A 56100-nucleotide genomic window follows, 5' to 3' on the forward strand; every position below is an offset into this window, starting at 1 on the left:
GCCTATGACGTCGGCAGCTTCCTCGATAACTACGGGATCGCCGTGCGGACCGGGCATCACTGCGCCATGCCGCTGATGGCCCGCTATCAGGTACCGGCCATGTGTCGGGCGTCGCTGGCGATGTACAATACCACGGAAGAGGTGGACCGCCTGGTGGCCGGCCTCCAGCGGATCCACAAACTATTAGGGTAAAGGACGTGACGATGGCGGCATTACCGGACAAAGACAAACTGTTGCGCAATTTTAGCCGTTGCGCCAACTGGGAAGAGAAGTATCTCTATATCATTGAGCTGGGCCAGCGGCTGCCGCCGCTGAGCGCCGAGGAGCACAGCCCGCAGAACATTATTCAGGGCTGTCAAAGCCAGGTGTGGATCGTGATGGCGCAGGATCCTTCCGGCGTTGTCACCCTGCGCGGCGACAGCGATGCGGCGATTGTCAAAGGGCTGATTGCGGTGGTGTTTATCCTTTATGACCGGATGACCGCCCAGGACATCACCGAGTTCGACGTCCGCCCGTGGTTTGAAAAAATGGCCCTCACCCAGCATCTTACCCCCTCCCGCTCGCAGGGCCTCGAAGCCATGATCCGCGCGATACGCGCGAAAGCCGCAAATATTAGCTAGAATAAACAGGTAGATTTCATTCTGTTACGTCCGGCAGGGCGCTGACCCTGCCGCCGTTCAGTCTCCTGGCGTTTTATCAGCGAAAGAAGGAATCTCAGTATGAAACGCAAAACGATGATCGCTTTAGCCCTTCTCGGCGCCCTTGGCGCCACCCCGGCCGCCTGGGCCGTCGATTACCCGCTGCCTCCGGCCAACAGCCGGCTGATTGGCCAGAACCAGTACTGGACGGTTCAGGAGAGCGATCGCAACCTGCAGGCGATTGCCCGCCATTTCGATACCGCGGCGATGCTGATCCTTGAAGCCAACGATACCATCGCGCCGGTGCAGCCGAAGCCCGGGACCCAGGTGCTGATCCCTTCTCAGATGCTGCTGCCCGACGTGCCGCGGGAGGGGATTGTCGTCAACCTCGCGGAGCTGCGGCTGTACTACTTCCCGCCGGGAGAGAATCAGGTCCAGGTTTATCCCCTGGGCATCGGCCAGTTAGGGCTGGAAACGCCGGAGATGACCACCCGCGTCGGGCAGAAGATCCCTAACCCGACCTGGACACCGACCGCCGGCATCCGCGCGCGCTCGCTGGAGAAAGGGGTGACGCTCCCGGCGGTGGTGCCGGCCGGGCCGAATAACCCGCTGGGCCGCTATGCGCTGCGTCTGGCCTACGGTAACGGCGAATATCTCATCCACGGGACTAACGCGCCGGACAGCGTTGGGCTGCGCGTCAGCTCGGGCTGTATGCGGATGAACGCCGATGACATCAAGGCGCTGTTCAGTCAGGTGAAAACCGGGACGCCGGTGCGGATCATCAATCAGCCGGTGAAGTTTGCCGTCGAGCCGGATGGTAAACGTTATGTAGAGGTCCACAGGCCGCTGTCGCAAACGGAAGGGGAAAACACCCGGACCATCGCTTACACGCTGCCAGCGGCGTTTCACGCCTTCGCAGAGGATAAAGCGGTGGATGACCTGCAGCTGAAAAAAGCGATGTCGAGAAGGGCGGGCTATCCGGTGGTGGTATCGACGGGGGCGGGTAGCGCGGCGACGTCGCTGTCGGCGCAGAACAGTTCGTCTGACAACGGCCTGCTCACCCAGTAGCCCTCAGCGCGAGGGCAAAAAAAATGGCGCACAGAGTGCGCCATTTTTATTACCAGAACTCTTACTTACGGTAAGAGTGAGCCTGGTTGTCCAGACGCTGGTTAGCGCGAGCTGCGTCGTCTTTAGCAGCCTGAACGTCGGAACGCATTGCGTTCACGTCGTTGCTCAGCTGGTCAACTTTAGCGTTCAGAGTCTGAACGTCAGAAGACAGCTGATCGATTTTAGCATTGCTGGAGCAACCAGCCAGCAGAGTAGAACCCAGGATTACCGCGCCCAGTACCAGTTTAGTACGATTCATTATTAATACCCTCTAGATTGAGTTAATCTCCATGTAGCGTTACAAGTATTACACAAACTTTTTTGGGATGAGAATATTTTTTTTACCTGAACGCACTTATTTTTGATCGTTCGCTCAAAGAAGCATCGAATTGGTCAAAATCGCTGAAAAAGGCGAGTGAAAACAGCACGCTTCCATCGGATTCATCTTAGATAATCTCTTATTAAATAGTAAATTCCGATTTGCATTTTTAATAGGAAGAGCTAGTCGATGAATAAAAAAAAGCGCCCCGAGAGGCGCTTTATTAAAAAAAAACCAATTAACCTGTAAATTATTACAGCACGTGCACGGAAGCGGTATTAGTGGTGCCGCTCGGGACTAATGCGCCAGAGACCATCACCACCACGTCGCCTTTGCGCGCGAGGCCGCTCTTCAGCGCCAGATCTTTACCCAGGTGATAGAAATCATCCGTAGAGGCAATCTCTTCCACCAGCTGCGGCACAACGCCCTTGCTCAGCACCAGCTGGCGAGCAGTGGTTTCGTTGGTGGTCAGCGCCAGGATGGTGGCATCCGGGAAGTATTTGCGCACAGCGCGTGCGGATTTACCGCCCTGGGTGGCGACCACGATCAGCGGCGCTTCCAGTTTCTCAGCGGTTTCTACCGCGCCGCGGCACACCGCTTCGGTGATGCGCAGTTTACGGTTGTCGTTGTTGAAATCCAGACGGCTGGTCATGACGCGGTCGGTACGTTCGCAGATGGTCGCCATGATGGTGACCGCTTCCAGCGGGTATTTACCTTTCGCCGATTCGCCGGACAGCATTACCGCATCGGTGCCGTCGAGGATGGCGTTGGCCACGTCGCCGGCTTCAGCGCGGGTCGGACGTGGGTTTTTGATCATGGAGTCCAGCATCTGGGTCGCGGTGATAACCACTTTGCGCGCGCGGATACATTTTTCGATGATCATTTTCTGCGCGAAGATAACTTCTTCAACCGGGATCTCAACGCCCATGTCGCCACGAGCAACCATGATGCCGTCAGAGGCTTCGAGGATTTCGTCGAAGTTGTTCAGGCCTTCCTGGTTTTCGATTTTGGAGATGATCTGGATGTTTTCGCCGCCGTGGGCTTTCAGGTGCTCACGGATCTCGACGACGTCGGAACGCTTACGGATGAAGGAGGCCGCGACGAAGTCGACGCCCTGTTCGCAACCGAAGATCAGGTCCTGTTTGTCTTTTTCCGCCAGCGCCGGCAGGGCGATAGAGACGCCCGGCAGGTTCACGCCTTTGTTCTCGCCAAGGTCGCCGTTGTTCAGCACTTTACAGATAACTTTGTTGCCTTCGATAGCGGTCACTTCCATGCCGATCAGGCCATCGTCCACCAGAACGGTGTTGCCGACGCTCAGGTCAGAGGTGAAGCCTTCATAGGTTACCGCAACGATTTCGCTGTTGCCGATGACCGATTTATCGGTGGTGAAGGTGAAAGTCTGGCCCGCTTTCAGGGAGACGTCGTTGCCGCCTTCCAGCTTGATGGTACGAATTTCCGGTCCTTTGGTGTCCAGCAGAATAGCGGCTTTCTTACCGGTTTTGCTCATCACATTGCGCAGGTTCTGGATGCGCTGACCGTGTTCCGCATAGTCACCGTGGGAGAAGTTCAGACGCATCACGTTCATGCCGGCTTCCAGCATTTTGGTCAGCATCTCTTCAGATTCGGTTTTCGGACCGATGGTGCAAACAATTTTGGTCTTTTTCATGACAGTTTTAGTCTTTAAGTTGTGAAGGATATGGAATTCTCGCTCCGCGGGCGCACTGCCGGGGAGCCAAACCTGTATTACGAAAGTTGCTAAGCCACGCCCTAAGGATAGGTGACAACCCCGAAGCGTGCAGAAGAATGTGTGCTGGCGGTTCAGCCCATGAAATGTGGCAAGGTGTTATGCGTTTTATCATGCAGTCCAATGCGCTGAAACCATTCAAGAAAGAATCGAAGCGCATTATACGCTGGCGAAATCAAAAAGGAAAATAAAAACCTCGTTTCAAATTATGGACAAAACGCGTAACAAAACCGGCACGTTATGCATAAAACTATGCAACACATTTTTTCAACAGGCGGGATGAAAAGGGGCGGCGGAAAGGGAATTTTCTCCCGTCATGAGGCGGTAAAATGCGCCATTGACCCGGTAACGGGAGGATGATTTGCGTTGCCGGAAAAATCTATCAATAATGATTTGATTGATAATGAGAAAATGCGAGCCAGACTCAATGGGAAATAAAGCGAAAGACGACGAGCTGTACCAGGAAATGTGCCGCGTGGTGGGCAAAGTGGTGCTGGAGATGCGTGACCTTGGCCAGGAGCCGAAACACATTGTCATCGCCGGCGTGCTGCGCACCTCGCTGGCGAACAGCAAAATCCAGCGTTCACCGCTCACCGAGGAGGCAATGGCGAAGGTCATTCACGCCCTCTCCGGACACTGACGCCTTTCGCCGGCGGGTCAGGAAATCACGAAGCGGACCACCGCCCGGACGGCAATGTCGCAGTGGTGGGCCACCATCGCTTCATCGTCAATGGCGGGCAGCGGATCGTCAAGGTACAGACTGCTGAAGGTGTAGAAATTCGACACCTGATAAAAGCTAAAGCTGCTGATTAACCGGTGCACATCGCGCGCTTCCAGCCCCGCCTGAAAGACCCCCTGCTGCTGGCCGCGCTGCAAAATGTCTTCCAGAATCGACAGGGCGGTACGATTCAGCGGCTTCAGCTCTCCCGAGGTCTTCAGCCACTTGCCGCGCTGCATGTTCTCCATGCAAATCACCCGCATATAGTCCGCGTGGGTGGCGTGATAGCGCACGCTCCAGCGCACCAGCCGCACCAGCGCCTCTACCGGCGGCACATTCTCCAGCCCCAGCTGCTGCTCGGTTTCGCGGATCCGCGCATACACATGCTGCAGCACCTCCTGATAGAGCTGCTCTTTGCTTTTGAAGTAGTAGACCACCATGCGCTTGGTGGTCTGCGCCTCGGTGGCGATCTGCTCCATGCGGGCGCCTGAAAGCCCGTGTTCGGCAAAGACGGCGATAGCGGCGCTGAAGATCCGCTCCTTCAGCGATTGTGCTTCATCATGAGCAACGGCGGTCATGGCAACTCCTTTTTCTTGGGTGACAAAAAATACACATAATGATCACAATTTAGCAACCTGGTATGGCGCAAATGAACCAAATGATACATATTCAAGGCTCACGTCAGCTGTTGACCCGAGGACCTTATGCTGCGCTCTATCGCCACCGTTTCGATTTCCGGCACCCTGCCAGAGAAGCTGCACGCTATTGCGGCGGCGGGGTATCAGGCTGTGGAAATTTTCGAGAACGATCTGCTCTATTATACGGGGACGCCGGCGGAAATCCGCCAGCTGGCCGCCGATTTAGGGTTAAAAATCACGCTTTTTCAACCCTTTCGCGATTTTGAAGGTGCCAGCCGGGCGCAGTTTGCGGCCAATATGGCCCGCGCCAGACGCAAATTTGCGCTGATGCGCGAGCTGGGCTGCGACACGCTGCTGCTGTGCAGCAATGTGCAGCCGGACTGCTCGGCGGATAGCGAACTGCAGGTGGCGGACCTGCGGGCGCTGGCCACGCTGGCGGAAGAGGAGGGGATCGCTATCGGCTATGAGGCGCTGGCCTGGGGAACCCATGTGAACCGCTGGCAGCAGGCCTGGGAGCGGGTGCAGCGGGTGGACAGCCCGGCGCTGGGCCTGGTGCTCGACAGCTTCCATATCCTGGCCCGGGGCGACACCCTCGACGCGCTGCCATCGGTGCCGGTGGAGAAAATCACCTTCGTTCAGCTCGCCGATGCGCCGTATATGAAAATGGATCTCCTGGAGTGGAGTCGCCATTTCCGCTGCTTCCCCGGGCAGGGGGAGCTGCCGCTGGAGGCGTTTGCCGAGCAGATCACCCGCTGCGGCTATCGCGGCCCCTGGTCGCTGGAGATCTTTAATGACGGTTTTCGCGCCTCGCCGAACGGCGCGACGGCCAAAGATGGCTATCGTTCGCTGCTGTGGCTGGAGGAGCAGACTCGTCGCCGGCTCCCGGCGTGCGATGCCGATCTGTTTTCACCGCCGCCACCGCCGGTCTGTCACGGGCTGGAGTTTATCGAATTCGCCGCCAGCGTCGCCGAGGCGCAGCGCCTGGGGCAGCACCTGCAGGCGCTGGGTTTTCAGCACGAGGGAAGCCACCGCTCCAAACAGGTCACGCTGTGGCGCAACGGCGGGGCGCGGATCGTGATTAACCATCAGCCGCACAGCTGGGCCGATCACTTTTATCAACGCCACGGGGTATCGCTCTGCGCGATGGCGCTGCGGGTCGACAGCAGCGCGCCGATTGTCGCTCGCGCCCGCGCGCTGGGGTATGCCACCTGGCAGGGCGACGCCGGGCCGAACGAAACGCCGATCCCGGCGATCTGCGCCCCTGACGGCAGCCTGGTCTATCTCATCGATGCCGGGGAGGCGATCTACGAGCGCGACTTTCTCCTGCGCGATGGCGTGACGGTGCGCGAAGATTACCTCGGCATCGACCATCTGGCGCTGGGGATGGAAGCCGACAGCCGCGACAACTGGGTGATGTTTTTCCGCACGGTGTTTGGTTTTACGCTCGAACATGAGCAGACGCTGCCGGATCCCTATGGGCTGGTGCGTAGTCTGGCGGTGCGCAGCCCGCAGGGGGAGATCCGCCTGGCGCTGAATATCTCCCAGAGCCGGGCGACGCAGATCGCCCGCTCGGTCGCCTGCTACCAGGGGGCGGGGCTGCAGCATGCCGCCTTTGCCTGCCGCGATCTGCCGGCCACCTGCGACCAGCTCGCCGCGGTTGCCGATCATGCGCTGCCGATCCCGGCCAATTACTATGACGATCTGCTGGCGCGCTTTGGCGGCGAGCTGGACGTCGGGCAGCTCCAGCGGCGGCAGCTCCTCTACGACCGCGATCCGCAGGGCGGTGCGTTCCTGCATCTGTATACCCGGCCCTTCATCGCCGGGCGCTTCTTCTTTGAATTAACCGAACGACGGGCAGGCTACGCGCTCTATGGCGCGGCGAATGCGGCCGTCCGTCTGGCGGCGATGCAGTATTGTTAGCCTGAATCAAATGGTTCATTATGCCTGAAACACAATAACAACACCCTCTGTACCCGAGACAGGAACCGACTATGAGCTCATATAGCCCTAACCCGACGGCCGCCGCCCAGCCAGCCGTCACCGCGCGCCGCTCCCGGCGGCGCATCGGCATTCTTGCGCTGCTGGCCATCGGCACCATGATCAACTACCTCGATCGCACCGTGCTGGGGATCGCCGCCCCAAAGCTGACCGGTGAGCTGGGGATCGACCCTGCGCTCATGGGGATCCTCTTCTCCGCTTTCGCCTGGACCTACGCTCTGGCGCAGATCCCCGGCGGGCTGTTTCTCGACCGTTTTGGCAACAAAGTGACCTATTTTCTGTCGCTGACCCTGTGGTCGCTGTTTACCCTGTTCCACGGCATGGCGGTGGGGCTGAAGACGCTGCTGCTGTGCCGTTTCGGGCTTGGCGTCAGCGAAGCGCCGTGCTTTCCGGTGAACAGCCGGGTGGTCAGCGCCTGGTTCCCGCAGCAGGAGCGCGCGAAGGCCACGGCGGTGTACACCGTGGGGGAATACCTCGGGCTGGCCTGCTTTGCCCCGCTGCTGTTCTGGATCATGGACGGCTTCGGCTGGCGGGTGCTGTTCGTCAGCGTCGGCGTGGTCGGCATTCTGTTCGCCCTGGTGTGGTGGCGCTGCTACCGCGAACCGCATGAAGACCCTCGTCTCAGCCAGCAGGAGCGCGAGCATATCGAAAACGGCGGCGGCCTGAGCGCCCCAGCCGACCAGCAGGTGGCGTTCAGCTGGCCGCTGGTCCGCCAGCTGCTGAGCAAACGTCAGATCATCGGCGCCAGTATCGGCCAGTTTGCCGGCAATACGGTGCTGGTGTTCTTTCTCACCTGGTTTCCCACCTGGCTGGCCACCGAACGCCATATGCCGTGGCTGAAGGTCGGTTTCTTTTCCATCCTGCCGTTTGTCGCCGCCGCCGGCGGGGTGATGTTTGGCGGCTGGATCTCTGACAAGCTGCTTAAAGCCACCGGGTCGGCCAACCTGGGGCGTAAGCTGCCGATCGTCGCCGGCCTGCTGATGGCCAGCTGCATCATCTCCGCCAACTGGCTGCAGAGCGACCTGGCGGTGATCCTGGTGATGTCGTTTGCCTTTTTTGGCCAGGGGATGGTGGGCCTCGGCTGGACGCTGATCTCCGACATCGCCCCGAAGGGGCTGGGCGGGCTCACCGGCGGCCTGTTCAACTTTTGCGCCAACCTCGCGGGGATCCTCACCCCGCTGGTGATCGGCTTTATCGTCGCCGGGTTCGGCAATTTCTTCTACGCGTTGATCTACATCGGCGGCGCCGCGCTGCTGGGCGTGGCGGCCTATCTGTTTATCCTCGGCGACGTCAAACGTATCGAGTTATCGCAGTAAGCAAAGGAGCAAGGCATGGTGATAAGTGGGAATACGCGGCTGATAGCGCATCTTGGCTATCCGACCGCCAGTTTTAAGGCGCCGATGATCTACAACCCGTGGTTTGTCGACCAGCAGGTGGACGTGAAGGTGGTGCCAATGGGCGTCAGGCCGGAGGACTATGCCGCGTTTATTCCGCCGCTGTTTACGATGACCAATATCATCGGCGCGCTGGTGACGATGCCGCATAAAATCGCCACCTGCGATCTGGTGCAACGCCTGAGCCCGACGGCGGCTATCGCCGGCGCCTGCAACGCCATCCGTCGCGAGGCGGACGGCAGCCTCTTCGGGGACATGTTCGATGGCGACGGCTTTGTGCTGGGCCTGCGCCGTAAGGGATTTCAGCCTGAGGGGACGCGGGCGCTGGTGGTCGGCAGCGGCGGGGTGGGGTCGGCTATCGCCGCCTCCCTTGCGGCTGCAGGGGTCAGCGCCCTGACCCTGTACGATACCCGTCCCGAGGTGGCGCACGCTCTCGCTGGACGGCTGCATCAGCACTATCCCCAGCTCGATATCACTCTGATGCAGCACGATCCTGCCGGACACGAGCTGGTGGTCAACGCCACGCCGCTGGGAATGAAGGTCAGCGATCCGCTGCCGCTGGACGTTGACCGCCTGGCGCCAGGCACCTGGGTGGGGGAGGTGGTGATGACCCAGGAGTATACTCCGTTGCTGAGAGCCGCCCAGGCGCGACAGTGCCACATCCAGCGCGGGACCGACATGCTGTTTGAAATGATCCCTGCCTATCTGCGCTTTTTCGACCTGCCGGTAGCCACCCCCGAACAGCTGCGGGCGCTGGCGGAAATTCGCTACTGACGCGACGCCCATCCGGCCGCACCGCGCAGTGTGGCCGGGTTTATCATCACGTTATCTGCAGGCGGTTTCTCACATGCCAACGGACGTTCAGGGCATTTCGTACCACACTTCTTCATCCTCCATGCGGGCTTCTATCTGGCCCGCCACCCTCTGCAGCGCGGAGAGATGCTTCTGCGCCGCCTGCTCAATGGTCATGGCGCTGGCGATATAGACCAGGTTGAGGCAGCCGATGACCCGCTGCTGGCTGCAGACCGGCACGGCGATAGAGGCGATTTTCTCCTCCTGCCGCCAGCCGCGGAAATTTTCACCATAGCCGTTCTGGCGGGTGCGGGCGAGGATCGCCGCCAGCCGTTCCGGTTCGCGAGCCAGCTGATACTCTGCTTCCGGACGGGCGGCCAGCATGCTGAGAATGGCGTCGCGCTCCGCGTCGGGGGCAAAGGCCAGCCACGTCAGACCGGAGGCGGTGAGCAGCAGCGGCAGTCGCCGTCCGACCATCGCCCGGTGAAACGACAGCCGACTGAAGCGGTGGGTGGTTTCGCGCACCACCATGGCGTCGACGTCGAGGGTGGTGATATCCGTCGGCCACTGGACCTCGCGCAGCAGTTCCCCGAGCAGCGGCGTGGCGAGGGCAGAAATCCAATGTTCGTCACGAAATCCGTCGCTCAGCTGGCGGACGTTAATGGTCAGACGAAAGCTGTCATCGGAACGGCTGCGGCGGACAAAACCTTCCTCCTGCAGCGTCTCCAGCAGCCGGCGCACGGTGGTGCGATGCAGGCCGCTAAACTCCGCCAGCAGGCCGGGCGTCGCGCCGCCGTCGAATTTATTTAACAATTTTAATAACAATAAACCCCGGCTTAATCCGCGCACCGTTTTGTACTCAGTGGCCCCATCATCACGCATAAATCCTTCCTTAAAATGCTTTATAAACAGTGATGTGCACCTGGTGCACATTCAGCGATGTTTTGATTGTAGCCGAAAACACCCGCCCTATACTCAGCCCATTATAAAAATACGTTTACACATGATTAACAAATTGCCTGTCAGCCGGGCAGTTTCCGAGTCGTGAGGTCGCTAAGAATGACAACATCTACACCCGATATTCAACCCGCCGTGCAGCATACCGCCCAGGTCGCCATTGCCGGCGCCGGTCCGGTAGGCCTGATGATGGCCAACTACCTTGGCCAGATGGGCATCAGCGTGCTGTTGGTGGAAAAGCTCGACAAACTGATCGATTACCCGCGGGCCATCGGTATTGACGATGAATCGCTGCGGGCGATGCAGGCGGTGGGGCTGGTGGATGACGTGCTGCCGCACACCACGCCGTGGCACGCCATGCGCTTTCTGACCCCGAAGGGCCGCTGCTTTGCCGACATCCAGCCGATGACCGATGAGTTTGGCTGGTCGCGGCGCAATGCCTTTATTCAGCCGCAGGTGGATGCGGTGATGTATCACGGCCTGCAGCGTTTCCCGCAGGTCCGTTGCCTCTTTTCCCGCGAGGTGGAAGCCTTTAGCCAGAGCAGTGACAGTGTCACGTTAAATATCAAAGGACCGGACGGCGAGCGGGAGACGGTGCGCGCTGACTGGCTGGTGGCCTGCGACGGCGGCGCCAGCTTTATTCGCCGCACGCTGAACGTCCCTTTCGAAGGCAAGACCGCGCCGAACCAGTGGATCGTCATCGATATCGCCAACGATCCGCTGGCCACCCCGCACGTCTACCTGTGCTGCGACCCGGTGCGGCCCTATGTTTCCGCCGCGCTGCCCCACGGCGTGCGCCGCTTTGAATTTATGGTGATGCCCGGGGAAACCGAAGCCCAGCTCAGCGAGCCGCACAATATGCGCCGTCTGCTGAGCAAAGTGCTGCCGGACCCGGATCGCGTCGAGCTGATCCGCCAGCGGGTCTACACCCATAACGCGCGCCTTGCCGAGCGCTTTCGCATTGACCGGGTGCTGCTGGCCGGCGACGCCGCGCACATCATGCCGGTCTGGCAGGGCCAGGGATACAACAGCGGCATGCGTGACGCCTTCAACCTGGCGTGGAAGCTGGCGCTGGTGGTCAACGGCAAAGCGGGAGAGGCGCTGCTTGACAGCTACCAGCAGGAGCGTCGCGACCACGCGAAGGCGATGATTGACCTGTCGGTCACCGCCGGTCACGTGCTGGCGCCGCCGAAGCGCTGGCAGGGCGCGGCGCGCGATGGCCTCTCCTGGCTGCTGAACTACCTGCCGCCGGTGAAACGTTACTTCCTCGAAATGCGCTTTAAGCCGATGCCGCAGTATCGCGAAGGGGCGCTGCTGACCGACGGCGCAGGCAAAGCCTCGCCGGTGGGCAAAATGTTTATTCAACCGCAGGTGACGCTGGAGAACGGCGAGAGTCTCCTGCTCGATGAGGTTATCGGAGCGAATTTCGCCATTATCGGCTGGGGCTGCAACCCGCAGTGGGGGCTCGACGCCGGGCAGATCGCCCGCTGGCGCGCGATAGGGGTGCGCTTTATCCAGGTCGTGCCGGAGGTGCAGATCCATCGCGAGCAGGATAACGCCCCGGGCACGCTGCGGGTGGGGGATAAGCAAAACCGTCTGAAGAGCTGGTTTGCGCAACATAACACCGCCATCGCCGTGGTCAGGCCGGACCGCTTTGTCGCCGCTCTCGCTATCCCGCAAACCCTCGGCGCGCAGCTGACCGCCCTGGCGGAAAAAATGACCCTTGCGTCCGGGGATACCGGTCACGCTGAAGAGAAGGTGGCCTGATATGCATGCCTATTTACACTGTCTGTCGCACACCCCGCTGGTGGGATTCGTTGACCCGGAGCAGGCGGTCCTCGATGAGGTGAACGGGGTGGTTGCCGACGCCCGGCGGCGGATCGCTGAATTCGATCCCGAGCTGGTGGTGCTCTTCGCCCCCGATCACTACAACGGTTTTTTCTATGACGTGATGCCGCCGTTCTGCCTGGGCGTCGGCGCCACCGCCATCGGCGACTTCGCCAGCGCCGCCGGCGACCTGCCGGTGCCCACCGAGCTGGCGGAAGCCTGCGCCCACGCCGTGATCAACAGCGGTATCGACCTGGCGGTGTCGTACAACATGCAGGTGGACCATGGCTTCGCCCAGCCGCTGGAGTTTTTGCTGGGTGGGCTGGATCGCCTGCCGGTGCTGCCGGTGTTTATTAACGGCGTCGCCGCGCCGCTGCCGGGTTTTCAACGCACCCGGCTGCTGGGCGCGGCGATGGGCCGCTTCCTCAACACCCTCAATAAGCGGGTGCTGATCCTCGGCTCTGGCGGGCTTTCGCACCAGCCGCCGGTGCCGGAGCTGGCGAAGGCGGACGCCCATCTGCGCGACCGCCTGCTCGGCAGCGGCAAACAGCTGCCGCCGGACGAACGCGAGCTGCGCCAGCAGCGGGTGATCAGCGCCGCCCGACGGTTTACCGAAGACCAGCGCTCGCTCCATCCCCTCAACCCGGTCTGGGACAACCGCTTTATGAGCCTGCTGGAGCAGGGGCGGCTGAGCGAACTGGACGCGATCGGCAACGACGAGCTGTCGGCGATGGCCGGCAAATCGACGCACGAAATTAAGACCTGGGTGGCCGCCTTTGCCGCGCTATCCGCTTTTGGCCGCTGGCGCAGCGAAGGCCGCTATTACCGGCCGATCCCCGAGTGGATCGCCGGATTCGGCTCGCTGAGCGCCACCACCGAGATTTGATTAACCGGGAGACTAACATGAGCTATCAACCGCAAACCGAAGACGCCACCAGCCGATTCCTCAACGTCGACGAGGGAGGCCGCACGCTGCGCATCCATATCAATGACTGCGGCGACGGGGAAGAGACCGTGGTGATGCTGCACGGCTCCGGGCCGGGGGCCACCGGCTGGGCCAACTTCAGCCGCAACATTGACCCGCTGGTCGAGGCGGGCTATCGCGTGCTGCTCCTGGACTGTCCGGGGTGGGGGAAGAGCGATTCGATCGTCAACAGCGGTTCGCGTTCGGATCTCAACGCCCGCATTTTGAAAAGCGTGGTCGATCAGCTGGGGATCGATAAAGTCCATCTGCTGGGCAACTCGATGGGCGGTCACAGCGCGGTGGCCTTCACCCTGAGCTGGCCGGAGCGGGTGGCGAAGCTGGTGCTGATGGGCGGGGGAACCGGCGGCATGAGCCTGTTCACGCCGATGCCGACGGAGGGCATCAAACTGCTGAACGCCCTGTACCGCGAGCCGACCATTGAAAACCTGAAGAAGATGATGAGCATTTTCGTCTTCGACACCCGTGACCTCACCGACGCGCTGTTCGAGGCGCGGCTGAACAATATGCTGTCGCGCCGCGACCATCTGGACAACTTCGTCAAGAGCCTCGAAGCCAACCCGAAACAATTCCCTGACTTTGGCCCGCGGCTCGGCGAGATCGCTGCGCAAACTCTCATCGTCTGGGGACGCAATGACCGCTTCGTGCCGATGGACGCCGGACTACGCCTGCTCGCCGGGATCGCCGGCTCTGAGCTGCATATTTACCGCGACTGCGGCCACTGGGCGCAGTGGGAACATGCCGACAGTTTTAATCAGCTGGTGCTCAATTTCCTCGCACGGGCTTAAGGAGTGATGATGACTATTTCTCTTGACGCGCTGGCGCAACAGTTGCGCGACGCCGAACGGACCGGCCAGGCGATCGCCCCGCTGCGCGATATCCTCGGCGTCGACAACGCCGACGCCGCCTACGCTATCCAGCGCCTGAACGTGCAGCACCATGTGGCCCATGGCCGACGGGTGGTGGGCCGCAAGGTAGGCCTGACCCATCCCAAAGTGCAGCAGCAGCTGGGGGTCAACCAGCCGGATTTCGGCACCCTGTTTGCCGACATGTGCTACGGCGACAACGCCGATGTGCCGTTTGGCCGCGTGCTGCAGCCCAAGGTGGAGGCCGAGATCGCCCTGGTGCTGAAACATGATCTGCCCCATGCCGATACCACTTTTGATGAGCTGTATAACGCCATCGAATGGGTGCTGCCGGCGCTGGAGGTGGTGGGCAGCCGCATTCGCGACTGGTCAATCGGCTTTGTCGACACCGTCGCCGATAACGCCTCTTGCGGCCTGTACGTCATCGGCGGCCCGGCGCAGCGACCGGCGGGTCTGGATCTGAAAGCGTGCGCCATGCAGATGACCCGCAACCAGGAGCAGGTCTCCAGCGGCCGGGGCAGCGAGTGCCTGGGGCATCCGCTGAACGCCGCGGTGTGGCTGGCGCGCAAGATGGCCAGCCTCGGCGAACCGCTGCGGGCGGGGGATATCGTGCTGACCGGGGCGTTAGGCCCGATGGTGGCGATTAACGAGGGGGACAGCTTTGTCGCCCATATTGAAGGTATTGGCTCAGTCGCGGCACGCTTCGTCGCCGCCGGAGAAGGACATCGTGATGCGTAAACGTAAAGTCGCCATTATCGGCTCCGGGAATATCGGCACCGATTTAATGATTAAAATTCTGCGCCACGGCCAGCATCTGGAGATGGCGGTGATGGTCGGCATCGATCCGCAGTCGGATGGCCTGGCCCGCGCCCGGCGCATGGGCGTCGCGACCACCCACGAAGGGGTCGGCGGCCTGATGCAGATGGCGGAGTTTGCCGATATCGACTTTGTCTTCGACGCCACCAGCGCCGGCGCGCACGTCAAAAACGATGCCGCGCTGCGCGAAGCGAAGCCAGGGATCCGCGTCATCGACCTGACGCCGGCGGCGATTGGCCCGTACTGCGTGCCGGTGGTCAACCTTGAGGCCAATCTCCACCAGGGCAACGTCAATATGGTGACCTGCGGCGGGCAGGCCACCATCCCGATGGTCGCCGCGGTCTCGCGGGTGGCGAAGGTGCATTACGCGGAGATCGTGGCCTCCATCGCCAGTCAATCCGCCGGGCCGGGGACGCGAGCGAATATTGACGAATTCACTGAAACCACCTCGCAGGCGATTGAAAAGGTCGGCGGCGCGGGCAAGGGCAAGGCGATTATCGTGCTGAACCCAGCGGAGCCGCCGCTGATGATGCGCGATACCGTGTATGTGCTGAGCGAGATGGCGTCCCAGGAGGCGATTGCCGCCTCGATCGCCGAGATGGCGGCGGCGGTGCAGGCTTACGTGCCTGGCTACCGGCTGAAGCAGCAGGTGCAGTTTGAGGTTATCCCCGAGGATAATCCGGTCAACCTGCCCGGCGTGGGCCGTTTTTCCGGACTGAAAACCGCGGTTTACCTCGAAGTGGAAGGGGCGGCGCACTATCTGCCGGCGTACGCCGGCAACCTCGATATTATGACCTCGGCGGCGCTGGCGACGGCGGAGAAAATGGCCGGGGCAATGAACAGCGCGGCGGGAGCGACAGCATGAACGGTAAAAAACTCTACATTTCGGATGTGACGCTGCGCGATGGTATGCATGCGATTCGTCACCAGTATTCCCTGGCGCAGGTGCAGCAGATTGCCGGCGCGCTGGATAAGGCGGGGGTGGACTCCATCGAAGTCGCCCACGGCGATGGGCTACAGGGATCGAGCTTCAACTACGGCTTTGGCGCCCACAGCGATATCGCCTGGATTGAAGCGGCGGCGGAGGCGGTCAGCCAGGCGAAAATCGCCACCTTGCTGCTGCCGGGCATCGGCACCCTGCACGACCTGAAAGCCGCGTATCAGGCCGGGGCGCGGGTGGTGCGGGTCGCCACCCACTGCAGCGAAGCGGACGTCGCGGCGCAGCATATTGCCTTTGCCCGCGAGCTGGGGATGGACACCGTCGGTTTTCTGATGATGAGCCATATGATCTCACCACAGGCGCTGGCGCAGCAGGCGCTGAAGATGGAATCCTATGGGGCGACCTGCATCTACGTTGTGGATTCCGGCGGAGCGATGAACATGAACGACATTCGCGATCGCTTCCGCGCGCTGAAGGCGGTGCTGAAGCCGGAGACCGCCACCGGGATGCATGCCCACCATAACCTGAGCCTCGGGGTGGCTAACTCTATCGCCGCGGTGGAAGAGGGCTGCGACCGGATCGACGCCAGCCTGGCCGGGATGGGGGCGGGGGCGGGCAATGCGCCGCTGGAGGTATTTATTGCCGCCGCCGACAAGCTCGGCTGGCGGCATGGCACCGACCTCTACGCGCTGATGAATGCCGCCGACGAGCTGGTGCGGCCGCTGCAGGACCGCCCGGTGCGCGTCGACCGCGAAACGCTGGCGCTGGGCTACGCCGGGGTCTACTCCAGCTTCCTGCGCCACAGCGAAGCGGCGGCGGCGCGCTATGGCCTCAGCGCGGTGGATATTCTCGTCGAGCTGGGCAAACGGCGGATGGTCGGCGGCCAGGAGGATATGATCGTCGACGTCGCGCTGGATCTGCTTAACCGCCAAAAATAACAACGGGCGGCTGACCATGCATCAGCCGCCCATCACCTGCTCCGCTTGTCCGGCTATCGCAAAGGTACCCTATGACCAAGATAACGACCGCAAACTCCTCGCGCCTGGTGGTCACCATCGGGCTCTGTTTTATGGTGGCCCTGATGGAGGGGCTGGATCTGCAGGCGGCGGGGATCGCCGCCGTCGGCATGGCGCAGGCCTTTGCGCTGGATAAAATGCAGATGGGCTGGATCTTCAGCGCCGGGATCCTCGGCCTGCTGCCCGGCGCGCTGGTGGGCGGCATGCTGGCGGACCGCCACGGGCGCAAACGCATCCTGCTGGGCTCGGTGCTGCTGTTTGGCCTGTTCTCGCTGGCCACCGCGGTGGCCTGGAGCTTCCCGACGCTGCTGCTGGCGCGCCTGCTCACCGGCGTCGGGCTGGGGGCGGCATTGCCGAACCTGATTGCCTTAACCTCGGAAGCCGCTGGCCCGCGTTTTCGCGGCCGGGCAGTGAGCCTGATGTACTGCGGGGTGCCCATTGGCGCCGCGCTGGCGGCGGCGCTGGGGTTCTCTGGCCTTGCCGCGGCCTGGCAGACCATCTTCTGGATTGGCGGCGTGGTTCCGCTGCTGCTGATCCCGCTGCTGATGCGCTGGCTGCCGGAATCGCTGGCGTTTCAACGCGTGGAGACCAGCGTGCCGCTGCGCACCCTGTTTGCCCCGGGGCATGCCGCCGCCACGCTGCTGCTGTGGCTGGGCTATTTCTTCACTCTGCTGGTGGTCTATATGCTGATCAACTGGCTGCCGATGCTGCTGGTAGGCCAGGGATTCAGCGCCAGCCAGGCGGCGGGGGTGATGTTCTCTCTGCAGATCGGCGCCGCCTGCGGCACCCTGCTGCTGGGGGCGCTGATGGATAAGCTTACTCCGTTGCGCATGTCGCTGCTGATATACAGCGGCATTCTGGCGTCGCTGCTGGCGCTGGGCAGCGCATCGTCGCTGAGCGGGATGCTGCTGGCGGGGTTTGTCGCCGGGCTGTTCGCCACCGGCGGCCAGAGCGTGCTCTACGCGCTGGCGCCGCTCTTCTATCCCGCGGCGATCCGCGCCACCGGGGTCGGCACCGCCGTGGCGGTGGGACGCCTGGGGGCGATGAGCGGTCCGCTGCTGGCCGGCAAGATGCTGGCCCTCGGCACCGGCACCGTCGGGGTGATGGCGGCCTCAGCGCCGGGCATTGTGCTGGCCGGCGTGGCGGTATTCTGGCTGATGCATCGCCAGCAGCGCGCGGCCATTGTCTGAAGCCTGTCCGGCGGTCCGGCGAAAAAATGCCGGGCCGCCGCCTTGCCTCTGCGCGTGCCCTGGCCTAAGGTAAGACATCATTCTCTGTCGCTTATCGTCTCTATGGCTTACCGCTCCCGCTTGCTCGACGCTATCCCTGGCATCCGCCACGCGTTTCTCGATGTCCACGAAACCGCCGCCTTTCCCTATGCCGAAATGGCGCCGGTGAAGCTGGTCCATGGCAATGAGGTTCATCATTATCAGCAGCCGCTGCCGACGCGCCCGCATGCCGACGCGGTGTTTACCGCCGTCGCCGGGCAAAAGGTGGGGGTGGTAACCGCCGACTGCCTGCCGATACTGATCGCCTCGCGCGACGGTCGCTTCATCTGCAGCGTGCATGCCGGCTGGCAGGGGCTGGCCAGCGGCATTGTCGACAACAGTCTGGCGACTTTTCGCCAGCAGGGGGCGGCGCTGGCCGATCTGGTCATCGCCGTGGGGCCGCATATTCACCCTTGCTGTTACGAAGTCTCCGCCGGATTTTATCAGCAACTGCTGGACCAGCCCGGCGGTGACCGGGTGGCCCGGCACCGCCAGCGGCTGTTCCATTCCCGTTCTGGCCCGGTCAGCGATCCGCTCAAAGCCGCGACGCGCGGCAGCGATAATCTGTGGTTTGATCTGCGCGCTTTCGCTGAAGCGATCTTCGCAGAGGCGGGGGTGGCGTCAACGAGCGTTGAATGGCTGGGGAGCTGCACCTATTGCACGCCGCAGTCGCTGGGCTCCTACCGGCGCCGGACCCATTTTCCGGCGCCGAAGAGCTTTCAGTACTCGTGGATCATGCGTGAGGCCTGAGTCGCGCTGGCGTTAGATCACCCGAAAACCATGGGTGCCGTCGCGGGCCAGCTGATCCACCAGGCCGTACTCCCACTCCAGATAGGCCTGCATGGCCTCTGCGGAATTATCGGTCCCTTCATAGGGTCGGCGATAGCGATCCCGGCGCTCGACAGCGAGGCCGGCGTCGCCATGGGCCAGCGGCAGACCGGCGGCGATCCACGCCAGCGTCCCGCCGCGCAATACCTGTACCGGCTTACCGGTTAAGGCTGCCACCTCGGGCGCCGCGTAGCGGGCCAGCAGGCTGCTGCCGCAGGTCACCACGTAACGTTGAGCGGGAGGGATCGCTTCCAGGGCCTGGCGCAGCTGCGAGCGCGTCAGCCACCACGCGCCGGGGATATGGCGGGCGACAAAGTTGGCGCTGGTGGTGAAATCGAGCACCACCGTACCGGGGTCGTCCAGCTGTTGCGCCAGCTGCGCCGGGCTTATCTCCGCCGCCTGCGGGGCGGGGGGCACTTCGGCGGCTGGTACCCCGCGCTCGCTCAGCTGGCTGGCCGACAGGGCGTTCAGCCGCGCCGTCTCCCAGCCCATCTGCGCCAGCCACGAGCCGGTTATCGCCGCCCGGACGCCATCGTCATCCAGCAGCACGATTCGCGCCCCTCGTACGCTGGCGAAGTGATCGGTCTCCTGCACCAGCTGGCCGCCTGGCGCGCTCAGGCTGCCAGGATAGTGGCCCGCCGCGTACTCCTCAGGGCTGCGCACATCAAACAGGAAGGTGGTGCGGTCGCTCTGCTGCAGCCAGCGTTGCAGGGTCGCCTCATCAATGACCGCCACCCCGGCCCGTTCGGCGAGATGCGCCACCTCGGCGGCCCGGGCGCCAGAGGCGCGGGCGGAGGGATCGTATTGCCGCTGCTGCTGGTGCGCCAGCGTCTGGCCGGCCAGCGTCCAGCCGATAGTGCCATTGCGCAGGGCATGGACCGGGTTCGGCACGCCGGCGTTGATCAGCGACTGGGTGCCGATGATGCTGCGGGTGCGTCCGGCGCAGTTGACGATCACCGGCGTTTGCGGGGAGGGCGTCAGGCTCTCCACCCGCAGGGCCAGCTCGCCGCCGGGCACGCTGATGCTGCCGGGGATGCTCATGGTCTGGTACTCATCGAAGCGCCGGGCGTCGACGATCACCACCTCCTGTCGGCTGTCGATGAGCGCCTGAACCTCCCGGGCGCTGAGCGACGGCGTGTGACGCACGCTTTCCACCAGCTCGCCAAAGGCTTTACTGGCGGAGTTGACGTCCTGAAACAGCTCGCCGCCGCTGCGGCGCCAGCCGGCGAGACCCTCGGCCAGCAGGGCCACATCCTGATAGCCCCAGGTCCGCAGTTGTTCGACGGCGATCTCCGCCAGCCCTTCGCCATTGTCGTAGACGGTGATCGGGGTGGTGAAGCGCGGTATCCGCCGGCGCACCTCCAGCTCCAGTTTGCTGAGCGGCAGATTGACGGCAAACAGCGGATGAGCGGTGGCGAAATTGGCCTCTTCACGGACGTCGATGAGCGCCAGTTCACGACGGTCGAGCAGCGCCTGGCGGATCCCGGCGGCCTGTCGGTAAGCGTAAGTGGACATAATGGTTATCCTTGGTGTTCGCGGGAGGGATCCCAGATGTTGGGCACATGGCGGTTGGCGTAGCCGGAGATAAACGGTTTTTGCTGGCCTTCCGGGGTATACACCGCGCGCTTCACCGCGCCGATGTTGCCGCCGTAAACATGAATGCTGATGGAGACGCGATCCGCCAGCGCATTGCTGACGCGATGAATATCGCCATCGTCAACGGAGACTTTCTCCACCTGGCCTGCCTGCAGGAGCGTGGCGGCGCCCAGCGGCCGCGGTATGCCGTCTGCATCCAGCTGGTAGCGTTGATTCTCCTCCGCGCCGCGCAGCATACCAATGGCCCCCCATACCCGGTGGTCATGGATCGGCGTCGCCTGTCCCGGCCCCCAGACGAAGCTGACGATCGAGAAGCGCTCCCCGGAGTCGGCATGCAGCAGATACTGCTGGTAATGGTGCGGGTGCGGCAGGGTGTACTCTTCCGGCAGCCAGTCGTCGTGACGTACCAGCGCCGCCAGCCGTTGGGCCACGGCGTCAAGCAGCGGCGCGGTCTGGTGGTGTTCACGGTGCAGGCGATCAACCTCATGAATAAAATGGCGTAATTTTTCCAGTCGTGGTCCAGTCATGTGCGGTTCCTGTCAGAGGGACTGGTCAAAACGCTAACAGAGGCGTTAATATTATTTAAATGCAATTTACGCATATATTAATATGCAAATTACACATAAGGATCCTATGCGCATCGACGATATTGACGCTCTGCTGGCCACGGTGCAGTTTTCTTCCCTCAATCAGGCGGCGGACTATCTGGGGATCACCCAGTCGGCTATCACCCGGCGCCTGCAGCGTCTGGAGCAGGAGCTGAACGTCACGCTGTTGGCGCGTCAGACCCGCCCGCTGACCCTGACCGCCGCCGGTCAGCGGGTGTACGAGCAGTGCCTGAGCATTAAGCGCGAGACGAAAAAGCTCTACAGCCTGTTGGATCCGCAAGGCGAGCCGCGCGGCGCGCTGCGTCTCGGCGTACCGCAGAGTATCAGCGAGATCGCGCTGCCGGCGGCGCTGGCGGCGCTGAGCCAGCAGTTTCCCGCACTGTCCCCGCAGGTCGCCTGCGGCTGGAGCGGAGAGCTGCAGCGCCGGCTGGAAAACGGCGAACTGGACGGCATGCTGGCGATGGGCCCCGCCCAGCAGACCCTCGCCGAGGGCTACAGCGGGCGCCTGCTGTGTCCCCTGGAGGTGGTGCCGATTGCCGCCCGGCGTCTGAATCTGCGGGCGTCGTCGCTGCGGGAGTGCGTCGAACAGGGCTGGATCCTTAACCCCGATGGCTGTGGACTGCGCGCCGGGCTCATCCGCGAGCTGCAAAGCCAGGGTCTGCGCCTGAAGCTTAACGTCGAGAGCGCGGGCGCCCAGCTGCAGATGGCGCTGGTGGCGCAGGGACTGGGGCTGGGTCTGGTGCCGCGGGCGGCGCTGGCGGCCAGCCCGTGGCGTGACGAACTCGAGGTCGTCAACCTCAGCGACTTTCAGCCTGCGGTGTCGCTGTGGCTGATCCACGCCCGGTATCTGGCAAACCTGCAGTCGCCGCTGACCTTTTTCGCCAGCAAAGTGGTGCAGCAGCTGAAAGTATCCGACTGAAAGCACTATGTATTTTCGTTTAATGCCAGTCTTGCATATTAAGATATGATAAAAATGCATTTTGTTCATTAACACACCCTGTATAGGGTAATGACCAGCGCCGCCGTCGCGGCCACTCCATTACCCTGACGCAAGGAGTTGTTCATGAGCATTCAGTTTCTCGGCATGATTGGCCATCGCCTCTCTTCCGAAACGATTGCCCCGGTGGGGCCGATCTTTGACCGCGACTATATCGTTCGCTTTGCGCAAACCCATGAAGCCGCCGGGTTCGATCGCCTGCTGGTGGGTCACTGGTCCGATCAACCCGACGGCTTTCTGGTGACCGCCCTGGCCGGACTGTCGACGCAGAAAATTCAGTACCTGCTGGCCCATCGCCCCGGTTTTGTCTCGCCGACCCTTGCCGCGCGCAAATTCGCCACCCTTGAGCATCTGCTGGGGGGCCGACTGGCGGTGCATATCATCAGCGGCGGCAATGACGCCGAGCAGCGCCGGGACGGCGATTACCTCGACCACGACCAGCGCTATGCCCGCACCGACGCCTTCCTTGACGTCGTACGCCAGGTGTGGACCAGTGAGCAGCCGGCAGATATTCACAACGATTTTTATCAGGCCGAACAGGCCTGGTCAGCCATTCGTCCGCTGCAAAAGCCGCACCTTCCCATCTACTTCGGCGGTTCGTCGGAAGCGGCCATCGCTGTCGCCGGCAAACACGCTGACGTCTTCGCCCTGTGGGGCGAGTCGCTGGCGCAAACCGGCGAGACCATCCAGCGCGTGCGCGCCGAAGCGGCGAAACACCAGCGTGATATTGGCTTCAGCGTCTCGTTCCGGCCGATTATCGCCGACAGCGAAGCCGAGGCCTGGGAGAAAGCCGAGCATATCCTGCACGTCGCCACCGAGCAGGCGGCGCAGCGCGGGGGCGGGTTCAAGGCCAAACCGGACAGCATCGGCGCCCAGCGGCTGCGGGCCACCGCCGCGCAGGGCAGAGTGGTGGACAAACGCCTGTGGACCGGCATCGCCCAGCTGGTGGGCGGCGGGCATAACTCCACCGCGCTGGTAGGCACCCCGGAGCAGGTGGCCGATGCGCTGCTCGACTACTACGACCTCGGGGTGCGCAACTTCCTGATCCGCGGATTCGACCCGCTGAACGATGCGGCAGACTACGGCCGGGCGCTGCTGCCGATCGCTCGTGAAAAAGCCGCGCGGCGTGCGGTGGCGGAGCGCGCATCGTGATCCATCCTGAGCGCGACGACTGGGCGCAGCAGCTGACGGCGGTACGCCAACAGATGGCGGAGCAGGCGGCCAGTCTTGACGCCAGCGGCGACTTTCCCTGGCGCAATATCGACCCGCTGCGCGCGGGGGGCTGGTTAAGCCTCGCCGTGCCGCGTGCATACGGCGGCGCGGGCGCCAGCCTGGCCCAGCTGCAGCAGGCCATCGCCGCCATCGCCTGGGGTGAGCCGGCGACGGCGCTGATCGTCTGCATGCAGTATCTGCACCATTTGCGGCTGGCGGAAAACGACGCCTGGCACGCGCCGCTGCGCCAGCAGGTTTTTCATGATGCCGTCGAACACGGCGGCCTGATCAACAGTCTGCGCGTTGAGCCGGATCTGGGCTCCCCGGCGCGCGGCGGCCTGCCGGACACCGTGGCGAGCCGCCGCGCGGACGGCTGGGATATCAACGGCCATAAAATCTATACCACCGGCATTGAAGGGCTGCGCTGGCTGGCGGTTTGGGCGAGAAGCGATGAGAACCCGCCGCGGGTGGGCACCTGGCTGGTGCCTGGCGACAGCCCGGGGATTAGCGTGGTGAAAAGCTGGGATCACGCCGGGATGCGGGCTACCGGCAGCCATGAGGTGATTTTTCGCCACGTGCGGCTGGCGGCAGAGCATGCGGTGGATGTCTGGCCGGTCGATGCGCCACCCGCCTCCCAGGCGGAACCGTTGCGCCTGTTCGCCAACCGACAGACGGCATTGCTGGCGGCGATCTATGACAGCATCGCCCGCGCCGCTCACGACTGGCTGGTGAGGTGGCTGGCGGGGCGGGCGCCCGCTGGTCTCGGCCATCCGCTTTCCCGCCTGCCGCGGGTGCAGGAGAAGGTCGGGCAGATCGCCGAACTGCTGTTGGTTAACCGCAGTCTGCTGGAGCAGGCCGCCGCGCTGCGCTTTTCCGCCATCGAGGCCAACCTGGCGAAAGTCACCATCACCGACAACGCCATTCAGGCGGTGAATATCGCGCTCGAGCTGACCGGCAATCATGGCCTCAGCCGACAAAACCCGCTGGAACGCCACTACCGCAATGTGCTCTGCGGCCGGGTGCATACCCCGCAGAGCGACAGCGCCTGGCTGGCAGCCGGCCACTTCGTCTTTCAATCACAAGGATAATCACGATGCGTCTATCATTCTCAGGCCGGGTGGCGGCAGCGCTGATGCTGCTGGCGCTGGGCGGTTACGCGACGGCGCAGGAGCGGCTTACCCTGCGCATCGCCGATCAAAAAGGCGGCATGCGTTCGCAGCTGGAGGCGGCCAACGCCCTGCAAAACCTCCCCTACGACATTAAGTGGGCCGAATTTCCGGCCGCCGCGCCGCTGGCGGAAGCCCTTAACGCTGGCGCGGTGGACGCGGGGATCATCGGCGATGCGCCGCTGCTCTTCGCCCTGGCTAACGGCGCGCCGGTGAAAGCGATCGCCGTGGACAAAAGCAACCCGGCGGGGACCGCGGTGCTGGTTTCTCCCGGCAGCGCGATAAAAACCGCCGCCGGGTTAAAAGGCAAGCGCATTGCCACCGGCAAAGGGTCGATTGGCCATTTCGTGGCGCTGAAAGCGCTCGAGCAGGCGGGGATTTCACCGAAGGAGGTGCAGTGGGTGTTCCTCGGTCCGGTGGACGCCAAAGTGGCGCTGCTTAACGGTTCGGTGGACGCCTGGGCGACCTGGGAGCCCTACACCACCCAGATGGTGAAGACCAACGAGGGGCAGATCCTGGTGAGCGGCAAAGGGCTGCTGCCGGGGAATACCTTCCTTGCGGCAACGGATTCAGCGCTTAACGACCCGAAAAAGCGCGCCGCGCTGCAGGATTATCTCCAGCGCCTGGCCGGCGCCGAGCGCTGGGCCTACGCCAATCTCGACAGCTACGGCAAAACGCTGGGGGAGATCATCCGCTTCCCGGCGGAGATCGCCCGCGCGCAGTTTGCCAACCGCCAGTCGCAGTGGCAGTCTCTGGCGGAGGAAACGGTGACCCAGCAGCAGGCGACGGCGGACTTTTATCTCGCCAACGGCCTGATCCGCACCCGGCTGGACGTGAAGCCGACCTTTGACCCCAGCTTTAGCGTGCCCGCCGGGCCGGCCCACGCGGAGGTAACGCCATGACCCCGTCCGCTTTTTCCCGTCGTCGTTTTTTAAAGCTAAGCGGTGGCCTGGCGCTGGCCGGGGTTTCCCTGCCGCTGTGGGCTCACGATATGGCGGAGATGGCCAGCGGCGATGCTCATCCGGCGCTGCGCCTGCCGCAGCCGTACAAGATCAAGCTGGCGATCAACAAAAGCGCGGTTTGCCTCGCGCCGGTCGCCGTCGCCGAGCAGCAGAAGATTTTCAGTAAATATAACCTCGACGTTGAGTTTGTTAACTTCGGCAACTCCACCGATGTGCTGCTGGAGGCGATCGCCACCGGCAAGGCCGACGCCGGGGTGGGGATGGCGCTGCGCTGGCTGAAGGCGCTGGAGCAGGGCTTTGACGTCAAGCTCACTGCCGGGACCCATGGCGGCTGTCTGAACCTGCTGACGGCCAAAGCGTCGCCGTTCAACGGCCTTGAGAGCCTGAAAGGGCAAACCATCGGCGTCACCGACATGGCCGGGCCGGATAAAAACTTCTTCGCTATCCTGCTTAAGCGCCACGGTATCGATCCGATAAGCGACGTGCAGTGGAAAGTCTACCCGGCGGATCTGCTCAGCGTGGCGCTGGATAAGCGCGAGATCGCCGCCATCAGCGGCAGCGAGCCGTTCAGCTATCGGCTGCTGGAGACCGGCAAGTATCAGCTGATCGCCAGCAATATGACCGGGGACTATGCCAATCTGAGCTGCTGCGTGCTGGGGGTGAGCGGGAGCCTGGCGCGGGACCATAAACCGGCCGCCGCGGCGCTCACCCAGGCAATCCTTGAAGCGCACAGCTATGCCGCCGAACACCCGGAAAGCGTGGCGCAATCTTTCCTCGCCCATGCGCTCAACACCAGTGAAGCGGAGGTAAGCGGCATTCTGCACGGACAGGGGCACGGCCACCACGCGGTGGGGGAGGCGTTTGTGAAAGAGCTGACGCAGTATGCGGTCGACCTGCAGCGGGTGCAGGTGATCAAACCGGGTACCGATCCCCATGAGTTTGCGGAGAGTATCTATGCCAACGTATTCGCCTGAGCAGGCGCTGGCGCGCCCAACCGGCCGCGCGCCGCTGTGGGGAGAAGGGCTGCTGGCCGCCGCGCTGTGGCTGCTGGGCGGTCTGTTCACCCTGGCCTGGCCCGATGCCGGGCGGCGCTGGCCGTTTAGCGAGGGCTGGGCGCTGGCGCAGTTCGCCTTCGGCGGCGGCTTGCTACTGCTGGCGCTGAGCTATCGCTACTGGCGAGCGCGCGGCGCGCGCGTGCTGCATGCCGGCAAGTGGTTGGCGCTGCTGCCGGTGCTGTTCGCTGCCTGGGAAGGGCTGACCGCCAAGAGCGGCGTGCTGCCGGTGCCGTTTTTCGCGCCGCCGCAGGCGCTGATCGAGGTGCTGCACGACGACTGGCCGCGTCTGCTCGACAGCCTGCTGCACTCCCTGGGGCTGCTGGGGCTTGGGGTGCTGCTCGGCACCAGCAGCGGGTTCGTCACCGGTCTGGCCATTGGCTGGTCGCAACGGATAGGCTACTGGGTCCATCCGGTGTTACGCCTGCTGGGGCCGGTGCCGTCCACCGCGCTGCTGCCGCTGTGCCTGTTTATCTTTCCGTCAAGCTTCGGCGCCAGCGTGTTTTTGATTGCGCTGAGCACCTGGTTCCCGGTCACGGTGCTGACCTGGTCCGGGGTCATCGGCATTGACAGGGCGTGGTACGACGTGGCGCGGACCCTCGGCGCCAGCCAGCGTTTCCTGATCCTGCGGGTAGCGATCCCCGCCGCACTGCCGAACGTCTTTGTCGGCCTGTTTATGGGGCTTGGCGCGTCGTTTTCGGTGCTGATTGTGGCTGAAATGGTCGGGGTGAAGTCGGGGATCGGCTTCTACCTCCAGTGGGCCCAGGGCTGGGCGGCCTATCCCAATATGTACGCCGCGCTGCTGGTGATGGCCTTGCTGTGCTCCGGTCTGATTAGCGGATTATTTATGCTGCGCGATAAGCTGCTGAGCTGGCAGCGGGGAGGGATGCAATGGTAACCGCGACGTCAGGTTCGCAGACGATAGCGCGCGGCGCGGCGGTATCGATAAGCCATCTTCATCACGCGTTTACGCTCGGCAAACAGGCGGTGCCGGTGCTGGAGAATATCAGCCTGCAGCTGCGGCCAGGGGAAAGCGTGGCGCTGCTGGGCCCTTCCGGCTGCGGTAAATCCACCCTGCTGCGGCTGCTGGCCGGGCTGGAAGCCCCGCAGAGCGGACAGATGCAGTTTGACGGCGCGCCGCTCGGCGCTCCCGGGCCGGAGCGCATACTGGTGTTTCAGGACCCGACGCTCTATCCCTGGCTGACGGTGCGGCAGAACGTGCTGCTGGGCCCGCAGGCGCAGGGCAAAAGAGGGCTGGAAGCAAAGGCCGACGCGCTGATTGACCGCATCGGTCTGCAGGCCTTCAGCGAGGCGTGGCCGCGGCAGCTGTCAGGGGGGATGGCGCAGCGCGCCGCGCTGGCGCGCGCGCTGTTGAACGAGCCGCGCCTGCTGCTGCTCGACGAGCCGCTGGGCAAGCTGGACTCGCTGACCCGCATCAGCATGCAGCGGGAGCTGATCGCCCTCTGGCAGCAGCAGGGGTATACCAGCCTGCTGGTGACTCACGATATCGAAGAGGCGCTGCTGCTGTGCGAGCGGGTGCTGGTGATGTCGCCGCGTCCGGGGCGGATTATCGCCGAGTTCGCGCTGCCGCTGGCCTTTCCCCGCCACCGCGATAACCCGCAGCTGCTGCAGCATCGTCAGGATATATTGCGCATCCTCGGCCAGGAGGAGGACTGGTAGGGTAAACGCATTCCCCGGTGGCGGCTGCGCCTTACCGGGCCTGGGAGCTCCACAGAAGGGGAAGGACCGTAGAACGTAGGCCGGTGCAAGCGCAGCGCCGCCCGGCAATGGACATCCGGCGCCATGCGCCACGTTTTGCCCGGTGGCGGCTGCGCCTTACCGGGCCTGGGAGCTCCACAGAAGGGGAAAGAACGTAGGCCGGTGCAAGCGCAGCGCCGCCCGGCAATGGACATCCGGCGCCATGCGCCGCGTTTTGCCCGGTGGCGGCTGCGCCTTACCGGGCCTGCGAGTTCGAGAGGAAGGGGAAGGACCGTAGGCCGGTGCAAGCGCAGCGCCGCCCGGCAATGGGCATCCGGTGCCATGAGAAAGATTAAAAATCCATCTTCACCGTGAACTGTACCTCACGCGGATCGCCAATCTGATTGCCGAGGTTATTGGTGCCGATGGAAGAGGTGTAATAGGTCTTATCAAACAGATTCTTCACATTCACCTGCAGCGTCACCGGATACTGCAGCTTCATCTTATAGGCGGCGAACACGTCCGCCACCGCATAGCCCGGTAGATAATAATCCGCGCCGTTGGTGCCGGAGCGCTTGCTGAGCGCATGGCCGCCGCCGCCTACCGTCAGGGTGTTGCTGTTGTAGACGTTATGAATGTCATAGGTCAGGAACAGCGAACCGGTGTGTTTCGGTACGTTCGGCAGCGGTTTCCCGGCGTAATCCGGATCTTCCAGCACTTTGGCGTCGGTGTAGCCGTAGCTGGCGATCACGCTGAGGTTATCGGTGATGGACCCCGCCAGATCCACTTCCACGCCCTGGGAACGCACCTTGCCCGCGGTTTTGGCCACCGTCTCATCGCCAATGCTCTCGGTGTACAGCACATTGCGCTTATGAATATCAAACAGCGCGATATTGGCGGTAATGCCCTCCAGCAGGTCGAATTTGGCGCCCACTTCGTAGGAGGTGGACTCTTCCGGCGGCAGCTCGCCGATATAGCTGGCGATCGACGACTGCGGCATAAACGACTGGGCGACGTTGGCGAACAGCGACACGTTCGGCGTCACTTTGTAGACCAGGCCGGCTTTCGGCGTCCATTTCTCATCGCGGCTGTCGGTATTGACGTTAAACGGTCGGCCTTTACCGGCGTACTGGGTGTAATACTGGTAGCGCACGCCGGCGACGGCGATCCAGTTGTCGGTCAGGTACAGCGCGTCCTGCACGTAAGCGGCATAGCTCTCCTGCTGGATCCGCTGATCGCTGTCGGACGCGGAGACGGTATTGCAGGTGTCGAGGGTGCCGTAGACCGGATGATAGATATTAAAGCCTTTCACGTTCTTGCAGCGCAGCATATCGGTGCGCAGCAGATCGTAATTCTCATAGGCGACGCCGGTCAGCAGTTCGTTATAAAAGCCGCCCACCACCACGTTGCCCTGCAGGTCGGCGCGGGTCGAGTGCATCTTCTGCGTGGAGCCATGGGTTCCATCGACCCGGCGGGTCAGGTTGCCGGTCGCCGAATCATAAGCCATTACTCGCGCCTGGTTATCGTTATAGTGATCCTGGCTGTAGCTGTAGTCGAAGCGCGCGGTCCAGGCGTCGTTCAGGCGATACTCGGCGTTGAGCTGGGCGAGGTCGGAATAGCCATCGGTAATATTAAACGCTTCATCGAAGCGGGTTTTGCGATCGACGTTCACCGCATGGCCGGTATTCAGATCGAAAATAGTGCCGCGGTCAAAGGGCGCGCTGTAGTCGCGGTGCGAATAGGACGCGGTCACCGTTGCCCGGTCGCCAAACCAGGTCAGGGAAGGGGCGATAAAGCGGCTTTTGTTTTTACCGAAATTGCGCCAGTAATCTTCATTCTGATAGTCCCCAATCAGCCGGTACGCCAGATTTGTGCCTTCGATGGGGCCGGTGACGTCGACGCTGCCGGTACCGCCGCCAAAGCTGGTGGACGTCGCGGAAACCGAACCGGAGAACTGCCGCTCCGGACGTTTGGTGATGACGTTGATCAGCCCGCCGGGGTCGAGAATACCGTACAGCGTCGAGGCGGGTCCCTTCAGGACTTCCACCCGTTCGGTGGCGGCGTTAAAGCTGCGCGGCAGAACGGTGCGCAGGCCGTTGGTCATGATCGAGCCGTCGCGGTTAGCGCCGAAGCCGCGGCGGGTAAAGGCGTCCTGGGTGCCGCCGAGGGTGTTGGTTTGCACCACGTTGGCGACGTTATACAGCGCCTCGTCGAGCGAGGTGGCGCGCTGATCTTCGAGAACCCGGTCGCTGACGGTATTCACCACCTGCGGAATATCCAGCAGCGGCATCGCGGTCAGCGTCGCGGTAGAGGAGCTGAGCGGTTGATAGCCGCTGGTGGCGCTCTGCTGGGCGCCGTCGGCCACCACGGTGATGGTCTCTTCCGCGTCGTTGTTACCTTTCGCCGCGTTATTTTCCGCGGCCATTAATCCCGGTGAGGCTAAAAAAAGAAGCGAAAAAAGCGCCCGCCCTTGCAACGAGGTGAAGGCGACATGGGGTTGAGTCATTATCTTTTTCTCGTGAACGAATCTGCCTTTGCGGTCAGATAAAGCCAATAAAATCATTGCCCTGAATAATAAAAACACGCGATTTAGCGTCTGAACGCGCCTTTATGTGTGTAATTGAAAATCATTCAACCATGAAGGAATGTAGTAGTAAACGTTATGCAAGATAAAAAATCAGCGGCGGGGTACAGGGCGTTTTAAACACCTCCATCAGGGAATATCCTGTGGTTATCTCTTTGATATTATTTTATTTTGATTCTATTGCGTTGGCGCGGCCTCGCTGTAGTCATCGTCCGCGCCAGAAGACGATGGCGACTATTGACTACTACATTCATCCCCGTCATGATCAAAAGAGAATGAGTTTTATTTTGATTTGACTGCAGAATGTCCAGCCATCGCCTGGAACGCTGCGGCGCAGGAGCGAGTTATGCCACAGCGGGTGACACCTGCAGAGCAGGGGATCGTACTGGATGCCCTGTCGGCCGGCTACGGCCAGACCCTGATCGTTGACGACATCAACCTGACCATCCCCACCGGCAAAATGACGGTGCTGGCCGGGGCGAACGGCTCCGGCAAATCCACGCTGCTGTCGACCATCGCCAGGATGCTGAAACCGCTCGGCGGCTGCGTGCGTCTGGACGGGCAAGCCATTCATCAGATGCCGACGAAGGCCGTCTCGCGCCAGCTCGGCATCCTGCCGCAATCGCCGCTGACGCCGGAAGGGTTAACGGTTTTCGAACTGGTCTCGCGCGGTCGCTTCCCGTGGCAGGGGCTGATGCGCCAGTGGTCCGACGCCGATGAGCTGGCGGTGGAAGAGGCGCTGCGCTTAACGGGCACCCGCGAGTTCGCTCATCTGCCGGTGGACAGCCTCTCCGGCGGCCAGCGTCAGCGCTGCTGGATCGCCATGGCGCTGGCCCAGCAAACGGCGACCATTCTGCTGGATGAACCGACCACCTGGCTCGACCTGCGCTATCAGGTCGATATTCTCGAACTGCTCCAGACCCTGACCCGCGAGCATGGCCGCACGGTGGTGACGGTGCTCCATGATCTTAACTTTGCCGTCAACTATGCCGATCTGCTGGTATTCCTTAAACAGGGGCGCATCGCCGGCACGATTAGCGACGGTGAAGTCTGTAGCCCTGAGCTGATTAAACGCGTGTTTGACGTTGACGTGCAGATGTCGATTAACCCGCAAACCGGCAAACCGTTCTTTATGCCGTTTCGCGCCCGCCAGGCGGCGGCACAATGAGCGTGGTTAGCCTGCATCCCGCGCGGCGGCGCGCCCGTCCCCGGCTGGCGCTGCTCCTGCTTACGCTGCTGCTTATTGCCGGCTCGCTGGTGCATCTTGGCCTGGGCGCCCGCTGGATCGCCCCGCAGACGGTGCTGCAGGCGCTGCTGGAGTACAACCCGCGTAACTTCGATCAGCGGATAATCGTCGAACTGCGCCTGGTGCGGCTGGCGGCGGCGCTGCTGACCGGCGCGGCGCTCGGCGTCGCCGGGCTGCTGCTGCAGACGGTGATCCGCAACCCGCTGGGCGAGCCGCATATCCTCGGCCTTAACGCCGGCGCGTCGCTGGCGGTGGTGGCGACCTCTGCGCTGGGGCTCTCCTTCGGCGCTTTCCCCGCCGCGCGGCCGCTGACCGCCGCCTGTGGCGCGGCGCTGCTGTTCGGCGGGGTGATGGCGCTGGCCTCTGCCGGTCGCGGCGGAGCGACGCCGCTGCGCATCACGCTGTGCGGGGTAGCGCTGTCGGCGTTTGCGTCGGCGGTGACGGCGGCGATATTAATTCTCGATGAACAAACGCTGCTGGCGATGCGCACCTGGCTGGCGGGCGATCTGGCCGGGCTGAACTGGAGCACGCTGCGGACGGCGCTGATCCCGGCGCTGATCGGCCTTGGCGTTGCGCTGTTCCTTGCCCCGCGCCTCAACGTGCTGGCGCTGGGGGATAAGGTAGCGCTGGGCCTCGGCGTGAACCTCGTCCAGACCCGGCTGCTGGGCCTGCTGGCGATTGCGCTGCTCTGCGGCGCGGCGGTGGCGGTGGCCGGGCCGATCGGCTTCGTCGGGCTGGTGGTGCCGCACGTGGTGCGCCGTCTGGTGACGGAAGATATCCGCCTGGCGCTGCCCCTGGCGGCGCCGGTGGGGGCGCTGGTGCTGCTCCTGGCGGATATCGCCGCCCGGACGCTGGTCGCCCCTCAGGAGCTGGCCACCGGGGCGATGACCGCCCTGGTGGGCGCGCCGCTGTTTATCTTTATCGCCGCGAGGTTTTTTAAATGATGCGCGCCGTCCATCGGGCCGGCTTTCGGCCGCTGGTTTTCGCTTCCCGCCAGCTGCTGCTGCGCCCGGCGGCGCTTAACATTGCCGCCTTAATGCTGCTGATGCTGCTGGCGCTGGGGCTGTACAGCCTCAGCCGCGGCAGCTATCCGCTGCCCGCGTCGACGCTGGCGCGGGCCCTGCTGGCGCCGCTGGAGATTGGCGAGCAGCCGCGCTTTATTCTGTTTGATATCCGCCTGCCGCGGATCCTGATGGCGCTGCTGTGCGGGGCTATGCTGGGGCTGGCCGGCGCGGCGATGCAGAGCATCACCCGCAACGGGCTGGCCGACCCGGGGCTGATCGGCGTCAAAGAGGGGGCCAGCATCGTGGTCATGGCGCTGGTGCTGTTTTTCCCGGCGGTAGGCCTGGTCTGGCGGCCGCTGGCGGGAATGGTCGGCGGCGTGGCGGTGGCCCTGCTGGTCCTGACGCTGGCGCGCGATTGCTCGCGACCGCGCTTTATTTTAATTGGCGTCGGCGTCTCCTGGACCCTGGCGGCGGCGGTCGGCATCTTTATGACCACCGCCGACGTTCGCGACGTGCAGACGGCGATGATCTGGCTGGCGGGCAGCCTGCAGGCCGCCACCTGGCCGCTGCTGGCGGTGGCCTTTTGCTGGGCGCTGCCCGGAGCCATCATCCTGTTCTGTACCGCCCGGGCGGCGGACGCGGCGCTGCTGGGCGACCGGACCGCCATCGGCCTTGGGGTGCGTCTGCAGCAGCTCACGCTGCTGCGCTTTTTCGCCCCGGTGCTGCTGACCTCGGCCAGTGTCTCCTGCGTCGGCAGCCTGGGCTTTGTTGGCCTGATGGCGCCGCATATGGCGCGTTTTGTGCTGCGCGGCGGCCAGGTATCGCTGCTGAGCGGAAGCGCGCTGATTGGCGCCTTGCTGGTGCTGGTGACCGATACCCTTGGCCGGCTGGCGTTTGCGCCGCTGCAGATCCCGGCGGGGATTGTTATTGCCCTGGTGGGCTGCCCGTTTTTTGTTGTCTTACTCTGGCGTCGCCGCGATGCCCTTTAACCAGGAAGGTATTATGCGTTGGTTCGTCTCATTGCTGCTGTTGCTGACGGGGGCCGTCAGCGCCGCCGACCCACAAACTCAGACTTTTACCGATGATTTAGGCCGCACGGTCACCGTCCCGCTCCATCCGCAGCGTATCGTTTCGATGCACGATCTCGACATTACCATTCCGCTGATTGAGCTCGGGGCGCCGCCCATCGCCAGCCACGGCCGGACGCGGCCGGACGGCAGCCACTATCTGCGCTCCAGCGCCCAGCTCACCGGCGTCGATTTCGACAATAGCGATATCCGCTTTATTGGCACCGCCGATATCGATCTGGAAGCGGTGGCCGCCGCCAGGCCGGATCTGATCATCACCGAGCCCAGCCGTCACGTGTCGGTGGAGCAGCTGGAGAAGATTGCCCCGACGGTGAGCATCGACCATCTGCAGGGCAGCGCCCCGGAAATTTACCGCAAGCTGGCGCAGCTGACCGGCACCCAGCCGCGGCTGGCGATCCTCGAGCGCCGCTATCAGGAGCAAATCAAGCAGCTGAAAGCGATGGTCAACCCGTCGCAGTACAGCGTCTCGGTGATCCAGGCGAACAACGGCAAGGTCACGGTGCATCATTCTTACCACGCGCTGGGCCGGGTGCTGCGCGACGCCGGGTTCCGCTTTCCGCCGTTGATTGAGCGGATCCCCGACGGCCAGCGAATTGACGTCAGCGCGGAACAGCTGCCGGAGCTGGACGCCGATTTTGTCTTCGCCACCTGGCGGTCGGATACCGGCGGTAAGCCGCAGGATGAGCTGCAGGCGATGGAAGGCGTGATGCCCGGCTGGTGCGACTTTATGCGCGCCTGCCGCACCGGGCGCTATATTTTGCTGCCGCGGGAGGAGGTGATCTCCAACTCCTACGCCGCGCTCTCCCTGATGGTGGCCCAGGTGCAGTCGCATATTGCCGGCAGGCCGATCCCGGCGGAGGCCAAATGAAAAGCGCGGTAAAAAAAGAGAAGGGGCGGGTCGACCTGTTCGGCGAACGCTATCGCGCCCGGGCGCATCAGCTCTCTCCCCGCCTGCGGGCCGTGGTCAGCTATATCAACGACAACCGCGAGGTGGTGCTGGAGCAGACGGCGATGGAGATCGCCACCGCGACCCAGACCTCTGACGCCACGGTGGTGCGCGCCATCCAGGCGCTGGGCTTCGCCGGGCTGCGCGAACTTAAGCAGACTATGGAGCGCTGGTTCGGTACCTCGGTCACCTCGGCGGAAAAGATGCGCTCGACGGTCACCGCACTCGCCAGCGACGTCAATTCCAGTATTGATTTTGTGCTTGAAGGGCACCAGCGGGTCTGCGAGGTCCTGTCGCGGGCCGACAACCGCGCGGCGGTGGCCCAGGCGGTGGCGTTGCTCAGCGACGCGCGCCAGGTGGGGATCTTCGGCATCGGCGCCTCGGGGATCCTCGCCGAGTACACCGCCCGGCTGTTCAGCCGCATTGGCCTGCCGGCTTACGTGATGAACCGCACGGGCTTTAGCCTCGCCGAACAGCTTATCGGCCTGCAGCGCGGCGATGTGCTGATCATGATGGGGCAAAAATCCCCCCATCGCGAAGGGATGACCACCCTGCGCGAGGCGAAGCGGCTGGGAATTCCGACCATCCTGCTGACCCAGGCGGTGGACTCGCGCTTCAGCCAGGAGGCGCAGGTGGTGATCGACGTCCCGCGCGGCGGGGACAGTAGCCGGATGCCGCTGCACGGCACGGTGCTGGTCTGTCTGGAGATGATTGTCCTGTCGGTGGCCTCGACCACGCCACAAAAAACGGTGAAATCCCTGAAGCGAATCAACGACCTGCACCGGGCCATCGGTAAATCCGGCGGTAAACGGGCCAGTTGATAAGATAATTCACCAGCGGGAAGGTTTCCGGTTGCATACAAAAGTAAGTGTGTGTATTTTTATGCAAAATAAATGCATAAAAAGGATATCTCATGGTTAAGAATTTGCTCAAAGCGTGTTTCATGATGGCCGCGCTGACGGCAGCCGGACAGGCGGCTGCGGAAACCTACACCGTCGGCTCCGGCGGCACCTACCGGCCATTTGAATTTGAAAACAGCCAGAAACAGCTGGAAGGTTTTGATATCGACATCATCAAAGCCATCGCCAAAGCCGAAGGCTTTGACGTCAAACTGGTCAATACCCCATGGGAAGGTATCTTCGCCACGCTGAACACCGGCGACCGCGACATCATCATCTCCGGGATCACCATCACTGATAAACGCAAACAGATGGTCGATTTCTCCGCGCCGTACTTCCCGGCCGAGCAGTCTATCGTCGTCGCCCAGGATTCGCAGGTCGATTCCCTCGCGGCCCTGAAAAACGAGAAGGTCGGGGTGGTGAACTCCAGCACCGGCGATATCGTGGTCTCTGAGGTACTGGGCAAAAACAGCACGGCGATCAAGCGCTTCGACAATACCCCGCTGATGCTCCAGGAGCTGTTCGAGGACGGCGTCAGCGCCGCGGTGGGTGACGTCGGGGTGGTGAAGTACTACATCAAACAGCACCCGGAGAAGCAGTTCAAGCTGGTGCCGGATGCCAAATTTGAACGCCAGTATTTCGGTATCGCGGTGGCGAAAGGCAACAGCGAACTGCTGGGTAAAATCAACGCCGGTCTGCAGAAGATTGTTGCCGACGGAACTTACGCCAAAATCTATAAAACCTGGTTCGACGACAACGTGCCGACGCTGCCAGCGCAATAACCCACCTTTTTCAGTGACCACGGCTATCGCCCAGGCGATAGCCGTATTTTTTAGGGAAGGACTATGACGGGATTCCGTTGGGAGATCATCGAGGAGTACGGCCCGCTGTTTGTGGACGGCGCCCTGATGACGATTAAATGTACCATTATCTGCGTGATCCTCGGGACGCTGTGGGGGTTAACCCTCGGTCTCGGACGGATGGCGAAGGCCGAGCACGGGCCATGGAAATATATTCTCCGCTACCTGGTGCAGTTTCCGGTGCGCTTTTACGTTAGCGCCTTCCGCGGTACGCCGCTGTTCGTGCAGATCATGGTGGTGCACTTTGCGCTGGTGCCGCTGTTTATTAACCCGCGCGACGGCCTGCTGGTGACCAGCGGCCTGATGAGCGCCGACTTTGCCCGCGAGCTGCGCGCCAGCTACGGGGCGTTCCTCTCCTGCATTGTGGCGATCACCCTTAACGCTGGAGCCTATGTGTCGGAGATTTTCCGCGCCGGCATCCAGTCGATCGACAAAGGGCAGATGGAGGCCTCCCGCGCGCTGGGCATGCCGTGGTGGAAAACCATGCGCAAGGTGATCCTGCCCCAGGCGTTTCGTCGCATTCTGCCGCCGCTGGGCAACAACGCCATCGCCATAGTCAAAGACTCGTCGCTGGCCTCGGCGATAGGCCTGGCCGATCTGGCCTACGCCGCGCGCACCGTCTCCGGTGCCTACGCCACCTACTGGGAACCCTACCTGACCATCTCCCTGGTCTACTGGGTGATCACCTTCCTGCTGGCGCAGCTGGTTAACCGTCTGGAAAAGAGGTTTGGCAAAAGTGATTCACATTAATAACTTACATAAGCGCTTCGGCGACAGCCACGTGCTGCGCGGCATCAGCTGCGACATTAAACCGCAGGAAGTGGTGTGCATCATCGGCCCCTCCGGCTCGGGGAAAAGTACCTTTCTGCGCTGTATGAACGCCCTCGAGACGGTCAGCGAAGGCGAGGTGGTGGTCAACGGCTTTGCCGCCCACGACCGCACTACCGACCTCAACAAGATGCGCGAAAGCGTCGGCATGGTGTTCCAGCGCTTTAACCTGTTCCCGCACATGACGGTGCTGGAAAACCTGATTATGGCGCCGATGAATCTGCGCAATATGCCGCGCCAGCAGGCGGTCGACCTGGCGGAAGCCTTGCTGGCGAAGGTGGGCTTAAGCGATAAGCGCGACGCCTGGCCCTCGAGCCTGTCCGGCGGCCAGCAGCAGCGCGTCGCGATTGCCCGCGCGCTGGCAATGAAGCCGTCGATAATGCTGTTCGATGAGCCCACCTCTGCGCTGGATCCGGAGCTGGTGGGCGACGTGCTGGAGGTGATGAAAAACCTCGCCAGCGAGGGGATGACCATGGTGATCGTGACCCACGAAATGGGCTTTGCCCGCGAAGTGGCCGACCGGGTGATCTTCATCGACCAGGGCGTGATTCAGGAAGAGGGCAAGCCGGGGCAGATCTTTAGCGCGCCGACCAACCCGCGCACCGCCGCGTTCCTCAGCAAGGTGCTGTAAACCGGGCGGGCTGGCGCCAGGCCAGCCCGCTGAGTGTTGTCAGATATATTGATGATATTTTTCATCATCAGTATAAACATTGACTGAACTCATAAATCCCGCGACGACTCCTTTGTTAATCTCCGGGTATCGCTTTGGGCTTCTCCAGGAATATAACGTTGGAAATCTTTTTTTAACCCACTGAAAAATAGCGACTAACTATTTTTCATACGCCAAAAATCATGGTCCGTTAATGACGGACTCGGTTTCGTATGGGTTAAAAAAGGTACGTTATGACAGTTACATGGACGGTCACGCCCGTGGGGTATCAGCACATTGCCAAACGCTGCCCCTCCTGCAATGTAAAACGCGACTTCGCCCCTTCCGGCGCCATCCGGGTGAATTCGCAAAAGAAGCTGCTGGATATCTGGAGCATCTATAAATGCACGCACTGCGATTACACCTGGAATATCGCCCTGTTTTCCAGGCTGCACGTCAGCAAGATTAACCGCGAACGGCTTCAGCGCCTGAGGCAGAACGATGCTGCCATGGTTCGCTATTATGCCGCTGACCTCGCGACGCTGAAGCGCAACGGCGCTGTGCTGTCGGGGCAACCTGATTTTCGTATTCAGGAGCATTGGTCAGTCAGGCTAATGGCTTGCCCGCAAATAATGGTGCGCGTTCGGGTCCTTCAGCCTTTTCGCGTCAGCCTGCTATCAATACTGAAAAAGCAGCTCAAGCTGAGTACGGCTGATATCCGGTGGTTGGTCGCGACAGGGCAGATCAAGGGTATTCCACTAAAACAGCTCAAGACGAAAAAGCTGAAGGCGATGGAATATCATTTTCAGCTGGCGGCGGAAACGCTGTATGCGCGACGCCGGATTACGTTATCACTTCGCTGTAGATAACTCGTCGGGAAGATAAGCCGTAGCGCTTTAACCGCGGTTTTTCGTTATTCTCAATGAAATCAGGACGGCGAAGTCGGCCGTCCTGAATTACTCATTACTGCCTGAAAAAGGCCCTCCGCTGCAGCCAGTCAAGCTGCCGACGCATAATAAACAAACGCCAGCTTATTGCCGTCGGGATCGCGGACGTAGGCGCTGTGAAAGCCGTCGCCGTACTGCGGACGGTGACCGGGCGCGCCTTCGTCACGTCCGCCGAGTTGCAGGGCTAGGGCATGCAGTTCCGCAATATGTTCGACGGAGCGGGCGTTAAGCGCCACCATCGTTCCATTGCCCACCCCGGCAGGCTGCTGATCAAAGGGGACGCCCACGCACAGCCCGCAGGTCTGGTTGCCGTTGAAGGTGCCCCATGAGGCGCCTTGTTCGTTACGGCCGGCTTTGGCGTGCCCCAGCAATGCCATTAACGGGTCATAGAACTCGATGGCACGTGGTAGATCGTTCGTTCCCAGCATAATGTATGAAAACATAGTGTCCTCCTGTTGCGGGCAAAAAGGTGACTTTCGCCCGCTTACTGCCTGAAGCGGATGGCAACAGACCCGGCGCTGCGCTCAGCCTCGCCATGGTACACCGCCTCAATATTATTTCCCTGCGGATCCAGCACAAAAGCGGCATAGTAACCAGAATGATAGTGTCGTTCGCCAGGCGCGCCGTTATCGCGGCCACCATGGGTCAGCGCCGCATGGTAAAAAGCGTCCACCATATCGCGATCTCTGGCCTGGAACGCCAGATGGTGGCGCCCTGTCAGTTTCCCGGCGGCCTCCGGGCTGTGGCGTGAGGCCACCACCAGTTCGTCAGCCAGCAAGTATTCATTGGCGGTGGCGATCGCCGGGATCTCCAGCGCCGACAGTACGGCGGTATAGAAGTTTTTGCTTGCCTCAAAGTCTTCGACAACCAGCAGAATATGATCGATCAATCTGCCACGATGTAAGGTATTGCTTTCCATGGAATGTCCTCCTGGCAGGGGGGCCGGCAATGGTTAACAGCAGTGAGCCAGCAAAAACAGGATGCCCTCCGGTAAGGGCCATAAAAAAGGCTGGCGCCAGGCCAGCCCGTCAGGACTACCGTGCGGACTCCGTCGCTTCGTCCATGTCCTCTTCCTGCTCACTGGCGAGCAGGGTTTTCTCGTTTTTACACAGACACTGGATCAGCAGGAACAGCCCGCCGCTGGCCACCAGGGTGGCGATCAGGCCATCGTAGCCGGTGATGCCGATCAGCATGCCGCTGACTACCGGTCCGGCGACGCTGCCGGCGGACCAGAAAAAGCCGAACAGGGCGTTAATCATAATCAGCTTCTGTCCGCTAAAGGTTTTCCCCGCCCGCACCAGCGACAGGGTATACAGCGCCCCCGCCGCGGCGCCCAGCAGCAGACAAATGGCCATCAGCTGAATGCGTGAGCCGAGCATCAGCGGCAGGGCCAGCAGCGACAGGCTGAAGACCACCGCGCAGGCCAGATGCACGCGGCGAATGCCGACCCGGTCGGCCAGCCAGCCGAGCGGGGTCTGGAACATCGCATCCCCGGTAAGCACCACGGTCACCAGCAGCACCGCCATTCCTTCATTAAGCCCCTTGTCCATGCCGTACAGCGGCAGCAGGGCGAGGATGCTGGCGTCGAAGAAGGCGAAGCAGAAGACCCCTGAGGCCAGTACCGGCAGGAAGGCGCCGAGGCTGCGCCAGCTGGCGCGCTCCCCAAGGCTTTCGCGGGTGCCGGTGGGCAGATGGCGCAGCATCAGCAGGCAGACGGCGGTGACCGCGACGATCGCCATCAGCGCCGAGGCCTGCCAGGCGGGGCCGACGGAGATCAGCAGCGGTCCGGCCAGCTGACAGCCGGTAAAGGCCGAGGCGTAGATGCCGGTGAGGGTGGCGCGCTGGCTGCCCGCCGCGCCGCCGGTGATCCAGCTTTCGCCCAGTACGATAATGACCCCGGAGGCCAGGCCGGTCAGCAGGCGCGGCAGCAGAAGCAGCGTCATATCGGTGGTCATGCATGAGGCGATGGTCGCCAGCGCCAGCAGGATCAGACTGCCGCTCAGCAGCACGCCCATCTCAACGCGCCGGCACAGCGCAGGAGAGAGGAAAGAGGAGATCATCATGCCGGCGGGCGGCAGGGCGGCCAGCAGGCCGACGTACAGCGGCGCAACCTGCTGCTGCGCCAGCTCAAGACTGATTAACGGCACCGTATAGCCGGTGATAAATCCCACGAGCGACGCGGCCATGATCATCGCCAGCGTGGGGGCAAGACGATTCTGGTCTGGGTTAAACATTTTATTTCCGATGACGGAGAGGTCAGTAGTGGATCCTTCGGCAAATTGCCGTCCTGAGTTGCATAATAATTAATCGCCTGGCCGTTGTCACCGTTGAAATCACTACCAAAAAAGGTCCGCCCGGCGGCGGCTGGCGTGTACGCCGCGCCGCCGCCGCATTTCGTGACGTTGTCAGCGTGTTAACGACAGGATATAACGGAGGGAGCGGCAGCGACCCGGCGCCGGTTAGCGACGGGGAAAAACGCAACGCATGACCCAATTATTCAGCATTACGCTATGCAGGAAAGGAGTAATACATGGCCGTATCGCCGTCACTGATCGCCGAAGCCACAGGCTGGCGACGTGAGTTTCACGCCGCGCCTGAGCTCGGATATCAGGAGCAGGAGACCTCGCGCCGCGTCGCCGAGCTGCTGGTCTCGTTTGGCCTGCAGGTTCATCGCGGGCTGGCCGGCACCGGCGTCGTGGCGACGCTGGAAAACGGCCCCGGGCCGGTCATCGGCCTGCGCGCCGATATGGACGCCCTGCCGATCACCGAGCTGGGGAGCGTCAGCTACCGTTCGCGCCGCGCCGGGGTAATGCACGCCTGCGGCCACGATGGCCACACCGCGATGCTGCTGGCGGCCGCGGCCCATCTGGCGCAGACCCGCCAGTTCAGCGGTACCGTCCACTTTGTCTTCCAGCCGGCGGAAGAGAACCTTGGCGGCGCGCGCAAAATGGTGGAAGAGGGGTTATTCGAACGCTTCCCGATGGATGCGATTTACGCGCTGCATAACTGGCCGGGGATCCCCCTCGGCGAAGTGGCGCTCAGCGATGGCGCGATGATGGCTTCCCTCGACGCCTTCGAGATCACCCTGCGCGGCAAAAGTTGCCATGCGGCGATGCCGGAGAGCGGGGCCGATCCCATCGTCGCCGCGGCGCAGTTGATTATGGCGCTGCAGACCATTCCCTCCCGTCGCCTGTCGCCACAGGATTCCGCGGTGGTCAGCATCACCCAGATAAACGGCGGCGAGGCGATCAACGTCCTGCCGGACACCGTGGTGCTGCGCGGCACCTTCCGCTGCCTGAGCAACCGCGTTCGCGCCCGCGTGCGGGAGCTTATCGAAAGCTATGTGGCCACCCAGCCGCAGGTGTCCGATGTCCGGGGCGAGATTAGCTGGTTTCCCGGGTATCCGGTGACCAAAAACCATGCGCCGCAGGCGCAGCTGCTGCGCGAGGTGGCGGTCGCCACCCTCGGCGCGGAAGCGGTGCGCTGGAACCAGGCGCCGTCGATGGCCTCTGAGGATTTTGCCTGCATGCTGGAGGTCTGTCCGGGGGCCTATTTCTGGATCGGCACCGATGGCGAAACGCCGTCGAAGCCGTTGCATAACGCCAGCTATGACTTTAACGACGCGCTGATTAGCCACGGGGTGGCGATGTGGGTGGCGCTGGTGGAGAAACAGCTGCCGGCGGCGTAACCCGCCGGCAGCGGCAGGAGGGAAGGGAGCGCGCGCGCTCCCTGACGTCAGACGTCGGCGGCGGCTTTCAGTCGCGCCTTCATGTCGCTGTAGGCGGTCCAGGCATAGCGCTCCGCCCACTGCTGGTCGGCAATCGCTTCCACTTTCACCGCACAGTATTTGGTTTCCGGCGTTTTGGAGATCGGATCCAGGTTATCCTGGGTCAGCTCATTACAGGCGCCCACCCACCACTGATAGGTCATATAGACCGCGCCCGGGTTGATGCGATCGCTGAGGTCGGCGCGGGTGATGACCTTTCCGCGCCGGGAGCTAACCCACACCAGCTGTTTGTCGGCGATCCCCAGCCGTTGCGCATCCACGGGATTCATCTGCACCCGTCCCGGCTCGTCGGCCAGCGACTGCAGCGCGGCGCAGTTGCCGGTCATCGAGCGGCAGGAGTAGTGCCCCACCTCCCGCACCGTGCAGAGCACCAGCGGCCATTCATCATCCGGACTTTCCGCCGGCGCGCGCCAGGCGGTGGCGAACAGCTGCCCTTTACCTGATGGGGTGTCGAAGCGGTTGTCTTTATACAGCCACGGCGTGCCGGGGTGGTCGAGGGTCGGGCATGGCCACTGAACATGGCCCATATTGCCCATTTTCTCCCAGGTCACGCCGTAGAACAGCGGGCAGAGCTCGCGCATCTCGTCCCAGATCTGCTGGTTGCTCTCATAGTGCATCGGATAGCCCATTTCGCTGGCCAGCAGACTGATGATCTCCCAGTCGCGCTTCACATTCCCCGCCGGCGGGATCGCCTGTTCAAACCGCTGAAACCCGCGGTCGGCGCAGGTGAAGACGCCGCCGTGCTCGCCCCAGGAGGTGGCCGGCAGCAGGACATCGGCAATCTCCGCCGTTTTGGTCATGAAGATATCCTGCACCACCACGAAGTCCAGCGCCTCGATGCCTTTGCGCACCAGGCCGAGGTCGGCTTCGGTCTGCAGCGGATCTTCGCCCATGATGTAGTAGGCTTTGATCTCGCCCGTCAGCGCCTTATGCGGCACCTCGGTGATGCGGGTGCCGACCTGGTCATCCATCTGCGCCGGGTCGATCCCCCAGGCGGCGGCGAATTTCGCCCGCACGGCCGGGTCGGTGACCTCCTGATAGCCGGGGAACAGGTTCGGCAGCACGCCCATATCGCAGGCGCCCTGTACATTGTTTTGCCCACGGACCGGGCCCACGCCGACGTTCGCCCGTCCCAGGTTGCCGGTGAGCAGCGCCAGGCTTGCCAGGCCGCGCACCACATCCACCGCCTGGCCAAACTGGGTGACCCCCATGCCCCACATAATGGTGGCGGAAGGGGCGGCGGCAAACATGCGCATTGCCTCGCGGATCGCCTGCGCGCTGACCCCGACAATCCCTTCCACTGCTTCCGGGGCGTAATCTTTCACCGCCTCGCGGTAGGCATCCAGCCCTTCGGTATAGCGTTCGACATAGGCTTTGTTGTACAGCTCTTCTTCCAGCAATACATAGCCGAAGGCGTTCACCAGCGCCATGTTGCTGCCGTTGTTAAGCTGCAGATGACGGTCGGCTATGCGTGCGGTTTCAATGCGTCGCGGATCGCAGACGATGATTTTGGCGCCGTTTTCCCGGGCTTTGATCACCCGGCGGGCGACGATGGGATGGGAGTCGGCGCAGTTGTAGCCAAAGACCAACAGGCATTTCGAGTTTTCGATGTCGCTTATCGAGTTGCTCATCGCCCCGTTGCCCAGCGCCTGCTGCAGCCCGGCGACGGAAGGGCCATGGCAGACGCGGGCGCAGCAGTCGACGTTGTTGGTGTTCAGCACCGCGCGGGCGAACTTTTGCATCACATAGTTGGTTTCGTTGCCGGTGCCGCGCGAGGAGCCGGTGGTCATGATGGCGCGCGGGCCATGCTTCTCTTTGATCTCCCTGAGCTTGCTGGCGGTATAGCGAATCGCCTCCTGCCAGCTGACCGGCGTGAAAGCGCCGCCTTTCTGGTAGCGGATCATCGGTTGTTTAAGACGGGGCGTCAGGAGCTGCGTGTCGTTAAGAAAATCCCAGCCGTAATAGCCTTTCAGGCACAGCTGGTTCTGGTTGGTGACGCCGTCGGCGGCTTCCGCGCGAATGATTTTATTGTTGTCGACAACCAGTTTAAGTTTGCAACCCGCCCCGCAGTAGGGGCACACGCTCGTGATTTTTTTCATCAGTAACAGACCTGTTAACAGTGAACAGAGGATCGCTGTCGCGCCGGGCCCGACGGGCAACGATCGCGGTATCGCCTGGTGGTGATGCGGACGCAGGCCCGCTGCGCTATGCAGGTCTCGTGCCAGAATTTAATTTATTGATTTACAATGAAAAATAACAGGGGAAGGATGACGGGAGCGTGACCTCGTCACTAATGACGATGACGCAGAGCGCCGACGTCAGACGCTCTGCAGGGGATAATGCCGCTACGCGAGAGGGCGGCAGCGGGCGATATGCGACTCGCTCAGGCCGACGTCGCGCGCGGCGGCGCAGATTGCCTGCCAGCTGCCTGCATCCAGCGGGATCCCCTCGGCCAGACGCGCTTCGCGGTTGGCGGCCTCCCATTCGCCGGGGGCCAGCACCGGGGCATCGGGATCGTGCGGCGACTGTTTACACCATGCGATAAAGGCCTCCGTCTGCGCCTGGCTGTCCGGGGCATCGAACGCGTCCGGGCGCAGGATCACGGTGGTCATGCAGTTAAAGATGGCGTCGACGCTGGTCTGCAGGCTTTCCTGATGGGTGGTTTGCCCCCCGGAGAGCGCGCCGCCGAGCACTTCGCACAGTGTCGCCAGGGCATAGCCTTTGTGCTGGGCGAAGGTGAGCAGGGCGCCCAGCGGCGAGGTCTGCATCACCGCCGGGTCGGTGGTGGGCAGCCCCTGGGCGTCGATCAGGCAGCCGGGCGCCACGGCTTCTCCTTTGTGCCAGGCGACGCGGGTTTTACCAAAGGCGATGGCGCTGGTGGCGTAGTCCAGCAGCAGCGGCGGATGGCCCGCGCGGGGGAACACCACGCACAGCGGGTTAGTGCCGAAGCGGCTGTCTTTTCCGCGGAACGGGGCGACCATCGGGTCGCCGATCACGCTGACGAAGTGAATGGAGATCAGCCCGGCGGCGGCGCACTGCTCCGCCCAGTAGCCGATGCGTCCGACGTGATGCGCATTGCGCAGGGCGATAGCCGCCATGCCGTGCTGCTTCGCCTTTTCGATGCCTAACTGCATCGCTTCGTGGGCGACCACCTGGCCGAAGCCGGCGTTGCCGTCGAGGGTGACCACGGCGCCGGCGTCTTTGGTGACCGTGGCGTGGCGGTTGAGCTGCAGAAAGCCGCCGGCGTGGGATTTGACATAGCTTGGGATCATCCCGACGCCATGGGAGTCATGCCCGGCCAGGTTGGCGGCGATCAGATGGTCGGCGACCAGCGTCGCTTCTTCCGAGCGGCTGCCGAGATGGGTAAACAGTGAGACGACAAACTGATGCAGATCCGTCGCCAGAAAGCGGTGTCCTGTTGGCACTGATTCTCTCCTGTAGTCTGTTGTTATTTTGTTATGTTTGCCGTTTTATGCTGCGCCGCCCGGCGCAGAAGGTCAAGGGCGGACTCTCCCGGCGACAGGCCACTGCGCCAGCGCCTGGGTTATACGGCAGACGATAAAAAACCGGTCCGGGATCGCGTTTTAATTAACGTCATAAACACCACATTTTTAAATTCTGCCACTGTCACAAAAGCCAGAAAAAAGCCAGCCCCGGCGTTGCAAGGGGAGCTGATACCACTATATGTTAAATTTGTGTTTATTAATTGATGATTAAAGGTTGGTATCATGTATAAGAAAATAAGTGGGTTAGTGGTTTCACTGACGGCCGTTTTCGCCTGTGCCGCCTGGGCGGAGGTGCCTGCGGGCTATCCGGCGGATTATCAAAAAACGGTTGATGCCGCCGTCAAAGAGGGCAAGGTGGTTATCTATTCCACAACCGATACCAAAGCGGCCGGGCCGTTAATTAAAGGATTCGAAGCGCAATATCCGGGCGTAAAAGTCGAATATAACGACATGAACAGCACCGAGCTGTATAACCGCTATATCAGCGAGCAGGCCGCCGGGGGCGGCAGCGGGGACGTGGTGTGGAGCTCATCGATGGATACCGCGCTGAAATTAGCCACCGAGTACGCGGAACAATATGCCTCGCCGGAGGTGAAGCAATTACCCGACTGGGCGGTGTGGCAGCAGAAAGCCTATGGCACCACCTACGAGCCGGTGGTATTTATCTATAACAAACGGCTGATCCCGCAGAATGAGGTGCCGGACTCGCACACCGCGCTGGCCAAATTGATCGCCAGCCAGGCCGATAAATTTAAAGGCAAAGTCACCACCTACGATATCGAAAAATCGGGCCTCGGCTTTATGCTGGCGGTCCAGGACAGCCAGGCCGACGCGAACTATTTTACCGACCTGGCGAATATCGCCAAAGGCGGCCTGACGGTGCAGTCTTCCACCGGCACGATGATGGAGCGCGTCTCCTCTGGCGAAAACCTGATCGGCTATAATATTCTTGGCTCCTATGCCGAAGCGCGGGCGAAAAACGATCCCTCTTTAGGCATCGCCTATCCGAAAGATTACGTGCTGGTGCTCTCCCGCGTCTCGTTTATTAGCCAGGAGAGCGAACATCCCAATGCGGCGAAATTGTGGCTGGATTATGTCCTGTCGGAAAAAGGCCAACAGATCCTCGCCAGCCAGGCGGATATTCCCTCTCTTCGTCGCGATATTGAAGGCAAAAATGATATCGACGGCATGACCACGCTGCTGGGCAAAGCGTTAAAACCGATCCCGGTCAACGAAACGCTGCTGGATTATTTACAGCCGCAAAAACGTCTGCAGTTTATTAAACAATGGCGCAGCGCCGCCGCGAAATAATCCTCCCCCGGGGCATCGCCGATGCCCCTTATTCACACCCGGCGGGTTTATTCACCTGACCAAAGGGATGAACCATGAATGTATTACGCAGAAAGTGGCAGGGGCTGCCGCGCGGCGTGGTGGTGTGCATCACGGCGCTGGTGATTTACGTCCCGCTGTTATTTATTGTGGTGCAGAGTTTTCTCTCCGCGCCGTTCTTTTCCCGCTCCAAATCCTGGAGTCTGGAAGCCTTCGCCTTTATTTTTACCGACCCGGATTTTTATCTGGCGTTAAGGTCAGGGTTTATTCTGGCCTTTGGCCTGGTGATTATCGCCATTCCGCTGGGCGGTATTTTGGCCTTTCTGATGGTACGCACCGATTTACCCGGCCGGCGGTTCATTGAGCCGCTGATCCTGGTGCCGATCTTCGTCTCGCCGATGGTGCTGGGCTTTGGCTACGTGGTGGCCGCCGGGCCGGTAGGCTTCTTTTCCCAGTGGGCGCAGCAGCTGATCGGCTTTGTGCCGTGGAATATCTACTCGATGTTCAGCATTGTGGTCATCGCCGGCTTAACCCACGTGCCGCACGCCTATCTCTATATCTCCTCGGCGCTGCGCAGCGTCGGCTCGGATGTGGAAGAGGCGGCGCGCACCGTCGGCGCCACGCCGCTGCAGGTGATGACTTCGGTGAGTCTGCCCATGGTGCGGCCCTCCATTCTTTACGCCTGCGTGCTGCTCTTTTTCCTTGGTCTGGAAGTCTTCGGTCTGATGCTGGTACTGGGCGACCCCGAGGGCAACATGGTGCTGGCGACCTATCTCTACAAGCTGACCAATAAGCTTGGCACCCCCTCCTACCATCTGATGGCGGCGGTGGCGGTGGTGCTGATCTGCATCACCATCCCGCTGGTCATGCTCCAGCGTCGGCTGATGCGCACCGCCAACCGCTTTGTCACCATGAAGGGCAAGGCGTCGCAGGCGCGGGCGCTGCCGCTGGGCAAATGGCGGTGGGTGGCCGGGGCGGTGGTGGTGGCCTGGCTGACGGTGACCATCGGCGTGCCGCTGCTCGGCGTGGCGCTGCGCGCCTTTATCTCCAACTGGGGCGTCGGCGTGTCGCTGTGGGATGAGCTGTCGCTGACGACGTTCCACAATATCTGGCAGCAGCCCAACCTGCTGCGGGCGATCGTCAACTCGATGGCTATCGGCATCGTCGGCGGCGCGCTGGCGGTGATCTGCTATCTGTTTGTCGGCATCGCCATGCACCGCAAAGCGGACAACGTCACCCGCTTTCTTGACTACAGCGTGCTGGTCCCGCGCGCGGTGCCGGGGCTGCTGGCCGGTCTGGCCTTCCTGTGGGTGTTCCTGTTTGTGCCGATGTGGCTCGATCAGTCGCTGAAGCATGGCTGGCTCTCGGCGCTGCCGGTAGCGGACTGGCTGCGGGAGCACCTTATCGTGCAGCTGCGCGCGCTGCGCAATACCATCTTCAGCGTCTGGCTGGCCTACACCGTGGTATGGATGGCCTATGGCCTGCGGCTCATCTCCTCGACGCTGCTGCAGGTGGGCCCGGAGCTGGAGGAGGCGGCGCGCAGCACCGGCGCCTCGCGGGGGCAGATCACCCGCCACGTCACTGTCCCGCTGTCGCGCTATGGGCTGATTGGCTCCTGGCTGCTGATGTTTCTGATCTTTGAGCGCGAATATTCCACCGGCGTCTATCTGCTGTCGCCGGGTACCGAAACCATCGGCTCGATGCTGGTGTCGCTGTGGGCGGCGGGGGCCATCGATATCGTCGCGGCGCTCTCCTTTATCAATATTCTGCTGGTGGTGATTGGCCTTGGCATCGCCCTGCGCTTTGGAGTGAAATTACATGATTGAGTTATCGGTTGAAAATCTGCATCTCACCTATGGCGACAACCCGGTGCTGAAAGGCGTGTCGATGACGCTCGGCCGGGGAGAGGTGGTGTCGCTGCTGGGGCCTTCGGGAAGCGGCAAAACCACGCTGCTGCGGGCGGTGGCCGGGCTGGAGAAGCCGACGAGCGGGCGGATCGCCATCGGCAACCGCACGGTGTACGACGGCACGCCGCGCAGCGAAATCCCGGCCGAAGAGCGTAACCTCGGCCTGGTGTTCCAGTCCTATGCCCTGTGGCCGCACAAAACGGTGTTCGACAACGTGGCCTATCCGCTGAAGCTGCGTAAAGTCGCCGCCGGGGAGATAAAAGAGCGGGTGCAGCGCGTGCTGGATCAGCTGGGGCTGGGGCATCTTGGCAACCGCCATCCGCACCAGCTCTCCGGCGGCCAACAGCAGAGGGTGGCCATTGGTCGGGCGCTGGTCTACAACCCGCCGGTGATCCTGCTGGATGAGCCGCTCTCTAACCTCGACGCCAAGCTGCGCGAGGAGGCGCGGGTGTTTCTGCGCGAGCTGATCATCAAGCTGGGCCTCTCGGCGCTGATGGTCACCCACGATCAAAATGAAGCGATGGCCATCTCCGATCGTATTCTGCTGCTGAACAATGGCGTCATCGAGCAGCAGGGGACGCCGCAGGAGATGTACGGCAGCCCGGCGACGCTGTTCGCCGCCGAGTTTATGGGCAGCAATAATCGCCTGCACGGCAAGGTGATGGCGCTGGAGAACGGCAGGGCGCGCATCGAAGGCGCCAGCTGGAGCCTGTGGGGGCGAGCGGGCGAGGGGGTCAGCGTCGGCGAGCCGGCGACGGCGGTGATCCGCGTCGAGCGCCTGCGTCTTGACGGCGCGGCGCAGGATAACAGTCTCCAGCTACCGCTGCTGACCAGCATGTACCTCGGCGACCGCTGGGAGTACCTGTTCCGCACCGAGGGTGACGACTTTCCGCTACGCGCCTACGGAACCGCGCTGCGCGATGCCGAACACTGCCATCTGACGCTTCCGGCGGAGGATGTGTGGATTTTTCCGCAGCGGTAACCGTTTGTTAAGACGCCAGATGGCACACGGCTTCAATATTGTGCCCGTCTGGCGCAATCACAAAGGCGGCGTAGTACCCGGCGTGGTAGTTGGGCCGTAACCCCGGCGCGCCGTTGTCCTTTCCTCCGGCGGCCAGCGCCGCCTGCCAGAAGGCGTCTACCTGCTCGCGGCTGTCGGCGCGAAAGGCGATATGCAGCGGCGCCGGTTTGTCCGCACTTTGATAGAGGCATAGAGAGACATCGCCGCTGCCGGCCAGCTCTGCGCCGTAGGTCGGATCGCCTTCGCCGACCAGCGTTACGCCCAGCGGTGCAAGGGCTTGTAAAAAGAACGCTTTGCTTGCGGCATAGTCGCTGACGCCGAATTTCACATGATCGAACATCTCTTCTCCTGTGGACGGGTATCGCCAGCCGAACGCGTTAGCCGGGAAATAGATGCAAAATAGTTAACAACGGGTAGTAACTTTTTTAACAGCTCAAAATGTTTAATTATTCCTAATACGAGTATTTACAGACGTTTAATCTGCCATGTACCATAAACAAAAAATAACATTTGTGATACAAGTCACTCTTTTTTGGCGCATGGGTAAGCTCAGCGCGGTGTGAACGCCGCCGGTTTACCGCCTCAAGGTTATGGCAGCACCCTTCTCACGATGACATTCCGGTGAATTTCTCTCCGATTTCCCGCGTTTCGTTGAGAATCGTCTACTATCCAAACGATAACCCTATAAATGATATCGCCTCTGGCGATGTTTTATCCGACTTGCCGGTCCGGGCCAGACGCTAAGCGGTTTAAAAGCGCAATGGTATCGGTTCCAGCACGACATTCACTGGTTTTGTCAGCGACAAAAACAGTAATTTTCAATGACAGGAATGTGATGATGTCGAGCGAGAAAACTAACAATTCCAGGCGTGATTTCCTGGTGAAATCGATGGCGCTGATCCCGACGGTGGTGATCGGCGGCGCGGGAGCAGGGGCCATTGGCGTGGCCACCAGCGCGACCGCGCAGGCGGCCCCCGCTTCAGAGCCAGCCTCCGGGAACACGGCGGCGGCCAGCGACTGGAAGCCGCAGTTCTTCAACGATCGTGAGTGGGCGTTTATCAACGCCGCTGTCGCTCGCTTAATCCCGGCGGATGAACTTGGCCCCGGCGCTAAAGAGGCCGGCGTGCCGGAGTTTATCGACCGCCAGCTCAATACCCCTTACGCCACCGGCTCCATCTGGTATATGCAGGGGCCCTTCAACCCCGACGTGCCGAAAGAGATGGGCTATCAGCTGCCGCTGGTGCCCAAACAGATCTATAACCTCGGGATCGCCGATGCCGAGGCCTGGTGTCAGGACAAGTATCACAAGACCTTTGCTGAACTGAGCAGCGAGCAGCAGGACGAGGCGCTCGGCCTGTGGGAATCGGGCAAAGCCGAGTTCAAACAGCTACCGGCTTCGCTGTTCTTCACCTATCTGCTGCAGAACACCCGCGAAGGCTTCTTCAGCGACCCGATCCATGGCGGTAACAAAGGCATGGTTGGCTGGACGCTGATTAATTTTGCCGGCGCGCGCGCCGACTTTATGGATTGGGTTGAACGGGGCGAACGCTACCCCTTCCCGCCGGTATCAATTAATGGGGAGAGGGCGTAATCATGGCCACCGTATTGAAAAAAACCGATGTCGCGATCGTCGGCTTCGGCTGGGTTGGGGCGATCATGGCCAAAGAGCTGACCGAAGCCGGGCTCAACGTCGTGGCGCTGGAGCGCGGCCCGATGCGCGACACCTGGCCGGACGGCGCCTATCCGCAGGTGATTGATGAGCTGACCTACAACATCCGCCGCAAGTTGTTCCAGGATCTGTCGAAAAGCACCGTCACCATCCGGCATAACACCAGCCAGCAGGCGGTGCCGTATCGCCAGCTGGCGGCCTTCCTGCCGGGTACCGGCGTGGGCGGCGCCGGGCTGCACTGGTCCGGCGTCCATTTCCGCGTCGATCCCATCGAACTGCGGATGCGCAGCCACTATGAAGAGCGCTACGGCAAAAACTTCATTCCCCAGGATATGATCATCCAGGATTTCGGCGTCACTTACGACGAGCTGGAACCGTTCTTCGATAAAGCGGAGAAAGTGTTCGGCACCTCCGGGACCGCCTGGTCGATCAAAGGCAAGGTCGTCGGTAAAGGCCGCGGCGGCAACGCCTTCGCCCCGGACCGTTCAGATGACTTCCCGCTGCCGGCGCAGAAAAACACCTGGTCGGCGCAGCTGTTTGAAAAGGCGGCGCTCGAGGTGGGCTACCATCCCTACAACCTGCCGTCGGCCAACACTTCCGACTCCTATACCAACCCGTACGGCGCGCAGATGGGCCCGTGCAACTTCTGCGGTTTCTGCAGCGGCTACGCCTGCTACATGTATTCCAAAGCCTCGCCGAACGTGAACATTCTGCCGGCGCTGCGCCAGGAAAAACGCTTTGAGCTGCGGACCAACGCCAACGTGCTGAAGGTCAACCTGACCGACGACAAATCCCGTGCCACCGGCGTGACCTACGTCGACGGCCAGGGGCGCGAAATGGAGCAGCCGGCGGACCTGGTGATCATCGGCGCCTTCCAGTTCCATAACGTGCACCTGATGCTGCTCTCCGGGATCGGCAAACCCTACAATCCGGAGACCGGCGAAGGGGTGGTGGGGCGTAACTTCGCCTACCAGAACATGACCACCATCAAGGCCATTTTCGACAAAGACACCTACACCAACCCGTTTATCGGCGCGGGCGGCAACGGCGTCGGCGTCGACGACTTCAACGCCGACAACTTCGACCACGGCGCGGCGGGCTTTGTCGGCGGTTCGCCGTTCTGGGTCAACCAGGCCGGGACCAAGCCCATCTCCGGTTTCCCGGTACCGCCGGGCACCCCGGCGTGGGGCAGCAAATGGAAAGCGGCGGTGGCCGATACCTACACCCATCACCTGTCGATGGATGCTCACGGCGCGCACCAGTCCTATCGGCAGAACTACCTCGATCTTGATCCGAACTACAAAAACGTCTTTGGCCAGCCGCTGCTGCGCATGACCTTTGACTGGCAGGAAAACGACATCAAGATGGCGCAGTTTATGTTCGATAAGATGGCGCCGATCGCCAAAGCGATGAAGCCGAAATATATCCTCGGCAGCCCGAAAAACGCCAACAGCCACTTTGATACCACCACCTACCAGACCACCCATATGAACGGCGGGGCGGTGATGGGGGAGGATCCGAAAACCAGCGCCGTTAACCGTTATCTGCAAAGCTGGGACGTGCATAACGTCTTCGTCATCGGCGCCTCCGCTTTCCCGCAGGGGCTGGGCTATAACCCAACCGGCACGGTGGCCGCGCTGGCGTACTGGTCAGCGAAGGCGATCCGCGAGCAGTATCTGAAAAATCCGGGTCCCCTGGTGCAGGCATAAAGGAAGGCAGATGATGAAAATGCAATGGTTATCGGCCCTGGTGCTTGGGGCATTGAGCTGCGCGGCCTTCGCCGAAGAGGCGCCTGCGGACAGCAATCTGATTAAGCAAGGAGAGTATCTGGCGCGGGCGGGGGACTGTGTCGCCTGCCACACCAACGGCAAAGCGGGCAAACCTTTCGCCGGCGGTCTGCCGATGGAAACGCCGATCGGCACCATCTACTCCACCAATATCACGCCGGATAAAGAACACGGCATCGGCGGGTACACCTTCGAAGAGTTCGACGACGCGGTGCGCAAGGGTGTGCGGAAAGACGGTTCCACGCTCTATCCGGCAATGCCGTATCCCTCATTCGCGCGGATCAGTGAAGCGGACATGCGCGCCATGTACGCCTACTTTATGCATGGCGTGGAGCCGGTGAATGTCGCCAACAAGGACACCGACATCCCGTGGCCGCTGTCGATGCGCTGGCCGCTGGCGTTCTGGCGCGGCATCTTCGCCCCGACGCCGAGCGATTTTGTCGCCAACCCGCAGGTTGACCCGGTGCTGGAGCGCGGTCGCTATCTGGTGGAAGGCCTGGGCCACTGCGGCGCCTGTCATACCCCGCGTAGCCTGACGATGCAGGAAAAAGCGCTCAGCGAAAGCGAAGGCGATGATTACCTGGCGGGCAGCAATGCGCCGATTGACGGCTGGGTCGCCTCCAGCCTGCGCGGCGAAAATCGCGACGGTCTGGGGACCTGGAGCGAAGCCGAGCTGGCTGAGTTCCTGAAAACCGGACGTAACGATAAATCGGTGGTCTTCGGCGGCATGAGCGATGTGGTGGAGCACAGTCTGCAGTATCTCTCTGATGACGACATCACCGCCATCGCCCGCTATCTGAAGTCGCTCCCGCCGCGCGGCGGCAAACAGACCCCAGCCCCGGTGGAAGACAGCGTGGCGAAAGATCTGTGGAAGGGTAACGACAGCAAAACCGGCGCCGCGCTATACGTCGATAACTGCGCCGCCTGCCACCGCACCGACGGCGCGGGCTATCAGCGCGCCTTCCCGTCGCTGAAGGGCAACCCGGTGGTACAGACCGAAGATGCCACTTCGCTGATCCACATCGTTCTGACCGGGAGCACCACGCCGGCGGTGAAAGATGCGGTCTCCAACCTGACCATGCCGTCGTTCGGCTGGCGTCTGGACGACCAGCAGGTGGCGGATGTGGTCAACTTCATCCGCACCAGCTGGGGCAACAATGCGCCGGCGGTCAGCGCCAGCGATGTGGCGAAGGTGCGTAAGGAGACCGCGGCGCACAATGAGAAGGCGTTAGGCAACGCCGATATCTCGAAGCTGCCGGGGGCCGGACAGTAACCGTCAGGGTTGCGTCGTCCGCGCGGCGCAACCCTGACTTAGCCAGGACGTAAAATACTGTCTGAATCAAGGAGTTTGCCTTCATGCTGCATGCAGAGCGACTGACCTGCATCGTTGACGATCGACCGCTGTTTGCGGAGCTGACGCTGTCCCTTGCTGCCGGCGAGCTGCTGCAGGTCGCCGGTGATAACGGCGCGGGGAAAACCTCGCTGCTGCGGATCCTTTGCGGCCTGGCGCGCCCGGAAAGCGGGGTGGTGAGCTGGCAGGGCCAGCCGCTGGCCCAGGTGCGGGAGTCATTTCACCGGCAGCTGCTGTGGCTGGGCCATAAGCCCGGCGTCAACGCGGCGCTGACCGCCGATGAAAACCTGCGTTTCTTCTTTCCGGCCAGCCGCCTTCAGCAGCGGGAAAGCGCCCTCGCCGCCGTCGGCCTGGCGGGCTATGAAGATCTCCCCTTAAGCCAGCTCTCCGCAGGGCAGCAGCGCCGGGTGGCGTTAACCCGCCTGTGGTTAACCGATGCGCCGCTGTGGATCCTCGATGAGCCGTTCACCGCCCTCGACGCCACGGCGATAGAAACCCTGACCCGACGCCTGGAGCAGCACGCCCGGCAGGGGGGAAGCGCGATCCTCACCAC

Annotated in this window: 52 protein-coding genes and 2 pseudogenes (2 of these 54 only partly in view); 40 read left to right on the plus strand and 14 right to left on the minus strand. The window is 62.2% G+C overall.

The genetic code is table 11. The features are described 5' to 3' along the window. The 3 genes from sufS to ldtE all read left to right on the plus strand — a co-directional run. Positions 1–192, plus strand: the final stretch of a protein-coding gene (gene sufS, locus L2I46_RS01435) for a cysteine desulfurase SufS (protein ID WP_236947482.1). It extends 1029 nt beyond the left edge of the window; only the last 192 of its 1221 coding nucleotides appear in the window; its start codon lies off the left edge, out of view; the stop codon is at positions 190–192. A gap of 11 nt (positions 193–203) precedes the next feature. After that, the gene (gene sufE, locus L2I46_RS01440) at positions 204–620 is read left to right on the plus strand and encodes a cysteine desulfuration protein SufE (protein WP_023290073.1); all 417 of its coding nucleotides are present in this window, start codon (positions 204–206) and stop codon (positions 618–620) included. Between the two features lie 99 nt (positions 621–719). Then, positions 720–1706, plus strand: coding sequence for a L,D-transpeptidase LdtE (ldtE, locus tag L2I46_RS01445; protein ID WP_023290072.1), 987 nt, complete (start codon positions 720–722; stop codon positions 1704–1706). A 61-nt stretch (positions 1707–1767) separates the two neighbouring features. On the opposite strand, the gene L2I46_RS01450 is transcribed toward ldtE, so the two are convergent. From L2I46_RS01450 to ynhH, 3 genes are all read right to left on the minus strand, one after another. Beyond that, on the minus strand, positions 1768–2004 hold the full coding sequence (locus L2I46_RS01450) for a major outer membrane lipoprotein (RefSeq protein WP_002908860.1): 237 nt from the start codon (positions 2002–2004) through the stop codon (positions 1768–1770). 313 nt (positions 2005–2317) lie between these two features. Beyond that, complete coding sequence (gene pykF, locus L2I46_RS01455) at positions 2318–3730, minus strand: pyruvate kinase PykF (protein WP_023290071.1); 1413 nt, start codon at positions 3728–3730, stop codon at positions 2318–2320. 7 nt (positions 3731–3737) lie between these two features. Next, positions 3738–3923: a protein YnhH gene (ynhH, locus tag L2I46_RS29690; RefSeq protein WP_418133804.1), complete on the minus strand. Its 186-nt coding sequence runs from the start codon at positions 3921–3923 to the stop codon at positions 3738–3740. Between ynhH and L2I46_RS01460 the strand changes: the two genes are divergently transcribed. Together L2I46_RS01460 and fumD are read left to right on the plus strand one after the other, a co-directional pair. Next, positions 3868–3999, plus strand: a complete 132-nt coding sequence (locus L2I46_RS01460; protein WP_032428887.1) for a hypothetical protein — start codon at positions 3868–3870, stop codon at positions 3997–3999. The two genes, ynhH and L2I46_RS01460, sit on opposite strands and share 56 nt — an antisense overlap. 236 nt (positions 4000–4235) lie before the next feature. Continuing rightward, complete coding sequence (fumD, locus tag L2I46_RS01465) at positions 4236–4448, plus strand: fumarate hydratase FumD (protein ID WP_004203074.1); 213 nt, start codon at positions 4236–4238, stop codon at positions 4446–4448. A gap of 17 nt (positions 4449–4465) precedes the next feature. On the opposite strand, the gene L2I46_RS01470 is transcribed toward fumD, so the two are convergent. Then, positions 4466–5104 carry a TetR/AcrR family transcriptional regulator gene (locus L2I46_RS01470; RefSeq protein WP_023290070.1) on the minus strand — a complete coding sequence of 213 codons (639 nt, stop codon included), beginning with the start codon at positions 5102–5104 and terminating at the stop codon, positions 4466–4468. Positions 5105–5230: 126 nt separating this feature from the next. Between L2I46_RS01470 and L2I46_RS01475 the strand changes: the two genes are divergently transcribed. From L2I46_RS01475 to L2I46_RS01485, 3 genes are all read left to right on the plus strand, one after another. Further along, entirely contained in the window at positions 5231–7084 is a 1854-nt protein-coding gene (locus tag L2I46_RS01475; RefSeq protein WP_105490697.1) for a bifunctional sugar phosphate isomerase/epimerase/4-hydroxyphenylpyruvate dioxygenase family protein, read from the plus strand. A 71-nt stretch (positions 7085–7155) separates the two neighbouring features. Beyond that, positions 7156–8478: an MFS transporter gene (locus tag L2I46_RS01480; RefSeq protein ID WP_023290068.1), complete on the plus strand. Its 1323-nt coding sequence runs from the start codon at positions 7156–7158 to the stop codon at positions 8476–8478. Positions 8479–8493: 15 nt separating this feature from the next. Next, positions 8494–9330, plus strand: a complete 837-nt coding sequence (locus L2I46_RS01485) for a shikimate dehydrogenase family protein (RefSeq protein WP_105490696.1) — start codon at positions 8494–8496, stop codon at positions 9328–9330. Positions 9331–9417: 87 nt separating this feature from the next. Here L2I46_RS01485 and L2I46_RS01490 read toward each other — a convergent pair whose 3' ends face one another. After that, entirely contained in the window at positions 9418–10230 is an 813-nt protein-coding gene (locus L2I46_RS01490) for a DNA-binding transcriptional regulator (RefSeq protein WP_023290066.1), read from the minus strand. Positions 10231–10407: 177 nt separating this feature from the next. On the opposite strand from L2I46_RS01490, the gene L2I46_RS01495 reads away from it, so the two are divergent. From L2I46_RS01495 to L2I46_RS01530, 8 genes are all read left to right on the plus strand, one after another. Then, entirely contained in the window at positions 10408–12072 is a 1665-nt protein-coding gene (locus L2I46_RS01495) for a bifunctional 3-(3-hydroxy-phenyl)propionate/3-hydroxycinnamic acid hydroxylase (RefSeq protein ID WP_236947483.1), read from the plus strand. 1 nt (position 12073) lies between these two features. Then, positions 12074–13018 (plus strand): 2,3-dihydroxyphenylpropionate/2,3-dihydroxicinnamic acid 1,2-dioxygenase, encoded by a 945-nt coding sequence (mhpB, locus tag L2I46_RS01500; RefSeq protein WP_236947484.1) that lies wholly within the window; start codon positions 12074–12076, stop codon positions 13016–13018. A gap of 17 nt (positions 13019–13035) precedes the next feature. Then, positions 13036–13902 carry a 2-hydroxy-6-oxonona-2,4-dienedioate hydrolase gene (mhpC, locus tag L2I46_RS01505; protein WP_048297720.1) on the plus strand — a complete coding sequence of 289 codons (867 nt, stop codon included), beginning with the start codon at positions 13036–13038 and terminating at the stop codon, positions 13900–13902. Between the two features lie 9 nt (positions 13903–13911). Next, a complete protein-coding gene (mhpD, locus tag L2I46_RS01510; RefSeq protein WP_101861719.1) occupies positions 13912–14718 on the plus strand; it encodes a 2-keto-4-pentenoate hydratase in 807 nt (268 codons plus the stop codon). Continuing rightward, a complete protein-coding gene (mhpF, locus tag L2I46_RS01515) occupies positions 14711–15661 on the plus strand; it encodes an acetaldehyde dehydrogenase (RefSeq protein WP_085550995.1) in 951 nt (316 codons plus the stop codon). Before mhpD ends, mhpF begins: the two co-directional genes overlap by 8 nt. Next, complete coding sequence (gene mhpE, locus L2I46_RS01520; protein WP_032453226.1) at positions 15658–16674, plus strand: 4-hydroxy-2-oxovalerate aldolase; 1017 nt, start codon at positions 15658–15660, stop codon at positions 16672–16674. Before mhpF ends, mhpE begins: the two co-directional genes overlap by 4 nt. A gap of 71 nt (positions 16675–16745) precedes the next feature. Continuing rightward, complete coding sequence (gene mhpT, locus L2I46_RS01525; protein ID WP_102004445.1) at positions 16746–17942, plus strand: 3-(3-hydroxy-phenyl)propionate transporter MhpT; 1197 nt, start codon at positions 16746–16748, stop codon at positions 17940–17942. A gap of 102 nt (positions 17943–18044) precedes the next feature. Continuing rightward, positions 18045–18770, plus strand: a complete 726-nt coding sequence (locus tag L2I46_RS01530; protein ID WP_194859614.1) for a polyphenol oxidase family protein — start codon at positions 18045–18047, stop codon at positions 18768–18770. Between the two features lie 12 nt (positions 18771–18782). Here the strand turns inward: L2I46_RS01530 and L2I46_RS01535 are convergent, their stop codons facing one another. Both L2I46_RS01535 and L2I46_RS01540 read right to left on the minus strand, forming a co-directional pair. Beyond that, on the minus strand, positions 18783–20363 hold the full coding sequence (locus L2I46_RS01535) for a rhodanese homology domain-containing protein (RefSeq protein WP_236947485.1): 1581 nt from the start codon (positions 20361–20363) through the stop codon (positions 18783–18785). 5 nt (positions 20364–20368) lie between these two features. After that, positions 20369–20971, minus strand: coding sequence for a cysteine dioxygenase (locus L2I46_RS01540; protein WP_032453221.1), 603 nt, complete (start codon positions 20969–20971; stop codon positions 20369–20371). A 106-nt stretch (positions 20972–21077) separates the two neighbouring features. Between L2I46_RS01540 and L2I46_RS01545 the strand changes: the two genes are divergently transcribed. The 7 genes and pseudogenes from L2I46_RS01545 (at position 21078) to L2I46_RS01575 (ending at position 28121) form a co-directional block, all read left to right on the plus strand. Continuing rightward, positions 21078–21971: a LysR family transcriptional regulator gene (locus L2I46_RS01545; protein ID WP_065805485.1), complete on the plus strand. Its 894-nt coding sequence runs from the start codon at positions 21078–21080 to the stop codon at positions 21969–21971. A 144-nt stretch (positions 21972–22115) separates the two neighbouring features. Next, positions 22116–23211, plus strand: a pseudogene (locus L2I46_RS01550) (LLM class flavin-dependent oxidoreductase). Then, positions 23198–24349 carry an acyl-CoA dehydrogenase family protein gene (locus L2I46_RS01555; RefSeq protein ID WP_236947486.1) on the plus strand — a complete coding sequence of 384 codons (1152 nt, stop codon included), beginning with the start codon at positions 23198–23200 and terminating at the stop codon, positions 24347–24349. The pseudogene L2I46_RS01550 and the gene L2I46_RS01555 overlap by 14 nt, the downstream one beginning before the upstream one ends. Before the next feature lie 5 nt (positions 24350–24354). Continuing rightward, a complete protein-coding gene (locus L2I46_RS01560) occupies positions 24355–25329 on the plus strand; it encodes an ABC transporter substrate-binding protein (protein ID WP_085551001.1) in 975 nt (324 codons plus the stop codon). After that, positions 25326–26363 (plus strand): ABC transporter substrate-binding protein, encoded by a 1038-nt coding sequence (locus tag L2I46_RS01565; RefSeq protein WP_085551002.1) that lies wholly within the window; start codon positions 25326–25328, stop codon positions 26361–26363. Before L2I46_RS01560 ends, L2I46_RS01565 begins: the two co-directional genes overlap by 4 nt. Then, positions 26344–27339: an ABC transporter permease gene (locus L2I46_RS01570; protein WP_064154467.1), complete on the plus strand. Its 996-nt coding sequence runs from the start codon at positions 26344–26346 to the stop codon at positions 27337–27339. The genes L2I46_RS01565 and L2I46_RS01570 overlap by 20 nt, the downstream gene beginning before the upstream one ends. Further along, positions 27333–28121, plus strand: a complete 789-nt coding sequence (locus tag L2I46_RS01575; RefSeq protein ID WP_017901271.1) for an ABC transporter ATP-binding protein — start codon at positions 27333–27335, stop codon at positions 28119–28121. Before L2I46_RS01570 ends, L2I46_RS01575 begins: the two co-directional genes overlap by 7 nt. 370 nt (positions 28122–28491) lie before the next feature. Here the strand turns inward: L2I46_RS01575 and L2I46_RS01580 are convergent, their stop codons facing one another. Beyond that, the gene (locus L2I46_RS01580; RefSeq protein WP_074423154.1) at positions 28492–30564 is read right to left on the minus strand and encodes a TonB-dependent siderophore receptor; all 2073 of its coding nucleotides are present in this window, start codon (positions 30562–30564) and stop codon (positions 28492–28494) included. A 505-nt stretch (positions 30565–31069) separates the two neighbouring features. Here L2I46_RS01580 and L2I46_RS01585 point away from each other — a divergent pair. From L2I46_RS01585 to L2I46_RS01625, 9 genes and pseudogenes are all read left to right on the plus strand, one after another. After that, positions 31070–31891 carry an ABC transporter ATP-binding protein gene (locus tag L2I46_RS01585; protein WP_023290050.1) on the plus strand — a complete coding sequence of 274 codons (822 nt, stop codon included), beginning with the start codon at positions 31070–31072 and terminating at the stop codon, positions 31889–31891. Then, on the plus strand, positions 31888–32913 hold the full coding sequence (locus tag L2I46_RS01590) for a FecCD family ABC transporter permease (RefSeq protein WP_085551005.1): 1026 nt from the start codon (positions 31888–31890) through the stop codon (positions 32911–32913). The genes L2I46_RS01585 and L2I46_RS01590 overlap by 4 nt, the downstream gene beginning before the upstream one ends. Then, the gene (locus tag L2I46_RS01595; protein ID WP_236947487.1) at positions 32910–33962 is read left to right on the plus strand and encodes a FecCD family ABC transporter permease; all 1053 of its coding nucleotides are present in this window, start codon (positions 32910–32912) and stop codon (positions 33960–33962) included. Before L2I46_RS01590 ends, L2I46_RS01595 begins: the two co-directional genes overlap by 4 nt. Then, positions 33952–34929: an ABC transporter substrate-binding protein gene (locus L2I46_RS01600; RefSeq protein WP_168380132.1), complete on the plus strand. Its 978-nt coding sequence runs from the start codon at positions 33952–33954 to the stop codon at positions 34927–34929. The genes L2I46_RS01595 and L2I46_RS01600 overlap by 11 nt, the downstream gene beginning before the upstream one ends. Continuing rightward, positions 34895–35828 (plus strand): annotated as a pseudogene (locus L2I46_RS01605) (MurR/RpiR family transcriptional regulator). Before L2I46_RS01600 ends, L2I46_RS01605 begins: the two are co-directional and overlap by 35 nt. Before the next feature lie 92 nt (positions 35829–35920). After that, positions 35921–36688 (plus strand): basic amino acid ABC transporter substrate-binding protein, encoded by a 768-nt coding sequence (locus L2I46_RS01610; protein WP_008804504.1) that lies wholly within the window; start codon positions 35921–35923, stop codon positions 36686–36688. Positions 36689–36751: 63 nt separating this feature from the next. After that, positions 36752–37516, plus strand: coding sequence for an amino acid ABC transporter permease (locus L2I46_RS01615; protein ID WP_004151161.1), 765 nt, complete (start codon positions 36752–36754; stop codon positions 37514–37516). After that, positions 37503–38225 (plus strand): amino acid ABC transporter ATP-binding protein, encoded by a 723-nt coding sequence (locus tag L2I46_RS01620; protein ID WP_004189541.1) that lies wholly within the window; start codon positions 37503–37505, stop codon positions 38223–38225. Before L2I46_RS01615 ends, L2I46_RS01620 begins: the two co-directional genes overlap by 14 nt. 299 nt (positions 38226–38524) lie before the next feature. Beyond that, positions 38525–39112 (plus strand): DUF1062 domain-containing protein, encoded by a 588-nt coding sequence (locus L2I46_RS01625; protein ID WP_178944845.1) that lies wholly within the window; start codon positions 38525–38527, stop codon positions 39110–39112. 128 nt (positions 39113–39240) lie between these two features. Here L2I46_RS01625 and L2I46_RS01630 read toward each other — a convergent pair whose 3' ends face one another. The 3 genes from L2I46_RS01630 to L2I46_RS01640 all read right to left on the minus strand — a co-directional run bounded on the left by L2I46_RS01630 (position 39241) and on the right by L2I46_RS01640 (position 41424). Next, positions 39241–39633 carry a VOC family protein gene (locus tag L2I46_RS01630; protein ID WP_032453198.1) on the minus strand — a complete coding sequence of 131 codons (393 nt, stop codon included), beginning with the start codon at positions 39631–39633 and terminating at the stop codon, positions 39241–39243. Positions 39634–39674: 41 nt separating this feature from the next. Beyond that, on the minus strand, positions 39675–40109 hold the full coding sequence (locus L2I46_RS01635; protein WP_032453197.1) for a VOC family protein: 435 nt from the start codon (positions 40107–40109) through the stop codon (positions 39675–39677). Between the two features lie 115 nt (positions 40110–40224). Next, a complete protein-coding gene (locus L2I46_RS01640; RefSeq protein ID WP_023290036.1) occupies positions 40225–41424 on the minus strand; it encodes an MFS transporter in 1200 nt (399 codons plus the stop codon). 296 nt (positions 41425–41720) lie between these two features. Here L2I46_RS01640 and L2I46_RS01645 point away from each other — a divergent pair, with 296 nt between their 5' ends. After that, on the plus strand, positions 41721–42878 hold the full coding sequence (locus L2I46_RS01645) for a M20 aminoacylase family protein (RefSeq protein ID WP_023290035.1): 1158 nt from the start codon (positions 41721–41723) through the stop codon (positions 42876–42878). A 47-nt stretch (positions 42879–42925) separates the two neighbouring features. On the opposite strand, the gene fdhF is transcribed toward L2I46_RS01645, so the two are convergent. Both fdhF and L2I46_RS01655 read right to left on the minus strand, forming a co-directional pair. After that, positions 42926–45076 carry a formate dehydrogenase subunit alpha gene (gene fdhF / locus L2I46_RS01650; RefSeq protein WP_236947488.1) on the minus strand — a complete coding sequence of 717 codons (2151 nt, stop codon included), beginning with the start codon at positions 45074–45076 and terminating at the stop codon, positions 42926–42928. A gap of 246 nt (positions 45077–45322) precedes the next feature. Then, positions 45323–46402, minus strand: a complete 1080-nt coding sequence (locus L2I46_RS01655) for a malate/lactate/ureidoglycolate dehydrogenase (protein WP_023290033.1) — start codon at positions 46400–46402, stop codon at positions 45323–45325. A gap of 303 nt (positions 46403–46705) precedes the next feature. Between L2I46_RS01655 and L2I46_RS01660 the strand changes: the two genes are divergently transcribed. The 3 genes from L2I46_RS01660 to L2I46_RS01670 all read left to right on the plus strand — a co-directional run bounded on the left by L2I46_RS01660 (position 46706) and on the right by L2I46_RS01670 (position 50701). Then, positions 46706–47794 carry an ABC transporter substrate-binding protein gene (locus tag L2I46_RS01660; RefSeq protein WP_023290032.1) on the plus strand — a complete coding sequence of 363 codons (1089 nt, stop codon included), beginning with the start codon at positions 46706–46708 and terminating at the stop codon, positions 47792–47794. 74 nt (positions 47795–47868) lie between these two features. Then, a complete protein-coding gene (locus L2I46_RS01665; RefSeq protein WP_004189548.1) occupies positions 47869–49638 on the plus strand; it encodes an ABC transporter permease in 1770 nt (589 codons plus the stop codon). Beyond that, the gene (locus L2I46_RS01670; RefSeq protein WP_002908292.1) at positions 49631–50701 is read left to right on the plus strand and encodes an ABC transporter ATP-binding protein; all 1071 of its coding nucleotides are present in this window, start codon (positions 49631–49633) and stop codon (positions 50699–50701) included. Before L2I46_RS01665 ends, L2I46_RS01670 begins: the two co-directional genes overlap by 8 nt. 7 nt (positions 50702–50708) lie before the next feature. Here L2I46_RS01670 and L2I46_RS01675 read toward each other — a convergent pair whose 3' ends face one another. Further along, the gene (locus L2I46_RS01675; protein ID WP_060592596.1) at positions 50709–51080 is read right to left on the minus strand and encodes a VOC family protein; all 372 of its coding nucleotides are present in this window, start codon (positions 51078–51080) and stop codon (positions 50709–50711) included. A gap of 495 nt (positions 51081–51575) precedes the next feature. Between L2I46_RS01675 and L2I46_RS01680 the strand changes: the two genes are divergently transcribed. The 4 genes from L2I46_RS01680 to ccmA all read left to right on the plus strand — a co-directional run. Next, positions 51576–52331: a gluconate 2-dehydrogenase subunit 3 family protein gene (locus L2I46_RS01680; RefSeq protein ID WP_236947489.1), complete on the plus strand. Its 756-nt coding sequence runs from the start codon at positions 51576–51578 to the stop codon at positions 52329–52331. A gap of 2 nt (positions 52332–52333) precedes the next feature. After that, positions 52334–54118 (plus strand): GMC family oxidoreductase, encoded by a 1785-nt coding sequence (locus L2I46_RS01685; protein ID WP_002908285.1) that lies wholly within the window; start codon positions 52334–52336, stop codon positions 54116–54118. Positions 54119–54128: 10 nt separating this feature from the next. Beyond that, positions 54129–55469 (plus strand): c-type cytochrome, encoded by a 1341-nt coding sequence (locus L2I46_RS01690; RefSeq protein WP_074186185.1) that lies wholly within the window; start codon positions 54129–54131, stop codon positions 55467–55469. Positions 55470–55552: 83 nt separating this feature from the next. Beyond that, positions 55553–56100: the 5' portion of a cytochrome c biogenesis heme-transporting ATPase CcmA gene (gene ccmA, locus L2I46_RS01695; RefSeq protein WP_023290027.1), read on the plus strand. It continues 76 nt past the right edge of the window; the window shows 548 of its 624 coding nt (coding positions 1–548); it begins with the start codon at positions 55553–55555; its stop codon lies off the right edge, out of view.

It is taken from the genome of Klebsiella sp. 2019SCSN059 (assembly GCF_021739525.1).
GTDB lineage: Bacteria > Pseudomonadota > Gammaproteobacteria > Enterobacterales > Enterobacteriaceae > Klebsiella > Klebsiella quasipneumoniae.

Excerpts from the sequence above, each read along its gene's own strand:
- sufE (WP_023290073.1), top strand. The coding sequence starts at position 204 with ATGGCGGCATTACCGGACAAAGACAAACTGTTGCGCAATTTTAGCCGT.
- ldtE (WP_023290072.1), top strand. The coding sequence starts at position 720 with ATGAAACGCAAAACGATGATCGCTTTAGCCCTTCTCGGCGCCCTTGGC.
- L2I46_RS01450 (WP_002908860.1), bottom strand. The coding sequence starts at position 2,004 with ATGAATCGTACTAAACTGGTACTGGGCGCGGTAATCCTGGGTTCTACT.
- pykF (WP_023290071.1), bottom strand. The coding sequence starts at position 3,730 with ATGAAAAAGACCAAAATTGTTTGCACCATCGGTCCGAAAACCGAATCT.
- L2I46_RS01460 (WP_032428887.1), top strand. The coding sequence starts at position 3,868 with ATGTGTGCTGGCGGTTCAGCCCATGAAATGTGGCAAGGTGTTATGCGT.
- ynhH (WP_418133804.1), bottom strand. The coding sequence starts at position 3,923 with ATGATAAAACGCATAACACCTTGCCACATTTCATGGGCTGAACCGCCA.
- fumD (WP_004203074.1), top strand. The coding sequence starts at position 4,236 with ATGGGAAATAAAGCGAAAGACGACGAGCTGTACCAGGAAATGTGCCGC.
- L2I46_RS01470 (WP_023290070.1), bottom strand. The coding sequence starts at position 5,104 with ATGACCGCCGTTGCTCATGATGAAGCACAATCGCTGAAGGAGCGGATC.
- L2I46_RS01475 (WP_105490697.1), top strand. The coding sequence starts at position 5,231 with ATGCTGCGCTCTATCGCCACCGTTTCGATTTCCGGCACCCTGCCAGAG.
- L2I46_RS01480 (WP_023290068.1), top strand. The coding sequence starts at position 7,156 with ATGAGCTCATATAGCCCTAACCCGACGGCCGCCGCCCAGCCAGCCGTC.
- L2I46_RS01485 (WP_105490696.1), top strand. The coding sequence starts at position 8,494 with ATGGTGATAAGTGGGAATACGCGGCTGATAGCGCATCTTGGCTATCCG.
- L2I46_RS01490 (WP_023290066.1), bottom strand. The coding sequence starts at position 10,230 with ATGCGTGATGATGGGGCCACTGAGTACAAAACGGTGCGCGGATTAAGC.
- L2I46_RS01495 (WP_236947483.1), top strand. The coding sequence starts at position 10,408 with ATGACAACATCTACACCCGATATTCAACCCGCCGTGCAGCATACCGCC.
- mhpB (WP_236947484.1), top strand. The coding sequence starts at position 12,074 with ATGCATGCCTATTTACACTGTCTGTCGCACACCCCGCTGGTGGGATTC.
- mhpC (WP_048297720.1), top strand. The coding sequence starts at position 13,036 with ATGAGCTATCAACCGCAAACCGAAGACGCCACCAGCCGATTCCTCAAC.
- mhpD (WP_101861719.1), top strand. The coding sequence starts at position 13,912 with ATGACTATTTCTCTTGACGCGCTGGCGCAACAGTTGCGCGACGCCGAA.
- mhpF (WP_085550995.1), top strand. The coding sequence starts at position 14,711 with ATGCGTAAACGTAAAGTCGCCATTATCGGCTCCGGGAATATCGGCACC.
- mhpE (WP_032453226.1), top strand. The coding sequence starts at position 15,658 with ATGAACGGTAAAAAACTCTACATTTCGGATGTGACGCTGCGCGATGGT.
- mhpT (WP_102004445.1), top strand. The coding sequence starts at position 16,746 with ATGACCAAGATAACGACCGCAAACTCCTCGCGCCTGGTGGTCACCATC.
- L2I46_RS01530 (WP_194859614.1), top strand. The coding sequence starts at position 18,045 with ATGGCTTACCGCTCCCGCTTGCTCGACGCTATCCCTGGCATCCGCCAC.
- L2I46_RS01535 (WP_236947485.1), bottom strand. The coding sequence starts at position 20,363 with ATGTCCACTTACGCTTACCGACAGGCCGCCGGGATCCGCCAGGCGCTG.
- L2I46_RS01540 (WP_032453221.1), bottom strand. The coding sequence starts at position 20,971 with ATGACTGGACCACGACTGGAAAAATTACGCCATTTTATTCATGAGGTT.
- L2I46_RS01545 (WP_065805485.1), top strand. The coding sequence starts at position 21,078 with ATGCGCATCGACGATATTGACGCTCTGCTGGCCACGGTGCAGTTTTCT.
- L2I46_RS01560 (WP_085551001.1), top strand. The coding sequence starts at position 24,355 with ATGCGTCTATCATTCTCAGGCCGGGTGGCGGCAGCGCTGATGCTGCTG.
- L2I46_RS01565 (WP_085551002.1), top strand. The coding sequence starts at position 25,326 with ATGACCCCGTCCGCTTTTTCCCGTCGTCGTTTTTTAAAGCTAAGCGGT.
- L2I46_RS01570 (WP_064154467.1), top strand. The coding sequence starts at position 26,344 with ATGCCAACGTATTCGCCTGAGCAGGCGCTGGCGCGCCCAACCGGCCGC.
- L2I46_RS01575 (WP_017901271.1), top strand. The coding sequence starts at position 27,333 with ATGGTAACCGCGACGTCAGGTTCGCAGACGATAGCGCGCGGCGCGGCG.
- L2I46_RS01580 (WP_074423154.1), bottom strand. The coding sequence starts at position 30,564 with ATGGCCGCGGAAAATAACGCGGCGAAAGGTAACAACGACGCGGAAGAG.
- L2I46_RS01585 (WP_023290050.1), top strand. The coding sequence starts at position 31,070 with ATGCCACAGCGGGTGACACCTGCAGAGCAGGGGATCGTACTGGATGCC.
- L2I46_RS01590 (WP_085551005.1), top strand. The coding sequence starts at position 31,888 with ATGAGCGTGGTTAGCCTGCATCCCGCGCGGCGGCGCGCCCGTCCCCGG.
- L2I46_RS01595 (WP_236947487.1), top strand. The coding sequence starts at position 32,910 with ATGATGCGCGCCGTCCATCGGGCCGGCTTTCGGCCGCTGGTTTTCGCT.
- L2I46_RS01600 (WP_168380132.1), top strand. The coding sequence starts at position 33,952 with ATGCCCTTTAACCAGGAAGGTATTATGCGTTGGTTCGTCTCATTGCTG.
- L2I46_RS01610 (WP_008804504.1), top strand. The coding sequence starts at position 35,921 with ATGGTTAAGAATTTGCTCAAAGCGTGTTTCATGATGGCCGCGCTGACG.
- L2I46_RS01615 (WP_004151161.1), top strand. The coding sequence starts at position 36,752 with ATGACGGGATTCCGTTGGGAGATCATCGAGGAGTACGGCCCGCTGTTT.
- L2I46_RS01630 (WP_032453198.1), bottom strand. The coding sequence starts at position 39,633 with ATGTTTTCATACATTATGCTGGGAACGAACGATCTACCACGTGCCATC.
- L2I46_RS01635 (WP_032453197.1), bottom strand. The coding sequence starts at position 40,109 with ATGGAAAGCAATACCTTACATCGTGGCAGATTGATCGATCATATTCTG.
- L2I46_RS01640 (WP_023290036.1), bottom strand. The coding sequence starts at position 41,424 with ATGTTTAACCCAGACCAGAATCGTCTTGCCCCCACGCTGGCGATGATC.
- L2I46_RS01645 (WP_023290035.1), top strand. The coding sequence starts at position 41,721 with ATGGCCGTATCGCCGTCACTGATCGCCGAAGCCACAGGCTGGCGACGT.
- fdhF (WP_236947488.1), bottom strand. The coding sequence starts at position 45,076 with ATGAAAAAAATCACGAGCGTGTGCCCCTACTGCGGGGCGGGTTGCAAA.
- L2I46_RS01660 (WP_023290032.1), top strand. The coding sequence starts at position 46,706 with ATGTATAAGAAAATAAGTGGGTTAGTGGTTTCACTGACGGCCGTTTTC.
- L2I46_RS01665 (WP_004189548.1), top strand. The coding sequence starts at position 47,869 with ATGAATGTATTACGCAGAAAGTGGCAGGGGCTGCCGCGCGGCGTGGTG.
- L2I46_RS01670 (WP_002908292.1), top strand. The coding sequence starts at position 49,631 with ATGATTGAGTTATCGGTTGAAAATCTGCATCTCACCTATGGCGACAAC.
- L2I46_RS01675 (WP_060592596.1), bottom strand. The coding sequence starts at position 51,080 with ATGTTCGATCATGTGAAATTCGGCGTCAGCGACTATGCCGCAAGCAAA.
- L2I46_RS01680 (WP_236947489.1), top strand. The coding sequence starts at position 51,576 with ATGATGTCGAGCGAGAAAACTAACAATTCCAGGCGTGATTTCCTGGTG.
- L2I46_RS01685 (WP_002908285.1), top strand. The coding sequence starts at position 52,334 with ATGGCCACCGTATTGAAAAAAACCGATGTCGCGATCGTCGGCTTCGGC.
- L2I46_RS01690 (WP_074186185.1), top strand. The coding sequence starts at position 54,129 with ATGATGAAAATGCAATGGTTATCGGCCCTGGTGCTTGGGGCATTGAGC.